The 55,992-nt window shown below is 62.4% G+C and carries 44 protein-coding genes and 1 other RNA gene; 29 read left to right on the forward strand and 16 right to left on the reverse strand.

The window, feature by feature from the left end:
- Positions 1-344 precede the first annotated feature (344 nt).
- The 5 genes from BFP90_RS15730 to BFP90_RS15750 all read left to right on the forward strand — a co-directional run bounded on the left by BFP90_RS15730 (position 345) and on the right by BFP90_RS15750 (position 9,586).
- Positions 345-2,027: a fatty acid--CoA ligase gene (locus tag BFP90_RS15730; RefSeq protein WP_065897301.1), complete on the forward strand. Its 1,683-nt coding sequence runs from the start codon at positions 345-347 to the stop codon at positions 2,025-2,027.
- 334 nt (positions 2,028-2,361) lie between these two features.
- Positions 2,362-4,221: a DUF1302 domain-containing protein gene (locus BFP90_RS15735; protein WP_065892624.1), complete on the forward strand. Its 1,860-nt coding sequence runs from the start codon at positions 2,362-2,364 to the stop codon at positions 4,219-4,221.
- 42 nt (positions 4,222-4,263) lie between these two features.
- Positions 4,264-5,628: a DUF1329 domain-containing protein gene (locus BFP90_RS15740; protein ID WP_065885816.1), complete on the forward strand. Its 1,365-nt coding sequence runs from the start codon at positions 4,264-4,266 to the stop codon at positions 5,626-5,628.
- Positions 5,629-5,879: 251 nt separating this feature from the next.
- The gene (locus BFP90_RS15745) at positions 5,880-8,609 is read left to right on the forward strand and encodes a LuxR C-terminal-related transcriptional regulator (RefSeq protein ID WP_065897303.1); all 2,730 of its coding nucleotides are present in this window, start codon (positions 5,880-5,882) and stop codon (positions 8,607-8,609) included.
- A gap of 203 nt (positions 8,610-8,812) precedes the next feature.
- Positions 8,813-9,586, forward strand: coding sequence for an OmpA family protein (locus tag BFP90_RS15750; protein WP_065885818.1), 774 nt, complete (start codon positions 8,813-8,815; stop codon positions 9,584-9,586).
- Between the two features lie 122 nt (positions 9,587-9,708).
- Here BFP90_RS15750 and BFP90_RS15755 read toward each other — a convergent pair whose 3' ends face one another.
- The 4 genes from BFP90_RS15755 to BFP90_RS15770 all read right to left on the reverse strand — a co-directional run bounded on the left by BFP90_RS15755 (position 9,709) and on the right by BFP90_RS15770 (position 13,155).
- Positions 9,709-10,290, reverse strand: a complete 582-nt coding sequence (locus BFP90_RS15755) for a BON domain-containing protein (RefSeq protein WP_065885819.1) — start codon at positions 10,288-10,290, stop codon at positions 9,709-9,711.
- Complete coding sequence (locus tag BFP90_RS15760; protein ID WP_003216190.1) at positions 10,287-10,880, reverse strand: phosphoheptose isomerase; 594 nt, start codon at positions 10,878-10,880, stop codon at positions 10,287-10,289. The genes BFP90_RS15755 and BFP90_RS15760 overlap by 4 nt, the downstream gene beginning before the upstream one ends.
- A 92-nt stretch (positions 10,881-10,972) precedes the next feature.
- Positions 10,973-11,344 (reverse strand): YraN family protein, encoded by a 372-nt coding sequence (locus BFP90_RS15765; RefSeq protein WP_065892622.1) that lies wholly within the window; start codon positions 11,342-11,344, stop codon positions 10,973-10,975.
- Entirely contained in the window at positions 11,344-13,155 is a 1,812-nt protein-coding gene (locus BFP90_RS15770) for a penicillin-binding protein activator (protein WP_065892621.1), read from the reverse strand. The genes BFP90_RS15765 and BFP90_RS15770 overlap by 1 nt, the downstream gene beginning before the upstream one ends.
- Before the next feature lie 176 nt (positions 13,156-13,331).
- Between BFP90_RS15770 and rsmI the strand changes: the two genes are divergently transcribed.
- The 18 genes from rsmI (at position 13,332) to lpxC (ending at position 32,861) form a co-directional block, all read left to right on the forward strand.
- The gene (gene rsmI, locus BFP90_RS15775) at positions 13,332-14,237 is read left to right on the forward strand and encodes a 16S rRNA (cytidine(1402)-2'-O)-methyltransferase (RefSeq protein ID WP_163001701.1); all 906 of its coding nucleotides are present in this window, start codon (positions 13,332-13,334) and stop codon (positions 14,235-14,237) included.
- 96 nt (positions 14,238-14,333) lie between these two features.
- Positions 14,334-14,687, forward strand: an RNA gene (rnpB, locus tag BFP90_RS15780) — RNase P RNA component class A.
- A gap of 354 nt (positions 14,688-15,041) precedes the next feature.
- The gene (mraZ, locus tag BFP90_RS15785; RefSeq protein ID WP_004371993.1) at positions 15,042-15,497 is read left to right on the forward strand and encodes a division/cell wall cluster transcriptional repressor MraZ; all 456 of its coding nucleotides are present in this window, start codon (positions 15,042-15,044) and stop codon (positions 15,495-15,497) included.
- Positions 15,494-16,441: a 16S rRNA (cytosine(1402)-N(4))-methyltransferase RsmH gene (gene rsmH, locus BFP90_RS15790; protein WP_010213048.1), complete on the forward strand. Its 948-nt coding sequence runs from the start codon at positions 15,494-15,496 to the stop codon at positions 16,439-16,441. The genes mraZ and rsmH overlap by 4 nt, the downstream gene beginning before the upstream one ends.
- Complete coding sequence (gene ftsL / locus BFP90_RS15795; RefSeq protein ID WP_057724615.1) at positions 16,438-16,731, forward strand: cell division protein FtsL; 294 nt, start codon at positions 16,438-16,440, stop codon at positions 16,729-16,731. Before rsmH ends, ftsL begins: the two co-directional genes overlap by 4 nt.
- Positions 16,731-18,473, forward strand: coding sequence for a peptidoglycan D,D-transpeptidase FtsI family protein (locus tag BFP90_RS15800; RefSeq protein WP_163001703.1), 1,743 nt, complete (start codon positions 16,731-16,733; stop codon positions 18,471-18,473). The genes ftsL and BFP90_RS15800 overlap by 1 nt, the downstream gene beginning before the upstream one ends.
- A complete protein-coding gene (locus BFP90_RS15805) occupies positions 18,473-19,936 on the forward strand; it encodes a UDP-N-acetylmuramoyl-L-alanyl-D-glutamate--2,6-diaminopimelate ligase (RefSeq protein WP_065897307.1) in 1,464 nt (487 codons plus the stop codon). Before BFP90_RS15800 ends, BFP90_RS15805 begins: the two co-directional genes overlap by 1 nt.
- Positions 19,929-21,299 carry a UDP-N-acetylmuramoyl-tripeptide--D-alanyl-D-alanine ligase gene (gene murF / locus BFP90_RS15810; RefSeq protein WP_065897309.1) on the forward strand — a complete coding sequence of 457 codons (1,371 nt, stop codon included), beginning with the start codon at positions 19,929-19,931 and terminating at the stop codon, positions 21,297-21,299. Before BFP90_RS15805 ends, murF begins: the two co-directional genes overlap by 8 nt.
- Positions 21,299-22,381, forward strand: coding sequence for a phospho-N-acetylmuramoyl-pentapeptide-transferase (gene mraY / locus BFP90_RS15815; RefSeq protein WP_057724619.1), 1,083 nt, complete (start codon positions 21,299-21,301; stop codon positions 22,379-22,381). Before murF ends, mraY begins: the two co-directional genes overlap by 1 nt.
- 6 nt (positions 22,382-22,387) lie before the next feature.
- On the forward strand, positions 22,388-23,734 hold the full coding sequence (gene murD / locus BFP90_RS15820) for a UDP-N-acetylmuramoyl-L-alanine--D-glutamate ligase (protein WP_065897311.1): 1,347 nt from the start codon (positions 22,388-22,390) through the stop codon (positions 23,732-23,734).
- Positions 23,731-24,954, forward strand: coding sequence for a putative lipid II flippase FtsW (gene ftsW, locus BFP90_RS15825; RefSeq protein ID WP_065885825.1), 1,224 nt, complete (start codon positions 23,731-23,733; stop codon positions 24,952-24,954). Before murD ends, ftsW begins: the two co-directional genes overlap by 4 nt.
- Positions 24,944-26,014: an undecaprenyldiphospho-muramoylpentapeptide beta-N-acetylglucosaminyltransferase gene (gene murG, locus BFP90_RS15830; RefSeq protein ID WP_065892616.1), complete on the forward strand. Its 1,071-nt coding sequence runs from the start codon at positions 24,944-24,946 to the stop codon at positions 26,012-26,014. The genes ftsW and murG overlap by 11 nt, the downstream gene beginning before the upstream one ends.
- The gene (gene murC, locus BFP90_RS15835) at positions 26,007-27,452 is read left to right on the forward strand and encodes a UDP-N-acetylmuramate--L-alanine ligase (RefSeq protein ID WP_065892615.1); all 1,446 of its coding nucleotides are present in this window, start codon (positions 26,007-26,009) and stop codon (positions 27,450-27,452) included. The genes murG and murC overlap by 8 nt, the downstream gene beginning before the upstream one ends.
- Positions 27,449-28,405, forward strand: a complete 957-nt coding sequence (locus BFP90_RS15840; protein WP_065897312.1) for a D-alanine--D-alanine ligase — start codon at positions 27,449-27,451, stop codon at positions 28,403-28,405. The genes murC and BFP90_RS15840 overlap by 4 nt, the downstream gene beginning before the upstream one ends.
- 3 nt (positions 28,406-28,408) lie before the next feature.
- A complete protein-coding gene (locus BFP90_RS15845) occupies positions 28,409-29,278 on the forward strand; it encodes a cell division protein FtsQ/DivIB (protein WP_065885829.1) in 870 nt (289 codons plus the stop codon).
- Positions 29,279-29,293: 15 nt separating this feature from the next.
- On the forward strand, positions 29,294-30,556 hold the full coding sequence (ftsA, locus tag BFP90_RS15850) for a cell division protein FtsA (protein ID WP_057724626.1): 1,263 nt from the start codon (positions 29,294-29,296) through the stop codon (positions 30,554-30,556).
- Positions 30,557-30,631: 75 nt separating this feature from the next.
- Positions 30,632-31,837, forward strand: coding sequence for a cell division protein FtsZ (gene ftsZ, locus BFP90_RS15855; RefSeq protein WP_012722300.1), 1,206 nt, complete (start codon positions 30,632-30,634; stop codon positions 31,835-31,837).
- A gap of 112 nt (positions 31,838-31,949) precedes the next feature.
- The gene (gene lpxC / locus BFP90_RS15860; protein WP_003171886.1) at positions 31,950-32,861 is read left to right on the forward strand and encodes a UDP-3-O-acyl-N-acetylglucosamine deacetylase; all 912 of its coding nucleotides are present in this window, start codon (positions 31,950-31,952) and stop codon (positions 32,859-32,861) included.
- Between the two features lie 111 nt (positions 32,862-32,972).
- On the opposite strand, the gene BFP90_RS15865 is transcribed toward lpxC, so the two are convergent.
- The 6 genes from BFP90_RS15865 to BFP90_RS15890 all read right to left on the reverse strand — a co-directional run bounded on the left by BFP90_RS15865 (position 32,973) and on the right by BFP90_RS15890 (position 42,636).
- Entirely contained in the window at positions 32,973-34,469 is a 1,497-nt protein-coding gene (locus BFP90_RS15865; protein WP_065897313.1) for a sensor domain-containing diguanylate cyclase, read from the reverse strand.
- 124 nt (positions 34,470-34,593) lie between these two features.
- Positions 34,594-35,916: an OprD family porin gene (locus BFP90_RS15870; protein WP_065897314.1), complete on the reverse strand. Its 1,323-nt coding sequence runs from the start codon at positions 35,914-35,916 to the stop codon at positions 34,594-34,596.
- Positions 35,917-36,314: 398 nt separating this feature from the next.
- Positions 36,315-37,679, reverse strand: a complete 1,365-nt coding sequence (locus BFP90_RS15875; RefSeq protein WP_065897316.1) for a heavy metal sensor histidine kinase — start codon at positions 37,677-37,679, stop codon at positions 36,315-36,317.
- On the reverse strand, positions 37,669-38,346 hold the full coding sequence (locus BFP90_RS15880) for a heavy metal response regulator transcription factor (protein ID WP_065892611.1): 678 nt from the start codon (positions 38,344-38,346) through the stop codon (positions 37,669-37,671). Before BFP90_RS15880 ends, BFP90_RS15875 begins: the two co-directional genes overlap by 11 nt.
- A gap of 31 nt (positions 38,347-38,377) precedes the next feature.
- On the reverse strand, positions 38,378-41,473 hold the full coding sequence (locus BFP90_RS15885) for a multidrug efflux RND transporter permease subunit (protein WP_065897318.1): 3,096 nt from the start codon (positions 41,471-41,473) through the stop codon (positions 38,378-38,380).
- Positions 41,470-42,636, reverse strand: a complete 1,167-nt coding sequence (locus BFP90_RS15890; RefSeq protein WP_065897320.1) for an efflux RND transporter periplasmic adaptor subunit — start codon at positions 42,634-42,636, stop codon at positions 41,470-41,472. Before BFP90_RS15890 ends, BFP90_RS15885 begins: the two co-directional genes overlap by 4 nt.
- Positions 42,637-42,847: 211 nt before the next feature.
- Between BFP90_RS15890 and BFP90_RS15895 the strand changes: the two genes are divergently transcribed.
- Both BFP90_RS15895 and BFP90_RS15900 read left to right on the forward strand, forming a co-directional pair.
- A complete protein-coding gene (locus tag BFP90_RS15895; protein ID WP_065897322.1) occupies positions 42,848-43,063 on the forward strand; it encodes a hypothetical protein in 216 nt (71 codons plus the stop codon).
- A gap of 165 nt (positions 43,064-43,228) precedes the next feature.
- Positions 43,229-44,038, forward strand: a complete 810-nt coding sequence (locus BFP90_RS15900) for a transporter substrate-binding domain-containing protein (protein ID WP_065897323.1) — start codon at positions 43,229-43,231, stop codon at positions 44,036-44,038.
- Here BFP90_RS15900 and BFP90_RS15905 read toward each other — a convergent pair.
- The 6 genes from BFP90_RS15905 to BFP90_RS15930 all read right to left on the reverse strand — a co-directional run bounded on the left by BFP90_RS15905 (position 44,016) and on the right by BFP90_RS15930 (position 50,819).
- The gene (locus BFP90_RS15905) at positions 44,016-44,759 is read right to left on the reverse strand and encodes a YkgJ family cysteine cluster protein (RefSeq protein WP_065897324.1); all 744 of its coding nucleotides are present in this window, start codon (positions 44,757-44,759) and stop codon (positions 44,016-44,018) included. The two genes, BFP90_RS15900 and BFP90_RS15905, sit on opposite strands and share 23 nt — an antisense overlap.
- Positions 44,760-44,868: 109 nt before the next feature.
- Complete coding sequence (locus BFP90_RS15910; protein ID WP_065897326.1) at positions 44,869-45,351, reverse strand: GNAT family N-acetyltransferase; 483 nt, start codon at positions 45,349-45,351, stop codon at positions 44,869-44,871.
- Positions 45,352-45,354: 3 nt separating this feature from the next.
- On the reverse strand, positions 45,355-46,257 hold the full coding sequence (locus tag BFP90_RS15915; protein ID WP_065885840.1) for a chemotaxis protein CheV: 903 nt from the start codon (positions 46,255-46,257) through the stop codon (positions 45,355-45,357).
- A gap of 173 nt (positions 46,258-46,430) precedes the next feature.
- The gene (locus tag BFP90_RS15920; protein ID WP_065897328.1) at positions 46,431-47,405 is read right to left on the reverse strand and encodes a 2-hydroxyacid dehydrogenase; all 975 of its coding nucleotides are present in this window, start codon (positions 47,403-47,405) and stop codon (positions 46,431-46,433) included.
- A gap of 175 nt (positions 47,406-47,580) precedes the next feature.
- Positions 47,581-48,549, reverse strand: a complete 969-nt coding sequence (locus tag BFP90_RS15925; RefSeq protein WP_057724639.1) for a LysR family transcriptional regulator — start codon at positions 48,547-48,549, stop codon at positions 47,581-47,583.
- 74 nt (positions 48,550-48,623) lie between these two features.
- A complete protein-coding gene (locus BFP90_RS15930) occupies positions 48,624-50,819 on the reverse strand; it encodes a hypothetical protein (RefSeq protein ID WP_065897330.1) in 2,196 nt (731 codons plus the stop codon).
- A 230-nt stretch (positions 50,820-51,049) separates the two neighbouring features.
- Here BFP90_RS15930 and BFP90_RS15935 point away from each other — a divergent pair, with 230 nt between their 5' ends.
- The 4 genes from BFP90_RS15935 to BFP90_RS15950 are packed head-to-tail and all read left to right on the forward strand — an operon-like array spanning position 51,050 to position 55,810.
- Positions 51,050-52,561 (forward strand): efflux transporter outer membrane subunit, encoded by a 1,512-nt coding sequence (locus BFP90_RS15935; protein ID WP_065897331.1) that lies wholly within the window; start codon positions 51,050-51,052, stop codon positions 52,559-52,561.
- A gap of 10 nt (positions 52,562-52,571) precedes the next feature.
- Positions 52,572-54,749, forward strand: a complete 2,178-nt coding sequence (locus BFP90_RS15940; protein WP_065897333.1) for an FUSC family protein — start codon at positions 52,572-52,574, stop codon at positions 54,747-54,749.
- The gene (locus tag BFP90_RS15945) at positions 54,739-54,939 is read left to right on the forward strand and encodes a DUF1656 domain-containing protein (RefSeq protein WP_057724643.1); all 201 of its coding nucleotides are present in this window, start codon (positions 54,739-54,741) and stop codon (positions 54,937-54,939) included. The genes BFP90_RS15940 and BFP90_RS15945 overlap by 11 nt, the downstream gene beginning before the upstream one ends.
- Before the next feature lie 10 nt (positions 54,940-54,949).
- Positions 54,950-55,810: an efflux RND transporter periplasmic adaptor subunit gene (locus BFP90_RS15950; RefSeq protein WP_065897335.1), complete on the forward strand. Its 861-nt coding sequence runs from the start codon at positions 54,950-54,952 to the stop codon at positions 55,808-55,810.
- Positions 55,811-55,992 lie beyond the last annotated feature (182 nt).

A 55,992-nucleotide genomic window follows, 5' to 3' on the forward strand; every position in this document is an offset into this window, starting at 1 on the left:
GCAAGCCCCCTCCCACATTTGGACCGGGATCGACACCAACATCCTGGTCGGCCCAGAGGCCGCTATCGGGAGCTAGCTCCCTCGCCACATGTCGGTGTCATATCAAAGCTGTATAGATACCTATGCCCCGATAGCGGTGGATCAGCTAATAAATACTTGGCTGAAACACCGCCATCGGGGGCAAGCCCCCTCCCACATTGGATCTGCATGTGTCCGAGATCATGGCTAAAAGCTAGCATTTACCGGACCCTGCAAATCATTCCTTTGGCTGATTTAGCTGCAACATAACCTCTCTACAGTGCAGGTCTTCACGCCAAGACCGCGCAGTCATAAAAGGGAGTCGTATGTTGCAGACCCGTGTTATCCCACCCGCCGAAGGCGCTTACCAATACCCGCTGTTGATCAAACGCCTGTTGATGTCCGGGGCGCGTTACGAGAAAACCCGGGAAATCATCTACCGCGACAAACTGCGCTACACCTACCCGACGCTGATCGAGCGCGTCGCGCGCCTGGCCAATGTGCTGACCGAAGCGGGGGTCAAGGCCGGTGATACGGTGGCGGTGATGGACTGGGACAGCCACCGTTACCTGGAGTGCATGTTCGCCATCCCGATGATCGGCGCGGTGATCCACACCATCAACGTGCGCCTGTCGCCGGAACAGATCCTCTACACCATGAACCACGCCGAGGACCGCTTTGTGCTGGTCAACAGCGAGTTCGTGGGGCTTTACCAGGCGATCGCCGGGCAGCTCACCAGCGTCGACAAGACCGTGCTGATCACCGACGGCGACAGCAAGACAGCCGACCTGCCCAACCTGGTGGGCGAGTACGAAACCCTGCTGGCGGCGGCGAGCCCGACGTACCACTTCGAGGATTTCGACGAGAACTCCGTGGCCACCACCTTCTACACCACCGGCACCACCGGCGACCCCAAGGGCGTGTATTTCACCCATCGCCAACTGGTGCTGCACACCATCGGCGTGGCGACCATCATGGGCAGTGTCGACAGTGTGCGTTTGCTCGGCACCAACGACGTGTACATGCCCATCACACCGATGTTCCACGTGCACGCCTGGGGCCTGCCTTACGTGGCGACCATGCTCGGTTTGAAGCAGGTCTACCCCGGCCGCTACGACCCCGAATACCTGGTGGAGCTATGGCGCAAGGAAAAGGTCACCTTTTCCCATTGCGTGCCGACCATCCTGCAAATGGTGCTCAATGCCAAGGCCGCCCAGGACGTGGATTTCGGCGGTTGGAAAATCGTCATCGGCGGCAGCGCCCTCAACCGTTCGCTGTACGAAGCCGCCAAGGCCCGTGGCATTCAGTTGACGGCTGCGTACGGCATGTCCGAGACAGGGCCGCTGGTGTCCTGTGCTCATCTCAATGACGAGCTGATGGCCGGCAGCGAAGACGAACGCACCACTTATCGGATCAAGGCCGGTGTGCCCGGGCCGCTGGTGGAGGCGGCGATCATGGACACCGATGGCAACTTCCTGCCTGCCGACGGCGAATCCCAGGGCGAGCTGGTACTGCGCGCACCCTGGCTCACCGAGGGCTATTACAACGAGCCGCAAAAGGGCGCCGAGCTGTGGGCCGGTGGCTGGATGCACACCGGTGATGTCGCCACCCTGGATGCGTTCGGCGTGATCGATATCCGTGACCGCATCAAGGATGTGATCAAGACCGGTGGCGAGTGGGTCTCGTCCCTGGCCCTGGAAGACCTGGTCAGCCGCCACCCGGCGGTACGCGAAGTAGCGGTGGTGGGGATGGCCGACCCGCAGTGGGGCGAGCGCCCGTTTGCCCTGTTGGTGTTGCGTGATGGCCATGTGATAGGGGCTCGTGAACTCAAGGAACACCTCAAGCCGTTCGTTGAATTGGGCCACTTGAGCAAGTGGGCGATTCCGAGCCAGATCGCCGTTGTTACTGAAATTCCCAAGACCAGCGTCGGCAAGCTCGACAAAAAACGTATCCGTATCGACATCATCGAATGGCAGGCCAACAACAGCACGTTCCTGTCGACCCTGTGACGCCGCTTGCCGTGCCCAATCGGGGGCGGCAATGCTCTATCTCAGGCCTTTACTTGTGATTTGTGGAATTTCAGCCATCCTTGCCGCGTCGACCTTCGTCGGCGTGGCGAAAGGGTCGGGGCAGACGGGTTGGTGATGCAAATCACACTTTAGAGGGATCAAGCACTACCCCCTGCTGGCTATAGTCCCTTCCAGAGTTTTTCGCGGATGTTGCGCTTCGGGTGAAGGTGGCCCGGTTGTCGCTCGGCATTGGAATCGTTGTATCCCGGCCGTTACATGCATCTTCCGAAAGAGCTCACTGCCATAACAATAAAATGCACATGGAGTAGCGTCGATGACCTCAGTAAACCAGTTCTGGCGCCGGGCACGTCTGCCCCTGGCCGTCAGTCTCGCTTCTACGCTCGCCGGGCCCGCATTCGGCGTCAGTTTCAACATTGGTGAAATCGAAGGGAGTTTTGACTCATCCCTGTCGGTAGGCGCCAGTTGGAGCACGTCCAAGGCCAATCGCGACCTGATCGGCGCCAACAACGGCGGCAGGGGCCTGTCCCAGACCTCCGATGACGGCCACCTGAACTTCAAGCGCGGAGAAACCTTTTCGAAGATCTTCAAGGGCATCCACGACCTGGAACTGAAGTACGGCGACACCGGTGTGTTTGTGCGTGGCAAGTACTGGTACGACTTTGAACTCAAGGACGAAAGCCGTCCGTTCAAGGACATCAGCGACAACAACCGCAAGGAAGGCGCCAAGTCTTCCGGCGGGCAGATCCTCGATGCGTTCGTCTACCACAACTATTCGATCGCCGACGCGCCGGGTTCCGTGCGTTTCGGCAAGCAGGTCGTGAGCTGGGGCGAGAGTACCTTCATTGGCGGCGGTATCAACTCGATCAACCCGATCGACGTGTCGGCGTTTCGTCGTCCGGGGGCCGAGATCAAGGAAGGCCTGATTCCGGTCAACATGTTCTACGTGTCGCAGACGCTGACCGATAACTTGTCGGCCGAGGCGTTTTACCAGTTGGAATGGGACCAGACCGTCACCGACAACTGCGGCACCTTCTTCTCGCAGCCGGACGTGATTTCCGACGGCTGCAGCAACAACCTGCGGGTACTGAACAAGCGCTCGACCATCCCTGCCGCAGCGCTGCCGACCCTGGGTGCGCTGGGTGTGGACGTCAACAGCGAAGGCGTACTCGTGCGCCGTGGCCCGGACCGTGATGCCCGCGACAGCGGCCAGTTCGGCGTGGCCATGCACTATAACTTCGAGCCGCTGGATACCGAATTCGGCGCCTACTTCATGAACTACCACAGCCGTGCGCCGATCTTCAGCGCACAGGGCGCGCCATCGGCAGCCTACACCCGTCCGCTGGGCCCGCTGGGGGCATTGCGTCCGCTGATCGTGGCGGGCAGTTCGAACTACTTCGTCGAGTATCCGGAAGATATCCGCCTCTACGGTCTGAGTTTCTCCACCACATTGCCCACCGGCACCGCGTGGAGCGGTGAGTTGAGCTACCGGCCGAATGCGCCGGTGCAGTTGAGCACCACCGACATTCTGTTCGCCGGTGTCACGCCGATCCCGGGCTTTGGCAATGCGTCCGTGCTCAAGGGCACGCCGGGCCAGGACCTGCACGGTTACAACCGCAAGGAAGTGACCCAGTTCCAGACCACCTTCACGCACTTCTTCGACCAGGTGATGGGCGCCAGCCGCCTGACCACTGTCGGTGAAATCGGCGTGACCCATGTGGGTGGCCTGGAAAGCAAATCCCAGGCCCGCTATGGCCGCGACCCGGTCTTTGGCCCTGGCAGCTTGCCAGGTGGGTTCTGCAACGCCCTCAACAATTCAACCGCAACCGGTGCGGGCCTGCCCAACGCAGCCGGCCTGAACACCAACTGCAACAACGACGGCTACACCACCGCAACGTCCTGGGGCTACCGCGCCCGTGCCATCTGGGAATACCCGGACGTGTTCGCCGGCGTCAACCTCAAGCCCAACGTGGCCTGGTCCCATGACGTCAAAGGTTACTCGCCAGGCCCCGGCGGCAACTTCGAAGAGGGGCGCAAGGCGGTCAGCCTGGGCCTGGATGCCGAATACCAGAACACCTACACCGCCAGCCTGGCCTACACCAACTTCTTTGGTGGCAAGTTCAGCACGGTGAATGACCGCGATTTCGTCGCCCTGAGCTTCGGCGCCAACTTCTAAGCACACTCTTTTCAAGTGGTATGTATTCAGGAAGTCCAGAACATGAAAATAACTAAAAGTCTGTTGCACGTGGGTGTGCTTGGGCTGTCGATCCTGGCGAGCAACGTCATGGCGGCGGTGTCGGCGGATGAAGCCGCCAAGCTGGGCACCAGCCTGACCCCGATGGGCGCCGAAATGGCCGGGAACGCGGCCGGTACCATCCCCAAATGGTCACCGATGCCGGTGAACGCAGGGGCGGTGGATGCCAAGGGTTTCCTGGCCAACCCGTACGCCAGCGAACAACCGCAGTTCACCATCACCGCGCAGAACGTCGAGCAATACAAAGACAAACTGGCCCCCGGGCAGTACGCGATGTTCAAGCGTTACCCGGACAGCTTCAAGATGCCGGTGTACCCGACTCATCGCGGCGCCACGGTGCCGGCTGACGTGTTCGCCTCCATCAAGAAAAACGCCACCACGACCAACCTGGTGTCCGGCGGCAACGGCCTGGAAAACTTCGAGACGGCGGTGCCGTTCCCGATTCCGAAAAGCGGCGTCGAGGTGATCTGGAACCACATCACCCGTTATCGCGGCGGTAGCGTCACGCGCCTGGTGACCCAGGCCACCCCGCAAACCAACGGTTCCTACAGCCTGGTGTACTTCCGCGACCAATTCGTGTTCCGCGACAAAATGAAGGACTTCGACCCGAAAAACCCCGGCAACGTACTGTTCTACTTCAAGCAGCAAGTCACCGCGCCGGCGCGTCTGGCCGGTGGTGTGCTGCTGGTGCACGAGACCCTGGACCAGGTCAAGGAACCGCGTTCGGCGTGGGTCTACAACGCCGGGCAACGCCGCGTGCGCCGGGCGCCGCAGGTGTCCTATGACGGGCCGGGCACGGCCGCCGATGGCCTGCGCACCTCCGACAACCTCGACATGTACAACGGCGCGCCGGACCGCTACGACTGGAAACTGGAAGGCAAGAAGGAAATCTACATCGCCGCCAACAGCTACAAGATCGACGATCCGAAGTTGAAATACGCCGACATCATCAAGGCCGGCCACATCAACCAGGACCTGACGCGCTACGAGCTGCGCCGCGTCTGGCATGTGGTCGCGACCTTGAAGGAAGGCCAGCGCCACATCTATGCCAAACGTGACTTCTACATCGACGAGGACACCTGGCAAGCTGCGGTGATCGACCATTACGATGGCCGTGGCCAACTGTGGCGTGTCGCCGAAGCCCATGCCGAGAACTACTACGACAAGCAAGTGCCGTGGTATGCCCTGGAAACCCTCTACGACCTGCAATCGGGCCGCTACCTGGCCCTGGGCATGAAGAACGAAGAGAAGCAGGCGTATGACTTCGGCTTCACCGCCACCACCAGCGACTTCACCCCGGCAGCCCTGCGCCAGGACGGCGTTCGCTAACCTGCGCTGATCCTCAAATGTGGGAGGGGGCTTGCCCCCGATAGCGGCGCGACAGTCGATGCAGGTATTGACTGACCCACCGCCATCGGGAGCAAGCTCCCTCCCACATTTTGTTTGGGGTGTCTGTAGCGATATTTTTTGTCGCAGTTCTTTTTCAGACATTTGTTGCAAAGATCTACAATCCCGCCGCTTTTACCGCTAGTCTGCGGACATCTGCAATGCCGACAACAGCCTTCTACAAGAGCCCGGCGATGACTGATCTGTCCCGAATCCAGGGGCCTGCCGGCGCGGTGATTCCGAGCCTGGAAGGCCGTTTCTACAGGCCGCCGTTGCCCGACGGTTACGTGCTGCGCCCACGCCTGTGCGAACGCCTGGGCGCCGGCCTGGAAGGGCGGCTGTTGCTGGTCAGCGCGCCGGCGGGGTTCGGCAAGAGTTCCCTGGCGGTCGAGTTCTGCCAGAGCCTGCCGGTCCACTGGCAAAACCTGTGGCTGGGCCTGAGCCCACGGGACAACGACCCTGGCCGTTTTCTCGAGCGCCTGCTCGAAGGCTTGCGCGCGTATTTCCCGCAACTGGGTGCCCAGTCCCTGGGCTTGCTGAAAATGCGTCAGCGTCACCAACCCTTCGCCTTTGAAGAATGGCTCGATGGCCTGCTCGATGAGCTGACGGTGCATTTGTCTGTCCACGCGCCGCTGCTGCTGGTGCTCGATGACTACCATTTGGCCCAGGGGCCGGTGCTGGACCGTTGCCTGCAATTTTTCCTCAATCATTTGCCCGATGGCCTGGTGATGCTGGTTACCAGCCGCCAGCGTCCGGACTGGCACCTGGCGCGCCTGCGCCTGTCGCGGCACCTGCTGGAATTGCATGAGCAGGACCTGCGCCTGACCCATGACGAATCCCTGGCCGTGCTGCACCGGCACAGCAGTTCGCTGCGCGGTGAGGCTCTGGAGAACCTGATCCGTCGCAGTGAGGGCTGGGTCGCCGGCCTGCGCTTCTGGCTGCTGGCGGCCCCCGAAGCCGGCAGCGACGGTGCCTTGCCCCAGGGCCTGAACGGCGGCGAAGGGCTGATTCGCGATTATTTGCTGGAAGAGGTCATCGACTGCCTGCCTGCGCAGGTGCAGGCGTTTCTGTATGACACCGCGCCCCAGGAGCGTTTCTGCAGCGAGCTGTGCGACGCGATCCGCGAGGCCCATGACAGCCCGGAAATCCTGCGCTACCTGCAGGCCCACCAGGTATTTCTGGTGCCGTTGGATGAACAGGGCCACTGGTACCGTTATCACCATTTGTTTTCCGACCTGCTGCGCGCGCGCCGCGAGAAGAGCGCCACCTTGCCCCTGGCCAGTCTGCACCTGCGGGCCTGTCGCTGGTTCAACGCCCAGGGCCTGATTGATGAGGCGGTGGAGCAGGCGCTGCGGGCCGGTCACCTGGATGTGGCGGCGAACCTGGTGCAGAACCTGTCCGAGGAGCAACTGCTGGCGGAACAGAATGTCGGCATGTTGCTGCGCTGGAAAATGGACTTGCCCGACAGCCTGTTGATCAGCACGCCGCGCTTGATCGTGCTCTACAGTTGGGCGCTGGGGTTGGCGTGCCAGTTGGACGCGGCGCAGGAATTATCCAGCTACCTCAGCCGCTTCCTGCCGGCGCCGTCGGCCACCGCGCAGAAATCCATGCTGGCCCAATGGCTGGCACTGAGCGGGATCATCGCCCGCGGGCGAGGGGACCGCGAATTGACCCAGCGCTATTGCAGCGAGGCCCTGGAAAGCCTGCCGCACAAGCGTTATGGCCAGCGCCTGATGTGCCTGTCGACCTTGTCCAACCTGGCGATCGTCGATGCCGATCTCTGGCGTGCCCGTGGCCTGAATCGTGAGTCCCTGGAATTGGCGCAGCGTGTCGGTAACCCGCTGTTTGAAGCCCTGGCCCATTACGACCGCGCCCGGGTGCTGCAGGCGCGCGGCGAGGTCCTGCGTGCCCTGGACGAAGTGCGCCAGGGCCTGCAGCGCCTGCACGGGCTGGCGGCTCAGCGGCTGTATGCCGTGCGCGCGCGATTGTCGCTCTATGAAGGTTTCCTGTTGCTGCTGCGTTACCAGCCCGAAGCCGGCCTTGCGCGGTTGCGCGCCGGCCTGACTGAAGCCCGCGCCTGCCGGGATATCAGCGTGCTGATCGGACATTGTGTGATCGCCAGCTTCGAAGGCCGGCGTGGCGATTTTTCCACGGCCTTTGCCGAACTGGCCGAGGCTGAACGCCTGATGCACATCTGGGACGTGCCGCCGATCTACTACCTGGCGATGATCACCCTGATCAAATGCGAGCTGTGGCTGGCCCAGGGCCGTACCGACCTGGCCGAGGCCTGGCTGGCCCGGCTGGGACAGACCTACACCGGTGAGCAGGCCGCCGCCGCACCGGAGTTTCACCCGCACTTGCCGCAACATGTGGAGCTGCAACAGGCCGCGCTGGATGCCATTCGCCAACAGCCCGACAAGGCGCTGCAACGGCTTGAGGACGTGGCGCAACAGGCGCTCAACAGCGGTCGCCAGATAATCGCCCTGATCGCCCTGGCCCAGCAGGCGCATTTGTTGCTGGCGTGTGGTCAGCAAACCAGGGCCGGGTTGGTGCTGGCCCGCGCCCTCGAAGCCGGCACCGGGGGCGCACTGCAACCGTTCCAGCGGTTGCTGGAGCAATACCCGCAGTGGATGCGCGAGCAGTTGGGCAAGCATCCACACGTTCTGCTGAACCAGGCCTTGCTGGCGTTGCTACCGGCAGTCACCTGTGTTGAAAGCGCGCCTCATCATGAAACCCTGAGCACACGTGAGCTGGCGGTACTGCAACTGATCGCCCAGGGCTGTTCCAACCAGGAGATCAGCAACCAGCTGTTCATTTCCCTGCACACCGTGAAAACCCACGCCAGCCATATCAACAGCAAGCTCGGCGTGGAGCGCCGTACCCAGGCGGTGGCGCGGGCCAAGTCGATGGGGCTGTTGGGCTGATGGCGCTGCGCATTGTGCATCGTTTAATTAAACGACCCACCGCTGTCGGGAGCACGTACCTCCCGAACCTGAATGATCCATGGCCTGGCTCCGGTTTGCGCCTCGCTCACGGAATTTTTACCGCTTGTCGTGTTCCAAACCCGGCACAGGCCCGTTGCCCACGTCCTCTGCATCACCGAATGCAAAAAGTAGGAGCTTCCTTCATGTTCACTCCGCGTCGTCTGCTTGTTGTTGCTACCGCCGTAGCCCTTTTATCCGGCTGCGCTTCACCTAATCCTTATGATGGCAGCCAGGGACAGGCCGGCAATGGTTCCGAGAGCGGCATGAGCAAGACCGCCAAGTACGGCGGCCTCGGCGCGCTGGCCGGGGCATTGGCCGGTGCGGCCATCGACCATAACAACCGTGGCAAGGGCGCGCTGATTGGCGCAGTGGTCGCGGGCGCCGGCGCTGCAGGCTATGGCTACTACGCCGACCAGCAAGAGAAAAAACTGCGCGAAAGCATGGCCAATACCGGCGTTGAAGTGCAACGCCAGGGTGACCAGATCAAGTTGATCATGCCCGGCAATATCACCTTCGCCACCAACTCCGACGCTATCGCCAGCAGCTTCTACCAGCCGCTGAACAACCTGGCCAACTCCCTCAAGCAGTTCAACCAGAACACCATCCAGATCGTTGGCTACACCGACAGCACCGGCAGTCGCCAGCTGAACATGGACCTGTCCCAGCGCCGTGCGCAGAGCGTGGCCAACTACCTGACTTCCCAAGGCGTCAGTGCCGCCAACCTGAGCGCACGCGGTGCCGGCCCGGATAATCCGATTGCCAGTAACGCCGACGTCAATGGTCGTGCCCAGAACCGTCGTGTAGAAGTGAACCTTGGTCCGATCCCGGGCCAGCAGTACGGCCAGCCGGGCGCCCAGCAACAGGCGCCGCAGCAGAACAACCAGTTCCAGGGCAACCCGTACTCGCAATACCAGTAAACAACCGATACAAAAAAGGGCGCCGTGCAGTCAATGCACGGCGCCCTTTTTCATGGCTGACGGTTACATGGATCGTTCCCACGCAGAGCGTGGGAACGATCACCTGGGCACTGACGGTTACATCAGTCGATGTATTCGAACACCTTCACGATTTTCTGCACACCCGACACGCCCTGTACCAGGTTGGCCGCGCGAGTGGCTTCAGCCTGGGTCAGCAGGCCCATCATGTAGACGATGCCGTTGTCGGTGACGATCTTGATGCGCGAGCCCGGCACGGCGCTGTCGGTAAGCATCTGCGCCTTGATCTTGGTGGTCAGCAACGCATCGTTGCTGATCGCCAGCAGGGTGATCGGGTCCATGACCTGCAGTTCGTTGTGCACCTTCTTGACCCGCTGCACCGTCGAGGCAGCCTGTTCGGCCTGGGCCTTGAGCTCTTCGCGCGGAGTCTGGCCGGCCAGCAGCACGACGCCGTTGAAGCTGGTCACGACGATGCGCGATGCGCCATTACCCAGGTCCGTGGCCGCTTTGGCGACGTTGACCTTGACCTTGGTTTCGATCAGCGAGTCATCGATGGTGCTGCCGAATGTGCGTGTGCCCCGGTCGTCCTGGATGGGGGTGTCCCGTGTTGCGGTGATTGCCGTGCTGCAACCGCTGATGGCAAGGCACAGCGTGATGGCCAAAAGGCTAAGGCGGTTAACGGTCATTCTTCACTCCCGAACAGTTGGCTGTCGATCAGATCGCACAGGCAGTGGATCGCCAGCAGGTGGACTTCTTGAATGCGTGCAGTGACATTGGCCGGGACGCGAATCTCCACGTCCTCAGGCAGCAGCAATGAGGCCATGCCGCCGCCGTCGCGCCCGGTCAAGGCTACGACAATCATTTCGCGATCATGTGCGGCCTGGATCGCTTGAATGATGTTCGCCGAGTTGCCGCTGGTGGAAATCGCCAGCAACACATCGCCCGGCTGGCCGAGGGCGCGGATCTGTTTGGAGAAGATTTCGTTGTAGCTGTAGTCGTTGGCGATCGAGGTGATCGTCGACGTGTCGGTGGTCAGGGCGATCGCCGGCAGGCTCGGGCGCTCGCGCTCGAAGCGGTTGAGCAGCTCGGAGGAAAAATGCTGGGCGTCACCGGCCGAGCCGCCGTTACCGCACGAAAGCATTTTGCCTTCGTTGAGCAAGGCATTGACCATGACCTGACTGGCTTGCTCGATGTGCGGTGCAAGTACGTCCATCGCCTGTTGCTTGGTGTCGATGCTGGCCTGGAAAAGCTGGCGAATTCGGGATTGCATGTCCATCTGTGTGACCTTAATTAGCGCGGCTGTTTGACACGGAAATGTGCAGCCCGCAAAGCAAAGAGCAAAAGTGTGTGGTGAAGGTGCCGGGTGAGTCAGCTGTCGAAGGCATCTTTGAGCCAGTTCAGATCAGCAGGGCCCGACGGTGTGCTTTCTATGGCAACCACATCGAAACGGCAGGGGGAATTGGCCCAGCGATGCTCTTTTAACAGGAAAAACTGCGCGGCGAGTATCAGCTTCTGACGCTTGCGCCCATCGATACTGGCGAGCGCGCCACCCCATTGTGCGTGTTTTCTGTAGCGGACTTCGACGAATACTACTGTATCGCCGTCAAGCATGACCAGATCAAGCTCACCGCGTTTACATAACCAGTTCTGCGCCAGAAGACGCAGACCCTGTTGCTGCAGGTAGCTCAATGCTTGGTGTTCGGCATCCTTGCCGCTTTGTGCGCTGGACCGCTCGGGCATCAGCGCGGGGTGTCCGGCAGTCGTTGGATTTCGCCGCCGACAAACTTCGCCCAAGGCATCTGGCGGTCAACGCGCTGGTTGGCGCCGATGCCCAGGTTACCGGAGAGACCGTCGACCCGGGTGTCCGGCAGCGCCTTGAGCTGGCCCAGGCGTGGCGCCAGGCGATAGGCATCGACGCCCATCGCGTAGAGCCGGCCCAGGCTGCCATTGGCTTGCGGCCATTGTGCGGCAACCTGGTTGCGCAGCGGGTCGGTGGTGTTGAGCAACCAAGGGGTTTCGCAGAACATCACGTTGGTCATGTCCAGGTACTGGTTGCGGTCGCCGCTGGCGCTGAATACGTGGGAAGTCGCGTAGACAGGCACATCACCGGCGTATTGGAAGTTCAGGGTCGGCTTGATCTGCTGGGCCAGTTGCGGGGTCACGGCCAGGAAGATGAACTCGATGTCCTGGCGACGCGACGGCTGGGCGGCAACGTCAGTACCGACGGTGCTTTGCAGGCTCTTGGCGCGGCCTTCGCTCTTGCGCAGCTGGAACAGGTCAGCGATCTGCTGGGCCAAAGCCACCGGCTGATCGACGTACTCGACGCCCATGACGGTGCCGCCGTTGGCTTCCCAATCCTGACGGAACGCTTTGTACACACGCTCGCCCCATTCGCCACGGGGCACCATGGCGGCGGCGCGGTGCAGGCCGTCGGCCCGGGCGCGGCGCGACACTTCACGGGCTTCGTCTTCAGCGGCCAGGCCGAACTGGAACAGTTGCGCCGGGCCTTGATCGGTTTCGCTGTAGTTCAGCGCCAGGGTGGTGATGGGGAGTTGCGGGCGAGCACTGAGCTGTTTGACCAGCGGCTTTTCCAGTGGGCCGACCACCAGTTGCACGCCGGCGGCCTGGGCCTTGGCGTAGAAGTCGTCGATGGAGGTCAGGCGCGAGCTGTCGTAAAACTCAATCACGGGCGGTTTCTGCCCGGCCTGTTCGGCCTGGTAGTGCGCGGCCATGAAGCCTTCACGCAACGCCTTGCCGACGGCCGCCAGGGCGCCTTCCTGCGGCAGCAACAGGGCGATCTTGTTGAGCGGCTGGCTGGCCAGTTCCTTGAGTTTGGTCAGCGGCGTCGGCAATTGCACCGCCGCCGGATGGCCCGGGTTGCGCGCACGCCAGGTGTCGATGGCGGTTTGCTGTTGTTCCAGTGTGCCGGCGCCCTTGACCGCCTGGGCCAGGGTGATCCAGCCGTCCAGCGTCGGGTTGCCGGTCGCTTGCAACTGCTCGGACGGCAGTGCGGCAATCAGCGCCCAGATCGCTTCGTGATTGTTGTTGGCCGCGTCGCCGCTGAGCAGAGGCGCCATGGCGACACGCTCGCGCGCCGCAGCCAGGGTCTGGCCGTCGGCTTCATAGGCGCGGGCATGCACGGTGCCGGTGCGGACCTGCTGATCGGCCGGCAGCTCCTTCAGGCTTTGCAGGCTGGGATGGTCCAACGCCGTCAAGGCAGCCTTGGGCTGGTTGCGGGTCATCGCCAGTTCCGCTGCCAGGGTGCTGGCAAATATCTGCCCGGCTGGCTTCAGCACATTCAGGGGCACCTGGGCCAGGATCTGCGAGGAACGGCCAGCATTGTTCTGCCGGTAGGCCAGGTCAGCCGCACTCAGGCGCAGCAATGCGGCCTTTTCCGGCGTGCTGGCGGCCGTGGCCTGTTCAAGCAATTGCTCGATACTGGCATCCGGGGTGCGTGGAAGGTCGCCAAGACTCGACGAGGGCGAGCTGGCGCAAGCGGCCAGCAAGGCAGCGAGGCAGAGGGCGGAGAGCAGCCGCAGGCAAGCGATCATGTAAGTGTTCCTGATACCGATCAAATTAGCGTGGAAGTGTACCCAAGCACTGGCTCAGGCGCGATGTTCGTGGCGTGAAACCGTGGATTTAGGTCGTGCAATTGTTGCCGGTTGCTAACAATGGCTGAAACGACATCCGCCGTGACGGCATATTTTCAGCGCGTCGACGCGCTACAATGTGGCTTTTGCCAATCATCGAGGTGTGCGTTTTGACTGCTCCAGGTCCTTTGAATTCCACTGCAGGCTCGCTTTTTGTCGTGGCGACGCCGATTGGCAACCTGGACGACATCAGTGCGCGGGCATTGAAGGTGTTGCGCGAGGTCAAATTGATCGCGGCGGAAGACACGCGGCACTCCCAACGGTTGATGCAGCATTTTGGTATCAGCACGCCACTGGCGGCGTGCCATGAACACAACGAGCGCGAGGAGGGCAGCCGTTTTATCACCCGTTTGCTGGCGGGTGATGATGTTGCGCTGATCTCCGATGCGGGCACGCCGCTGATTTCCGACCCCGGGTACCATCTGGTCCGCCAGGCGCGCGCCGCAGGTATCAATGTAGTGCCTGTTCCGGGAGCGTGCGCGCTGATTGCTGCATTATCTGCAGCCGGCTTGCCGTCGGACCGTTTTATCTTCGAAGGCTTCCTGCCCGCCAAGACCGTAGGGCGTCGCGCCCGTCTCCAGGCGTTGAAGGAAGAGCCGCGCACCCTGATTTTCTACGAAGCCCCGCACCGCATCCTGGAATGCCTGCAGGATATGGAACTGGTGTTCGGCGGCGAGCGTCTGGCGCTGCTGGCGCGTGAGTTGACCAAGACCTTCGAGACCCTCAAGGGCCTGCCCCTGGAAGAGCTGCGCGGGTTTGTCGAAGGCGACAGCAATCAGCAGCGTGGCGAGTGCGTCGTGCTGGTGGCCGGCTGGACGGCTCCCGAGAGTGAGGACGCAGTCGGTAGCGAAGCCATGCGCATCCTCGATTTGCTGTTAAAGGAAATGCCGCTCAAGCGCGCCGCTGCCCTGGCGGCGGAAATTACCGGGGTGCGCAAGAATGTGTTGTATCAAGCCGCGCTCGATAAACAGAAAGCCGAATAGTTCCGGGGCCGGGCCGGTGTTTCGTCCGAACGTGATGGCAATGCTGCACTTTTAATACTTGTCCTGAAGCCGTCGTGCCGTTAACCTGCGCGGCGGAGAGTCGATTGGACAGTCGCTGCCTTCTATGAAAATTAGGGGGGGGAGGAAAGTCCGGGCTCCATAGGGCGAAGTGCCAGGTAATGCCTGGGAGGCGTGAGCCTACGGAAAGTGCCACAGAAAATAACCGCCTAAGCACTTCGGTGCCGGTAAGGGTGAAAAGGTGCGGTAAGAGCGCACCGCACGACTGGCAACAGTTCGTGGCTAGGTAAACCCCACTTGGAGCAAGACCAAATAGGGTCCCAAGGCGTGGCCCGCGCTGGGACCGGGTAGGTTGCTAAAGATGTCCAGTGATGGCCATCGTAGACGAATGACTGTTCAAGACAGAACCCGGCTTACAGATCGACTCTCCACCTTTTTTCCTTCCATCCGTACCTCGGGTGGAAACCGGTAGTAACGCAAGAATCCCTCCCTGCCAAATCATTGGCAGATGCGTCTTCGTAATACCAAAAAAATCTTACTCTTAATAAATTACTTTAACTTTGAGCCTCAGCTCTTTGAGTTGGCTGCGCTTGTTGAGTCAAAAACAACGCTGAAGTCGGGTTTCTCCTCTCTTTACGCTCGTAAATCTCCGTTCTGTAAGGCTTTTCCTTCTATCCGCGCCTTGACGGTGTGGTGGGCGCATTCCTATAGTGTGCGCAAGTGGCGGAAAGTGGCACAAAGTGGGTTTTTTGAACGTAAAACGCTAAAATTTGGAGAAACGCATCTGTGTTTCGCGGAGCTAACGCTATCAGTCTCGATGCAAAAGGCCGTCTCGCTATGCCGAGCCGGTATCGTGACGAGCTCATTTCGCGAAGTTCAGGGCAGTTAATCATCACGATTGACGCTGTTGACCCTTGTTTATGTGTTTACCCCCTCGATGAGTGGGAGTTGATCGAAACCAAGTTGCGCGCGCTGCCTTCATTGCGTGAAGAAAACCGCCGCCTGCAGCGTTTGCTGATCGGTAATGCCGTCGACCTTGAACTCGATGGCAGCGGTCGTTTCCTGGTGCCTCCGCGGTTGCGCGAATACGCCAGGCTCGACAAGCGCGCGATGCTGGTAGGCCAATTGAACAAGTTCCAATTGTGGGACGAAGATGCCTGGGATGCTGTTTCTGCAGCTGACCTGGCTGCTATTCAACAACCGGGCGCCATGCCTGATGAACTGCGTGATTTGATCCTGTGACTATTGATAGCGGCTTTAACCACATCACCGTACTGCTTGACGAAGCCGTTGAGGCTCTCGCCGTACGCGCGGATGGCTGCTATCTGGATGGCACCTTCGGCAGGGGCGGGCACAGTCGGTTGATACTCAGCCAGCTCGGGCCCGACGGTAAACTCCTCGGGTTCGACAAAGACCCTCAAGCGATTGCCACCGGGCAAGCGCTAGCGGCCGAAGACGGCCGCTTTGTCGTTGTGCAGCGCAGCTTTGCCGAGCTTGGCGCCGAAGTCGCCGAGCGCGGCATGGCGGGCAAGGTGGCCGGGGTTCTGCTCGACCTGGGCGTGTCTTCTCCGCAGCTCGATGACCCGGAGCGCGGCTTCAGCTTCATGAACGACGGCCCCCTCGACATGCGCATGGACCCGACGCGTGGCGTCAGCGCCGCGCAGTTCATCGCCACCGCGCCAGTCGAAGAAATCGCCCGGGTGTTCAAGGAATACGGTGAAGAGCGCTTCGCCGGCCGCATGGCCCGCGCCGTGGTCGAGCGCCGCGAGATCCAGCCGTTCGAACGCACCGCCGACCTGGCCGAAGTGCTCAAGGTCGCCAATCCGGCCTGGGAGAAGGGCAAGAACCCGGCGACCCGTGCGTTCCAGGGCTTGCGCATTCACGTCAACAACGAATTGGGCGATCTGGAGGCCGGCCTCGAGGCTGCCCTCGAGGCGCTGGAAGTGGGCGGTCGCCTGGTGGTGATCAGTTTCCATTCCCTGGAAGACCGCATCGTCAAACTGTTCATGCGGCGTCTGGTCAAGGGCGAATCGGACAACCTGCCGCGCAACCTGCCGGTGCGTTTCGAAGCCTTTGTGCCGAAAATCAAAATCCATGGCAAAGCGCAGTTCGCCTCTGAAGCCGAACTCAAGGCCAACCCACGTTCCCGTAGCGCCGTCATGCGCGTCGCGGAGAAGTTGCGGTGAGCAAGCTTTTCGCCAAACCCCTGCCGGGCGGCAGCTTCTTTATGTTGCTGCTGTTTGTCGGCGTGCTGGTGTCCGCGATTGCGGTGTCCTACAGCGCGCATTGGAACCGTCAGTTGCTCAATACCCTCTACGGGGAATTGAGCGTGCGCGACAAGGCGCAGGCCGAATGGGGTCGGCTGATCCTGGAGCAGAGCACCTGGACGGCCCATAGCCGTATCGAAGTGCTGGCCACCGAACAGCTTAAAATGCACATTCCGGGCGCTGCCGACGTTCGCATGGTGGCGCCATGATGAAGCTCGAGGGCGCACTCTACCCATGGCGCTTCCGTCTGATGCTCGGCTTGCTGGCGTTGATGGTAGGCGCGATCGTCTGGCGGATCTTCGACCTGCAGGTGGTCGACCGTGACTTCCTGATCGGCCAGGGCGACGCCCGTAGCCTGCGACATATTCCGATTCCCGCGCACCGCGGCCTGATCACCGACCGTAACGGCGAGCCCCTGGCCGTGAGTACGCCGGTGACCACCCTGTGGGCCAACGCCAAGGAATTGCAGGTGGCCAAGGACAAGTGGCCCGAACTCGCCGCTGCCCTGGGGCAGGATCGCAAAGCCCTGACCGAGCGCCTGGAAGCCCAGGCCAATAAAGAATTCATCTACCTGGTTCGCGGGCTCACCCCTGAGCAGGGTCAGCAAGTGCTCGACCTTAAAATTCCCGGTGTCTATGGCATCGAGGAATTTCGTCGTTTCTACCCGGCCGGGGAAACCACTGCGCACATGGTCGGTTTTACCGATATCGATGACCATGGCCGCGAAGGGGTCGAGTTGGCCTACGACGAATGGCTGGCCGGGGTTCCGGGCAAGCGCCAGGTCATCAAGGACCGGCGCGGCAGACTGATCAAGGATGTACAGGTCACCAAGAACGCCAAGGCCGGCAAGCCCTTGGCGTTGTCGATTGACTTGCGCCTGCAGTACCTGGCCAACCGTGAGCTGCGTAACGCGATCATCGAGAACGGCGCAAAAGCCGGCAGCCTGGTGATCATGGACGTGAAGACCGGCGAGATCCTCGCCATGGTCAACCAGCCGACGTACAACCCGAACAACCGTCGCAACCTGCAACCGGCGATGATGCGCAACCGCGCCATGATCGACGTGTTCGAGCCGGGTTCGACCATGAAAGCCATCTCCATGAGCGCCGCCCTGGAAACCGGACGCTGGAAGCCCAGCGACAAGGTCGAGGTGTATCCAGGTACGTTGCAGTTGGGCAAATACACCATTCGTGACGTGTCCCGTACCGAGGGCCCGGTGCTGGACCTGACCGGCATCCTGATCAACTCCAGTAACGTGGGCATGAGCAAGGTCGCCTTTGATATCGGCGGCGAGACCATCTACCACCTGGCGCAAAAAATCGGCCTGGGTCAGCCCACCGGGCTCGACTTCCCCGGTGAGCGCGTAGGCAACCTGCCGAACTACCGCGACTGGAAAAAAGCCGAGACCGCCACGCTGTCCTACGGCTACGGCCTGTCGGTGACCGCGATCCAGCTGGCCCATGCTTTCTCTGTATTGGCCAATAACGGCCGCATGGTTCCGCTGAGCCTGATCCATGTCGACGAAGCGCCGAAAGCCACCCAGGTGATCCCGGAAAAAGTCGCCAAGACCATGCAAGGCATGCTGCAACAAGTGATCGAGGCGCCGCGTGGTGTATTCCGCGCCCAGGTGCCGGCTTATCACGTGGCCGGCAAGTCCGGTACTGCACGTAAAACCTCGGTCGGCACCAAGGGCTATGCGGAAAATTCCTATCGCTCGCTGTTCGCCGGTTTCGGCCCGATGAGCGACCCACGCTACGCCATCGTCGTGGTGATCGATGAGCCGAGCAAGGCCGGTTACTTCGGTGGCCTGGTCTCGGCGCCGGTGTTCAGCAAAGTCATGTCCGGCACCCTGCGCCTGATGAACATCACGCCGGACAATCTGCCGCCGACCCAGCAAGCGAACGCCGCACCGCCGGTAGCCGCTGTAAAAGCCAATGGAGGGCGCGGCTGATGTCTCTTAGCCTGAACAAGATTTTTGCCCACGCCGGCCGCGATCTGTTGATCCGCGAGTTGAGCCTGGACAGCCGCACGGTACGCGCCGGTGACTTGTTCCTGGCGGTGCCTGGTGGCAAATTCGATGGCCGTGCGCACATCGCCGATGCCCTGCAGCGTGGCGCTGCCGCCGTGGCCTATGAAGTGGATGGCGCCACTGTGCTGCCAATCACCGATGTGCCGTTGATTCCGGTGAAGAACCTGGCCGCCCAGCTGTCCGACATCGCCGGGCGCTTCTATGGCGAGCCGAGCCGCCACCTCAACCTGGTGGGCGTAACCGGCACCAACGGCAAGACCAGCGTCACTCAGTTGGTCGCCCAGGCGCTTGACCTGCTGGGCCAGCATTGCGGCATCGTCGGTACCCTGGGCACCGGCTTTTATGGCGCGTTGCAAAGCGGCCTGCACACCACGCCGAACCCGATTGCCGTGCAGGCGACCCTGGCCGACCTGAAAAAGGCCGGTGCCAGGGCGGTTGCCATGGAAGTCTCGTCCCATGGCCTGGACCAGGGCCGCGTGACGGCGTTGGCGTTTGATGTGGCCGTGATGACCAACCTGTCCCGGGATCATCTGGACTACCACGGCACCATGGAGGCGTACGCCGCCGCCAAGGCCAAGCTGTTCGCCTGGAATGATCTGAAATGCCGGGTGGTCAACCTCGACGACGCGTTTGGCCGCCAGCTGGCTGCCCAAGACAGCGAAGCGCGCCTGATCAGCTACAGCCTGGAAGATTCCAGCGCCTACCTGTATTGCCGTGAGGCCCAATTCAATGACGAAGGCGTGCGCGCTACGTTGGTTACGCCTCAGGGCGAACACCATTTGCGCAGCACCTTGCTCGGTCGCTTCAACCTGAGCAACGTGCTCGCCGCTATCGGCGCGCTGCTCGGCCTGGATTACGCCCTCGACGAAATCCTCAAGGTGTTGCCGAAGCTGGAAGGCCCGGCCGGTCGCATGCAGCGCCTGGGTGGCGGCACACAACCGCTGGTGGTGGTCGACTACGCTCACACCCCTGACGCCCTGGAAAAAGTCCTGCTGGCGCTGCGCCCCCATGCCAAGGGCAAGCTGTTGTGCCTGTTCGGCTGCGGCGGCGACCGCGATCGCGGCAAGCGTCCGTTAATGGCCGAGATTGTCGAGCGCCTGGCTGACGGCGTGCTGGTGACCGACGACAACCCGCGCAGCGAAGAACCGGGGCGGATTTTCGACGATATCCGCCAAGGCTTCAAAGACACCGCCAACGTCACCTTCGTGGCCCGTCGCGGCACCGCCATCGCGCAATTGATCGCCAGCGCCAGCGCGGATGACGTGGTCGTGCTGGCCGGCAAGGGGCATGAGGATTACCAGGAGATCAACGGCGAGCGCCATGCCTTTTCCGATCTGGTCGAGGCGGATCGCGCCTTGACTGCCTGGGAGGTCGCCCATGCTTAAGGCGATGACATTCAGCGAACTGGCCCAGGCGTTGTCCGCCCGCGTGCTGTCCAGCGATTGCACGTTCGACGGCGTCAGTATCGACAGTCGCAACATCAAGCCGGGCCAGTTGTTCGTCGCCCTCGCAGGCCCGCGCTTCGATGGCCACGACTACCTTAACGAAGTCGCCGCCAAAGGCGCCGTGGGTGCCCTGGTGCAACGCGAAGTGGCACATGCCACCTTGCCGCAGCTGCTGGTCGCCGATACCCGCCTGGCCCTGGGCCAACTGGGCGCGCTGAACCGCGCCGCCTTCGACAAGCCGGTTGCCGCCGTCACTGGTTCCAGTGGCAAGACCACCGTCAAAGAGCTGTTGGCCGGTGTACTGCGCACGCGCGGGCCGGTGCTCGCTACCCGTGGCAACCTGAACAATGATTTCGGCGCACCGCTGACCCTGCTCGAACTGGCCCCGGAACACACGGCGGCGGTGATCGAGCTGGGCGCTTCACGCATCGGCGAGATTGCCTACACCGTGGCGCTGACCCAGCCTCACGTCGCCATTATCAATAACGCCGGCACCGCCCACGTCGGTGAGTTCGGTGGCCCGGAAAAAATCGTCGAAGCCAAGGGTGAAATCCTTGAAGGCCTCGACGCTTCGGGCACTGCTGTACTGAATCTGGATGACAAGGCTTTTGAGACCTGGCGTGCACGTGCCGCCGGTCGCAAGGTGCTGACGTTCGCCGTGCTGAACGCCGCGGCCGATTTCCACGCCTCCAACATTACCGTCGATGCACGGGGTTGCCCGTCCTTCACCTTGCACACGCCGCAAGGCAATGAGCACGTGCAACTGAACCTGCTGGGCAACCATAACGTCGCCAACGCCCTGGCCGCCGCCGCTGCCGCTTACGCCCTGGGCGTGTCGCTGTTCGGCATCGCCACAGGCCTGGGCGCGGTGCAGCCGGTCAAGGGGCGCACTGTTGCGCAATTGGCCAGTAACGGCATGCGCGTGATCGATGACACCTACAACGCCAACCCGTCTTCCATCAATGCCGCCGTGGACCTGCTCAACGGCTTCGATGGGCGCAAAGTGCTGGTACTGGGCGATATCGGCGAACTGGGCGACTGGGCCGAGCAAGGCCACCGCGAAGTCGGCGCCTATGCCGCCGGCAAAGTCGACGCGCTCTACGCGGTCGGCCCGAACATGGCTCACGCGGTAGACGCCTTCGGCCCCGGCGCGCGCCATTTCGCGACCCAGGCCGAATTGATCCAGGCGTTGACTGCGGCCGAGCACGATAAACATACAACCATTTTGATCAAGGGATCGCGCAGCGCGGTGATGGAAAACGTCGTCGCAGCCTTGTGTGGCTCAAGTACGGAGAAACATTAATGCTGCTGCTGCTGGCTGAGTATCTGCAACAGTTCCACAAAGGCTTCGCGGTCTTTCAGTACCTGACCCTGCGCGGGATCCTGGGTGTGCTGACCGCGCTGTGTTTGTCGCTGTTCCTGGGGCCGTGGATGATCCGCACCCTGCAGAACCTGCAAATTGGTCAATCGGTTCGCAATGACGGCCCGCAGTCGCACCTGTCCAAGTCCGGCACCCCGACCATGGGCGGTGCGTTGATCCTGTCGTCCATCGGCGTCAGCACCCTGCTCTGGGCTGACCTGCATAACCGCTATGTGTGGGTGGTGCTGCTGGTGACCCTGCTGTTCGGCGCCATCGGCTGGGTGGATGACTACCGCAAAGTGATCGAGAAAAACTCCAAGGGCCTGCCAAGCCGCTGGAAGTATTTCTGGCAATCGGTATTCGGCCTGGCGGCGGCGATCTTCCTCTACACCACCGCGCCTAGCGCTGTGGAAACCACCCTGATCATCCCGATGCTCAAGGACGCCAGCATTCCACTGGGCATCGGCTTTGTGGTGCTGACCTATTTCGTGATTGTCGGCTCCAGCAACGCGGTGAACCTGACCGACGGCCTCGACGGCCTGGCGATCATGCCGACGGTGATGGTGGGCGGCGCGCTCGGCATCTTCTGCTACCTGTCGGGTAACGTGAAATTCGCTGAATACCTGCTGATTCCCTATGTGCCGGGCGCGGGCGAGTTGATCGTGTTCTGCGGCGCGCTGATCGGTGCCGGCCTGGGGTTCCTGTGGTTCAACACCTACCCGGCGCAAGTGTTCATGGGCGACGTCGGCGCATTGGCGCTGGGCGCGGCACTGGGCACCATCGCGGTGATCGTGCGCCAGGAAATCGTGCTGTTCATCATGGGCGGTGTGTTCGTGATGGAAACCCTGTCGGTGGTCATCCAGGTGGCCTCCTTCAAACTGACCGGGCGCCGCGTATTTCGCATGGCGCCGATTCACCACCACTTTGAACTCAAGGGCTGGCCCGAGCCACGCGTGATCGTCCGTTTCTGGATCATCACCGTGATTCTGGTACTGGTCGGCCTTGCCACCCTGAAACTGAGGTAGAAACGAGTGTCCCTGATCGCTTCAGACCACTTCCGCATCGTTGTCGGCCTCGGCAAGAGCGGCATGTCCCTTGTTCGCTTCCTGGCGAACCGGGGCACGTCGTTCGCCGTGGCCGACACGCGGGAAAATCCACCGGAGCTGGTCACGCTGCGCCGTGACTACCCGCACGTGGAAGTGCGCTGTGGCGAACTGGATGTCGAGTTTCTGTGCCGCGCCGATGAGCTCTACGTGAGCCCCGGCCTGGCGCTGGCTACACCGGCCCTGCAAGCGGCTGCGGCGCGGGGCGTAAAGCTGTCCGGCGATATCGACCTGTTTGCGCGCAACGCCAAGGCGCCGATCGTGGCCATCAGCGGTTCCAACGCAAAAAGCACCGTGACCACCCTGGTCGGCGAGATGGCGGCTGCGGCCGGCAAGCGCGTGGCGGTGGGCGGCAACCTGGGGATGCCTGCGCTGGACCTGCTCAGCGACGACGTCGAGCTGTACGTGATGGAGCTGTCGAGTTTCCAGCTGGAAACCACTCACGAGCTGGGTGCCGAAGTCGCCACCGTGTTGAACGTCAGCGAAGACCACATGGACCGCTACAGCGGCCTGCCGGCTTATCACCTGGCCAAGCACCGGATCTTCCGCGGTGCCAGGCAGTTTGTGGTCAACCGCCAGGATGCCCTTAGCCGTCCACTGATCGGCGAGGGCATGCCGTGCTGGACCTTCGGCCTGAGCAAGCCCGACTTCAAGGCATTCGGCATTCGCGAAGAGAACGGCGAGAAATACCTGGCCTTCGAATTCCAGAACCTGATGCCGGTGCGCGAACTGAAAATCCGTGGCGCCCATAACCAATCCAATGCCCTGGCAGCCCTGGCGCTCGGCCATGCGGTTGGCTTGCCGTTCGACGCCATGCTCGCCGCCCTGCGCACGTTCGCGGGCCTCGAGCATCGCTGCCAGTGGGTGCGCGACCTCGATGGCGTCAGCTATTACAACGATTCCAAAGCCACCAATGTCGGCGCCGCCCTGGCGGCCATCGAAGGCCTGGGTGCCGATATCGACGGCAAGGTGGTGCTGATCGCCGGCGGCGACGGCAAGGGTGCCGACTTCAAGGACCTTAAAGGCCCGGTGGCTGCGCATTGCCGCGCCGTGGTGCTGATGGGCCGCGATTCGGACCTGATCGCCGCCGCCCTGGGTGACGCCGTGCCGCAGGTGCGCGCCACTTCCCTGGATGACGCCATTGCCCGGTGCAAGGCCCTGGCCCAGCCGGGTGATGCGGTACTGCTGTCGCCGGCCTGCGCCAGTTTCGACATGTTCAAGAACTATGAAGAGCGCGGCCAGCTGTTCGCCCGCGCCGTGGAGGCTTTGGCATGAGCCTCAACCTGAAGAACATCATCAAGCCGTACCCGTCGCCGATCATTACCGGGCGCGGCATCGACCTGGATTTCCCAATGCTCGCCGGTTGCCTGGCGCTGCTCGGCCTGGGCCTGGTGATGATCACCTCGGCATCTTCCGAAGTGGCCGCCGTGCAGTCGGGCAACACCCTGTACATGATGATCCGCCACCTGGTGTACCTGGTGATCGGCCTCGGCGCGTGCATCGTCACCATGATGATTCCGATCGCCACCTGGCAGCGCCTGGGTTGGCTGATGCTGATCGGCGCGTTCGGTTTGCTGGTCATGGTGATCCTGCCCGGCATCGGCCGCGAAGTGAACGGTTCGATGCGCTGGATCGGCTTCGGTGCGTTCAACGTACAGCCGTCGGAAATCGCCAAGGTGTTCGTGGTGATTTACCTGGCCGGCTACCTGGTACGCCGTCAGAAAGAAGTGCGCGAAAGCTGGATGGGCTTCTTCAAGCCATTCATCGTGCTGCTGCCCATGGCCGGCCTGCTGCTGATGGAACCCGACTTCGGTGCCACCGTGGTGATGATGGGGGCTGCCGCCGCGATGCTGTTCCTCGGCGGTGTCGGTCTGTTCCGCTTCACCTTGATGGTGGTGCTGGCCGTCGCGGCCGTGACGATCCTGGTGCAGGCGCAACCCTACCGGATGGCGCGGCTGATTACCTTTACCGACCCGTGGTCCGACCAGTTCGGTTCCGGCTATCAGCTGACCCAGGCGTTGATCGCGTTCGGGCGCGGCGAGTGGCTGGGCGTGGGCCTGGGCAACAGCGTGCAGAAGCAGTTCTACCTGCCGGAAGCGCACACCGACTTCGTGTTCTCGGTACTCGCCGAGGAACTGGGCGTGGTCGGCTCGCTGTGCACCGTCGCGCTGTTCGTATTTGTGTGCGTGCGAGGCATGTACATCGGCTTGTGGGCCGAGAAAGCCAAACAGTATTTCGCCGCCTATGTGGCGTATGGCTTGTCGTTCCTGTGGATCGGCCAGTTCCTGATCAATATCGGCGTGAACGTCGGCTTGCTGCCGACCAAGGGCCTGACCCTGCCGTTCCTCAGTTACGGCGGCAGTTCGTTGGTGATTTGCTGCGCTTGCCTGGGTTTGTTGCTGCGCATCGAGTGGGAAAGTCGTACGCACCTGGGCAGCGAAGAGATGGAGTTCAGCGAAAGCGACTTCGCCGAGGAGCCGACCCATGGGCGCTAACGTGCTGATCATGGCCGGCGGCACCGGGGGCCATGTGTTCCCGGCCCTGGCCTGCGCGCGCGAATTCCAGAGCCGTGGCTACAGCGTGCACTGGCTGGGCACGCCGCGTGGCATCGAGAACGAGCTGGTGCCGAACGCCGGTTTGCCGCTGCACCTGATCAACGTCACCGGCCTGCGTGGCAAGGGCAAATTGTCCCTGCTCAAGGCGCCGTTCGTGCTGCTCAAGGCGGTCATGCAGGCACGCAAGATCATCCGCGAACTGAAGCCGGTGTGTGTGCTCGGCTTTGGCGGTTATGTGACCGGCCCCGGTGGCGTGGCGGCGAAACTCGCCGGCGTACCGGTGATTGTCCATGAACAGAACGCCGTCGCCGGTACCGCCAACCGTCTGTTGGTGCCGTTGGCCGCGCGGGTGTGTGAAGCCTTCCCGAAAACGTTCGCGGCTTCGGACAAGCTTCGCACCACCGGCAACCCGGTGCGTACCGAGCTGTTCATGGCCATCGCACGTGAAGCGCTGGCCGGACGCAAGGCACACCTGCTGATCCTGGGCGGAAGCCTGGGCGCCGAGCCGCTGAACAAATTGCTGCCTGAAGCCGTTGCGCAACTGCCCGAAGCACTGCGTCCGGAAATCTTCCATCAGGCCGGCAAAAACCACGATGAAGTCACCGCCACGCGCTATCGCGAAGCCGGTGTCGAGGCGAACGTACAGCCCTTCATCAAAGACATGGCCCAAGCCTATGGCTGGGCCGACCTGGTGGTCTGTCGCGCTGGTGCGCTGACCGTCAGTGAACTGGCTGCCGCCGGTCTGCCGTCATTGCTGGTGCCTCTGCCCCATGCAATCGACGATCACCAGACCCGCAACGCCGAATATTTGGCCGGGGAGGGCGCTGCCTTCCTGCTGCCGCAAAGAACGACTGGCGCCGCCGATTTGGCCGCACGCCTGACCGAGGTTTTGATGCAACCGGAACGACTCAACAGCATGGCGAGCACCGCAAGCCGCCTGGCCAAACCTGACGCAACCCGCACCGTGGTCGATATCTGCCTGGAGGTGGCCCATGGTTGAGAATCAGAAAGCCATGCCGCAACCGGAAATGCGCCGCATCCGTCGCATCCACTTCGTCGGTATCGGCGGCGTGGGCATGTGCGGCATTGCCGAAGTATTGCTGAACTTGGGCTATCAGGTGTCCGGCTCCGATTTGAAAGAGTCGCCGGTCACCGAGCGCCTGAAGTCCTTTGGCGCGCAGATTTTTATCGGCCACCGTGCCGAGAACGCCGCCGAGGCCGACGTGCTGGTAGTGTCCAGCGCCGTGAACACGTCCAACCCGGAAGTGGCCACCGCCCTCGAGCGTCGTATCCCCGTGGTGCCGCGCGCCGAGATGCTCGCCGAGCTGATGCGCTACCGCCACGGCATCGCCGTCGCCGGTACTCACGGCAAGACCACCACCACCAGCCTGATCGCCTCGGTGTTCGCCGCCGGTGGCCTGGACCCGACCTTCGTCATCGGTGGCCGCCTGAATGCAGCCGGCACCAATGCCCAGCTCGGCACCAGCCGCTACCTGATCGCCGAAGCCGATGAAAGTGACGCGAGCTTCCTGCACCTGCAACCGCTGGTCGCCGTCGTCACCAACATCGACGAAGACCACATGGCGACCTACGACGGTGACTTCAACAAGTTGAAGAAAACCTTCGTCGACTTCCTGCACAACCTGCCGTTCTACGGGTTGGCGGTGGTGTGCCTGGACGATCCGGTGGTGCGCGAAATCCTGCCGCAGGTCAAGCGCCCGACCGTGACCTACGGCTTCAGCGAAGACGCCGACGTGCGTGCGATCAATGTACGCCAGCAAGGCATGCAGACCTTCTTCACCGTGCTGCGCCCCGACCGCGAGCCGCTGGATGTCTCGGTGAATATGCCGGGCAACCACAACGTACTGAACTCCCTGGCGACCATCTGCATTGCCACCGACGAGGGCGTCAGCGATGAAGCCATTGTCGAAGGCCTGTCGCGCTTTGCCGGTGTCGGGCGGCGCTTCCAGGTCTACGGCCAACTGCCGGTCGAAGGCGGTGACGTGATGCTGGTGGACGACTACGGTCACCACCCGACCGAAGTCGCCGCCGTGATCAAGGCCGTGCGCGGTGGCTGGCCGGAGCGCCGCCTGGTGATGGTCTATCAGCCGCACCGCTACAGCCGCACCCGCGACCTGTACGACGACTTCGTCAATGTATTGGCCGATGCCAACGTGCTGCTGCTGATGGAAGTCTACCCGGCCGGTGAAGAACCGATCCCGGGCGCCGACAGCCGCAAGCTGTGCAACAGCATCCGTCAGCGCGGGCAGTTGGACCCGATCTACATCGAGCGTGGTGTGGACCTGGCGCCGATCGTCAAGCCGCTGCTGCGCGCCGGCGACATCCTGCTGTGCCAGGGTGCCGGTGATATCGGTGGTCTTGCGCCTAAATTGTTGGCCAGCCCGCTGTTTGCCGCCCAGAAGGGGACGTCGAAATGATCACTGATTACGCCTCCCTGTTCTCCACGGTCGCGCCTGCCGACTTCGGCCGCGTCGCGGTGCTGTTCGGCGGCAAGAGCGCCGAGCGCGAAGTGTCGCTCAAGTCCGGCAATGCCGTGCTGCAAGCCCTGCAAAGCGCCGGCGTGAATGCGTTCGGCATCGACGTGGGCGATGACTTCCTCGCCCGCCTGCAGGCCGAAAAAATCGACCGCGCCTTCATCATTCTGCATGGCCGTGGCGGTGAAGATGGCAGCATGCAGGGCCTGCTCGAGTGCGCCGGCATTCCCTATACCGGCAGCGGCATCCTGGCGTCGGCGCTGGCGATGGACAAGTTGCGCACCAAGCAGGTGTGGCACAGCCTGGGGATTCCAACCCCGCGTCACGCCGTGCTGTGCAGCGAAGACGATTGTATTTCTGCGGCCAAGGAACTGGGCCTGCCTTTGATCGTCAAACCAGCCCATGAAGGCTCCAGTATCGGCATGGCCAAAGTGAACTCGGCCGCCGAATTGATCGACGCATGGAAAGCGGCAAGCACCTACGATTCGCAAGTGATGGTGGAACAGTGGATCCAGGGTCCCGAGTACACCATCGCCACCCTGCGTGGCCAGGTATTGCCGCCCATCGCATTGGGCACGCCCCACACTTTTTACGATTACGACGCCAAGTACGTGGCTTCCGATACCCAGTACCGGATTCCCTGCGGTCTTGACGCAACCAAGGAACAATACTTGATGGACCTCACGGCGAAAGCCTGTGAGGCGCTGGGTATCGCCGGCTGGGCGCGGGCAGACGTGATGCAGGATGACCAGGGCAATTTCTGGTTCCTGGAAGTCAACACCGCGCCGGGCATGACCGACCACAGCCTGGTCCCCATGGCCGCCCGTGCCGCCGGCCTGGATTTCCAGCAGTTGGTGCTGGCGATCCTGGCCGCCAGCATCGAGCCAAGAGGCTAAGACATGAAAGGCGCATCGCTTCGTCATCAGCCCCCACAAGCACCGAGCCGCAAGCCGGTGCCACGGGGTGCCAGCCGCATGGTGGCCAAAGAGCCGATGTCGGCGCGCCTGCCCAAAGCCAACTTTGGTTTCATCAAGGCGCTGTTCTGGCCGGTGTTGCTGGTGGTGCTGGGTTTTGGCACCTACGAGGGCGCGCAGCGTCTGTTGCCGTATGCCGACCGGCCGATCACCAAAATCAGCGTGCAGGGCGACTTGAGCTACATCAGCCAGCAAGCAGTGCAGCAGCGCATCAGCCCGTTCCTGGCGGCGAGCTTCTTCACCATCGACCTGGCCGGCATGCGCGCCGAGCTGGAACAGATGCCGTGGATCGCCCACGCCGAAGTCCGTCGCGTATGGCCGGACCAGGTGACGATCCGCCTGGAAGAACAACTGCCCGTGGCCCGCTGGGGCGATGGGGCACTGTTGAACAACCAGGGGCAGGCGTTTGCGCCGCGTGAAGTGGCGAACTATGAGCACCTGCCGCAGCTGTTCGGGCCGCAGCGGGCGCAACAGCAAGTGATGCAGCAGTACCAGGCCTTGAGCCAGATGCTGCGGCCACTGGGCTTCTCCATTGCACGCCTGGAATTGCGTGAGCGGGGCAGCTGGTTTCTGACGACCGGGGCAGGCAGTTCCGGCCCGGGCATCGAGTTGTTGCTGGGACGCGACCGCTTGGTGGAAAAGATGCGCCGCTTTATTGCCATCTATGAAAAAACCTTGAAAGAACAGATCACGAACATTGCGAGCGTCGACCTGCGTTACGCCAACGGCCTGGCCGTCGGTTGGCGTGTACCGGCGGCGCCCACGGCAGCACAACCCGCTGTCGCGAAGAATTAAGAAGAGGCAGGACCCATGGCAAACGTGCAAAGCGGCAAAATGATCGTCGGTCTCGATATCGGCACCTCCAAGGTGGTGGCGCTGGTCGGCGAGGTCGGTGAAGACGGCACGATCGAAATCGTCGGTATTGGCACGCATCCGTCCCGGGGCCTGAAGAAGGGCGTGGTGGTGAACATCGAGTCCACCGTGCAATCGATCCAGCGCGCCATCGAAGAAGCGCAGCTGATGGCCGGTTGCCGGATTCACTCGGCGTTCGTCGGCGTGGCCGGCAACCATATCCGCAGCCTGAACTCCCACGGCATCGTGGCGATCCGCGACCGTGAGGTCAGCGCGGCCGACCTCGAGCGCGTCCTCGACGCCGCCCAGGCCGTGGCGATCCCGGCTGACCAGCGTGTGCTGCACACCTTGCCGCAGGACTACGTGATCGATAACCAGGAAGGCGTGCGCGAGCCGCTGGGCATGTCCGGCGTGCGCCTGGAAGCCAAGGTCCACGTGGTGACCTGCGCCGTCAACGCTGCACAGAACATTGAAAAATGCGTGCGCCGTTGTGGCCTGGAAATCGACGACATCATTCTCGAGCAGTTGGCGTCCGCGTATTCGGTACTGACCGACGACGAAAAAGAACTGGGCGTGTGCCTGGTGGACATCGGCGGCGGCACCACCGACATCGCGATCTTCACCGAGGGTGCGATCCGTCACACCGCCGTGATCCCGATCGCCGGCGACCAGGTCACCAACGACATCGCCATGGCCTTGCGTACACCGACCCAGTACGCCGAGGAAATCAAGATCCGCTACGCCTGCGCCCTGGCCAAGCTGGCCGGTGCCGGTGAAACCATCAAGGTGCCGAGCGTCGGCGACCGTCCGCCGCGCGAACTGTCGCGCCAGGCCCTGGCCGAAGTGGTCGAGCCGCGCTACGACGAACTGTTCACCCTGATCCAGGCCGAGCTGCGTCGCAGCGGCTACGAAGATTTGATCCCGGCCGGCATCGTGCTGACCGGTGGCACCTCGAAGATGGAAGGCGCGGTCGAACTGGCCGAGGAAATCTTCCACATGCCGGTGCGCCTGGGCGTGCCCCATGGCGTCAAGGGCCTGGGCGACGTAGTGCGCAACCCGATTTATTCCACCGGTGTGGGCTTGCTGTTGTACGGACTGCAAAAGCAGACCGACGGCATTTCCCTGTCGGGCCCGAGTATCCGTGACAGCTACCGCAGCGATGACGAAGCCAAAGCGCCGTTGTTCGAGCGGCTGCAGGCGTGGGTCAAAGGCAATTTCTAAAGACTTACCGTGACACCGCAACACCCGTAACAAGCAGTAGGCGAAAAAACTAGAGAAAATGAAAGGAGAGGGAACATGTTTGAACTCGTAGACAACATCCCCGCTAGCCCGGTTATCAAAGTAATCGGTGTCGGCGGTGGCGGCGGCAACGCTGTCAACCATATGGTCAAGAGCAACATTGAAGGCGTTGAATTCATCTGCGCCAACACTGATGCCCAGGCGCTGAAAAGCATCGGCGCGCGGACCATCCTGCAATTGGGCACAGCCGTGACCAAGGGCCTCGGCGCTGGCGCCAACCCGGAAGTCGGCCGTCAAGCCGCTCTGGAAGACCGCGAGCGTATTGCCGAAGTGCTGCAAGGCACCAACATGGTGTTCATCACCACCGGCATGGGCGGCGGTACCGGTACCGGTGCAGCGCCGATCATTGCCGAAGTGGCCAAGGAAATGGGGATCCTGACGGTTGCTGTCGTGACCCGTCCGTTCCCGTTCGAAGGCCGCAAGCGCATGCAGATCGCCGACGAAGGTATCCGTCTGCTGTCTGAAAGCGTCGACTCGTTGATCACCATTCCCAACGAGAAACTGCTGACCATCCTGGGCAAGGACGCAAGCCTGCTGTCCGCGTTCGCCAAGGCTGACGATGTACTGGCCGGTGCCGTTCGCGGTATCTCCGACATCATCAAGCGTCCAGGCATGATCAACGTCGACTTTGCCGACGTACGTACCGTCATGAGCGAAATGGGCATGGCGATGATGGGCACCGGCTGCGCCAGCGGTCCGAACCGTGCACGCGAAGCCACCGAAGCGGCTATCCGCAACCCGCTGCTCGAAGACGTGAACCTGCAAGGTGCACGCGGCATCCTGGTGAATATCACCGCCGGCCCTGACCTGTCCCTGGGTGAGTACTCCGACGTGGGTAGCATCATCGAAGCCTTCGCTTCCGAGCACGCCATGGTCAAGGTCGGTACCGTTATCGATCCGGACATGCGCGACGAGCTGCACGTGACCGTGGTTGCGACCGGCCTGGGTGCGAAAATCGAGAAGCCTGTGAAGGTCATCGACAACACCCTGCACAACAGCCAGGCCAGCCACGCCAGCCAGTCGGCTGCCGCTCCAGCGCCTTCGCGCCAGGAACTGCCGTCGGTGAACTACCGTGACCTGGATCGTCCGACCGTGATGCGCAACCAGGCTCAGGCCGGTGCTGCGGCGTCCCGTAGCCCGAATCCGCAAGACGATCTGGACTACCTGGATATCCCGGCATTCCTGCGTCGTCAGGCCGATTAATGGAATGTATCAGGGCTATGAAGGTGATTGGTGTTCAGCAAAGGTCTGGTCTGCTATTATCGCCAGCCTTTGTTGATACCAGTTCGCAATTTGCGCTGAAGCGGTCCAAGCCATGATTAAACAACGCACCCTGAAGAATATTATTCGTGCCACAGGTGTAGGTCTGCACTCCGGGGAGAAGGTATACCTGACCCTCAAGCCTGCACCTGTCGACACCGGCATCGTGTTTGTGCGTGCCGACCTGGACCCTGTGGTGCAGATTCCTGCTCGCGCGGAAAACGTTGGCGAAACCACGATGTCGACCACACTGGTCAACGGTGACGTCAAAGTGGATACGGTGGAGCACTTGCTCTCGGCCATGGCTGGCCTGGGCATCGATAACGCCTACGTCGAGCTCTCCGCGTCCGAAGTCCCGATCATGGATGGCAGCGCTGGACCCTTCGTATTCCTGATTCAATCTGCCGGCCTGGAAGAACAGGACGCAGCCAAGAAGTTCATTCGCATTCTGCGGGAAGTGACAGTAGAAGACGGCGACAAGCGCGCCACCTTCGTCCCGTTCGAAGGCTTTAAAGTGAGCTTTGAGATCGATTTCGATCACCCGGTATTCCGTGACCGCACCCAGAGTGCAAGCGTGGATTTTTCCAGCACTTCGTTCGTAAAAGAAGTCAGTCGCGCCCGTACCTTTGGTTTCATGAGTGACATCGAGTACCTGCGCAAGCACAACCTCGCACTCGGCGGCAGCGTTGAAAACGCCATTGTGGTCGACGCGGATGGTGTACTGAACGAAGACGGCCTTCGCTACGAAGACGAATTCGTCAAGCACAAGATCCTCGATGCAATCGGTGACCTCTACCTGCTGGGCAATAGCCTGATAGGCGAGTTCAAAGGCTTCAAGTCGGGCCACGCCCTTAACAACCAGCTGCTGCGCAAGTTGATTGAGCAGACAGACGCTTGGGAAGTCGTGACGTTCGAAGATGCCAGCACCGCACCGATCTCTTACATGCGTCCCGTTGCGGCGGTGTAAGTAACAACTCTCTTTCTTTAGTTTTTAAAGGCTGCCTTCGGGTGGCCTTTTTTTATGCGCTGATAGATCGTTCCCACGCTCCGCGTGGGAACGATCGCTCGTAGATCGGTCCTACACAGGCAGGGTTGCCGCGTCCAACGTCCGATTGCGCCCGCTGTGCTTGGCCTCGTACAACGCCTGGTCGGCCTTGAACAGCAGATCCTCAAGGGTGTTACGGCTGTGTTTGTGCCAGGTGCTCATGCCAATGCTCACCGTGATCGGCTGCTCATCCCCAGCCATCCGTGGCAAGTACTGGACGCTCTGGCGGATACGCTCGGCAATCACCCACGCGCCCTTGGCATCGGTATGGGGCAGCACCACCGCGAATTCTTCACCGCCATAACGCGCCGCCAGGTCGGCCGGGCGGCGGATATTGCTGTCTATCACCTGCGCCACGGCGCGCAGCGCATCATCTCCGCCCTGGTGGCCATGGCGGTCGTTGAAAGCCTTGAAGTGGTCGACATCGATCATCAGCACCGTCAGCGGCTCGGTTGAGCGTTGTGCGCGGTCCCATTCCAGGCGCAGACGCTGGTCCAGTGTGCGGCGGTTGGCCAGACCGGTAAGGGCATCGGTACCTGCCAGTTCTGACAGCACCTGCTCGACCCGGTGGCGCCGGCGCAGCTCCTTGCTCAGCGCCCAGGTCAGCCATAACAGGCCAATGCACAACACCCCCGTTGCGAGGCCGACCAACCACGCTGCGCGTCGCCAGGGCGCGAATACCTCATCGCTGGCCAGGGCCACCGCGACGATCAACGGCAAATTGCCGACACTCGAGAAACTGTAGAGCCGCCCCCGATGGTCGACACTGGATACGCTGCGAAAATTGCCGTCTCGCTCGCGCAGCATGCGTGCCACATTGGGCCGCGCACTCAGGTCCTTGTTGATCATGTCCGCTTCCAGCAAAGGCTCCTGCGCCAACAGGATGCCTTGATGGTTGAGCAGAGTGATGGTGCTGCCGGCGCCGATATTCAGGCTGCTGAACAGTTGGTGGAAGTACGAAAGACGCATGGAGGCGACGGCCACCCCTTGAAAGCGCCCGTCCGCCGATGAAAGGCGGCGGCTGAATGCAATGCGCCATGGGTCTTCGCATTCACAGCGGGCCATGAACGGGCGACTGATATACAGCCCGATGTCGGAACTGCCACGGTGAATCTGGAAATAGTCGCGGTCGGCGAAGTTGCCGGACTTGGGTGTGAGCAGGGATGAGTCGGCTATCACCTCGCCGCCTGGACCCAGCAGCAGGATGTCGCCCTTGTAGGGCGCTGCGTTGGAGCGGTCGAACAGCACCAGGTGCCGGATGCTGGCGGGCAGGTCCTGCAGGTCGGTGCGCGCGGTCGCGGCGATCAGGCCTTCCAGCGCCATGTCATACAGCTCGACGTTGCGCAACACATCGGCGTCGATCAATTGAGTGATGGTGTTGGCGGTGCGCTTGGCGGTCTGCAAGGTATTGGCGTGTTCACGAATCAACAAGGCGGTGACGATGCCTACGATCAGCAATACCGTGAGGGTGCTGCCCAGGATCAGCAAGCGCTCCGGGCGGCGGGTAGGGCGGGCAGGGCTTGGGCTCATCGGACGTACTTCTGCGTTGAGATGCCCTTAGCGTAGTAGCAACTCCGGAATATGGCGCAGATCCAAATGTGGGAGGGGGCAAGCCTCCTCCCACATTGGATCTTCACCGTCAGCACGATCGTGCTCAGAACACGTTGATCGGATAGTCCACAATCACCCGGTACTCATCCACATCCCGGTCCACCGCCGAATAGCCATTGCCACCCCGGTGGGTCGCCCATTGCAGGCGCACCGCCAGGTCCTTGGCCTTGCCATCTTGCACCACGTACTTCAGGTCGATGTCCCGCTCCCAGTGCCTGGCATTCTTGCCGTCGGCGCTGTACCAACTGCCGTAGCCGCGGCTGTTGGGGTCGACGCGGGTCAGGTCGGTCTTGCCGCTGATATAGGACACGGCGGACGTCAGGCCCGGCAGGCCGACACCGGCAAAATCGTAGGCGTATTTGAGCTTCCACGAACGCTCGTTGGGGCCGTTGAAGTCAGAATATTGCTGGGAGTTGTCCAGGTACACGCTGTCGCCCTGGCTGATGTAGTCGAACGGCGTGTTGCCGTTGACCCGCTGGTACGCGGCGGTGACGCTGTGGTTGCCCACGCCCACGGTGACATGCAGGCTGTAGGTGTTGTTGTCGATATCGCCGAGCAGCGCCTGGCCGGTGTCCTGGGTATGGTAGTAGTGCAGGCCGGGGGTCAGGCTGACCAGGTCGTTCAGTGCGTAGGTGTATTCAAGGTCGTAGTAGTACTGGTGCCATACGTCCTTGAGCTCGGCGGCGTACAGGTTGCTGGTCAGCGCCGGGATTGCGCTGAACGAGACACCGGCCCAGTTCAGGTGCCGGCTGTCGGCGTTGGCCGGCAACGCGCCGTAGCTGGTGCCGATGCGCCGGTGGCCGCTCTGGTTGTAGAGCTTGGTAAAGCTGGCCTGGCCGCCTTCGAACATCCAGCCATCGAGGCTGTGGTTGCTCAGGCTCACACCGCGAAACGTCTGGGGCAGCATGCGCGTCATGCCGCCGGCGATCACCGGGTTGTTGAGGAACAGGTCGCCGGCCTTCAACTCGGTATCGAACGCACGCATTTTCAAGGTGCCGCCAGCGGTGGAAAACGCACCGGGCGCCTTGCCGTTACCGCTGCCGTACGGAAGGATGGTGGAGCCGTCCGTGCCGCCACCGCCGTCGAGCTTGAGGCCGAGCATGGCGTTGAGGTCCAGGCCGAAACCGACCGCGCCCTGGGTGTAGCCGGATTCGAAGGTACCGATAAAGCCCTGGCCCCACTCCTTGCTGTCATCGGTGTGAAGGTCGCGGCGGTCGCGGTTCATGTAGTAGTTGCGGGTGTTGACCGTGAGGTGCGAACCCTCGATGAAACCTTCGACGGGTGTCGTGTCTGCCGCGTGGGCAAGGGGCGTGATCGTTGCTGCGATTGCGAGGAATAACGGGGTCAGCGTCAGCGAGTTCTTCACCGGTGGAGCTCCTTTGGTCAAGCATGAACGGCCAGTGTCGTGGGGGTGTGCCCGGCCTTTTTTTACGGCAAAAAAAAGCCGCTGAAGTCAGCGGCTTTAAGACAGATTCCCAGTGTAGAGCCCTGGAAATAAGTCGAGGGAAATTCGGGTGAGGGTCAGCTGCCTTTGCCGGCGCGCTCATCGATGCGTCAAAGTAACGCAGGTGAGCGCTGTGATACAGAGTGTAACAAGATAATGACTGTTGCCCAAATTGCAACAGTTTGTACGGGTATGGATATTCTAACTGTGGGAGGGGGCTTGCCCCCGATGGCGGTGGATCAGCCGACTCATCTGTAGCAGGCATACCGCAATCGGGGGCAAGCCCCCTCCCACATTTTTGACTGAGGTGTTCTCCAGACTTAGACAGGCAGGGTCATGCCGAAGGTATTGCCGCCACCCTCGCTGCGCACGAACACATCCCCGCCATGCATCAACGCAATCGCCTTGACGATGGCCAGTCCCAGCCCGTGATTCGCGCCGCTGTTGCTGCGCGACGCGTCCACTCGGTAAAACCGTTCGAACAGGCGTGGCAAATGCTCGCTGGCAATCGCCTCGCCAGGATTGGTCACGCCGATCATTACCTGTTGGCCCTGCACCTCGATATGCACGTCGATGACCTGCCCCGGCGCGGTGTGTTGCACGGCATTGCTCAGCAGGTTGATCAGCGCGCGCCGCAGGTGGGCCTTTTCGATCTGCACCCGAGCATCGCCGTGCACACGCACGGTTACCTGTGCGTCTTCAAGAATGAAGTCCAGGTAGTCGAGGGTGGTGGCGACTTCATCGGCCAGGGCGCTTTCGATCAGCTTGGTGGCCTTGCTGCCCTGGTCGGCACTGGCGAGGAACAGCATGTCGTTGATGATTGAGCGCAGCCGTTCCAGTTCTTCCAGGTTCGATTGCAGCACCTCGAAATAATGCTCGGCCGAGCGCCCGCGGGTCAGTGCGACCTGGGTCTGGCCGATCAGGTTGGTCAGCGGCGAGCGCAGTTCATGGGCGACGTCGGCGTTGAAGGATTCCAGGCGTGAGTAGGCGAGTTCGACGCGGTCGAGGGTGGCGTTGAACGAGTTGACGAACTGGCTCAGTTCCGGCGGCAGCGGTGACAGTTGCAGGCGCCCGGAGAGTTTAGGCGGCGCAAGTTTGCGCGCTTCGGCCGAAAGTTTTTCCAGGGGTTTGAGGCCGATGCGCGACACCCAGAAACCCAGCAGCGAGGCCATGATCACGCCGACCAGCGCCAGGCTGACCAGCGCCACCAGCAGATGGTGCTGGGTGGCGCGGAAATTCTCGGTGTCGATGGCGATCATGAAGCGCAGCGGTGGGCGTTGCTCCTTGGCGGCAAACTGGCTGACCAGCACCTTGAACGGATAATCATGGCCGGGCAGGCGCAGATCGCGTTTACCCGTCGGGCCCTGGGCAAACGCACGAATCTGCGCATCGGGCTCGCCGTATTCGTAACCCGGGTCGCTGCTGACCACCCAGAAGCGAATGCGCTTGTCTTCTTCGCCCAGCAGCTTGAGCTTGGCCTTTATCTTGACCCAATGCTCGGGCGTACCGAAGCGGTTCACCGAGGATTCCAGCACGCTGTAGCGCGCATCCAGTTCGGCCCCCGGCAACAGTCCCAGGCCGCGGTCCACTTGCTGGTAGAGCGCGCCGCCGATCAGCACGAAGATCAGCAGCGCCACCAGGCTGAACATGCCGCTCAGGCGCAGGGCGATGGAGTTAGCCGACACTGCGGTTCTCCAGCACGTAGCCCATGCCACGGATGGTGTGCAGCAGCTTGTGCTCGAAGGGCCCGTCGAGTTTGGCGCGCAGGCGTTTGATTGCCACTTCGACGACGTTGGCGTCGCTGTCGAAATTGATGTCCCAGACCATCTCGGCAATCGCGGTCTTGGACAGGATTTCGCCCTGGCGTCGCGCCAATACGCTGAGCAGCGAGAACTCCTTGGCGGTCAGGTCCAGGCGCACGCCGTTGCGGCTGGCCTTGCGGCTGATCAGGTCGATCCACAGGTCGGCCACCGTTACCTGCACCGGCTCATGGCCGCCGCTGCGTCGGGTCAGTGCTTGCAGGCGCGCCACCAGTTCCAGGAAGGAAAACGGCTTGCCCAGGTAGTCGTCGGCGCCTTCGCGCAGGCCACGGATGCGATCTTCCACGCGTTCGCGGGCAGTGAGCATGATCACCGGGGTCTGTTTGCGCGCACGCAAGGCGCGCAACACGCCAAAGCCGTCGAGCGCCGGCAGCATCACGTCCAGCACGATCACCGCGTAATCGTTCTCCAGCGCCAGGTGCAAACCCTCGACGCCTTCGCGCGCCACGTCGACGGTGTAGCCTTGCTCCGTCAGGCCGCGGTGCAGGTAGTCCGCGGTTTTTTCTTCATCTTCAATAATCAGGACGCGCATCAGCCTTTTGTTCCAGGGCGGGGCCTTGGCCTCAGTGTGTGGTCGCCAGCGCGAGCGCTGGTTTGGGCCTGTGGAAAAAACGTTCAAGGTACAAGTATATGACTGGCGTGGTGAACAGCGTCAGCGCCTGGCTCACCAGCAAGCCACCGACCACCGCGATGCCCAGCGGTTGGCGCAGCTCCGCGCCCGGGCCGGAGCCGAGCATCAACGGCACCGCGCCCAGCAAGGCGGCGAGGGTGGTCATGATGATCGGCCGGAACCGCGTGACACAGGCTTCGTAGATCGCATCCTCAGGTGGCAGGCCCCGCACGCGCTGGGCCTCCAGGGCGAAGTCGATCATCAGGATGCCGTTTTTCTTGACGATACCGATCAGCAGCACCAGGCCGATCAGAGCCATGATCGAAAAGTCCTGGCCCAACAGCCACAGCATGATCAATGCGCCCAGGCCTGCCGAGGGCAGGGTGGAAATGATTGTCAGCGGGTGTACGAAACTCTCGTACAGCACGCCCAGGATAATGTAGACCGCCACCAGTGCCGCGAGGATCAGCCACGGCTGGCTGGCCAGCGAACTCTGGAACGCCTGGGCCGCGCCCTGGAAATTACCGATGATCGCAGCGGGCATGCCGATATCGTTCTTGGCCTGGTTGAGCATGATCACGGCGTCGCCCAGCGCCACCCCGGGGGCCAGGTTGAACGACAGGTTGGCGGCGGGGAACATGCCGTCATGGCTGATGGACAACGGCCCCACGGTCGGCGGGTCGACCTTGGCCAGCGCCGACAGGGGCACCATCTCGTTGGTCAGTGGCGAGCGCAGGTAAAAATAGGTCAGGCTCTCGGCCTTGCCGCGCTGTTGGCGGTCCAGCTCCAGCACCACCTGGTACTGGTTGATTTCGGTCTGGTACTCGTTGATCTGGCGCTGGCCGAAGGCATCGTACAGCGCCTGGTCGACATCGGTGGCGCTCAGGCCGAAACGCGCGGCGGCCTGGCGGTCGATCGTGATGTGGGTGATGCTGCCGCCCAGTTGCAGGTCGTTGGACAGGTCACGAAACGCCGGGTTGGTGCGCAGTTTTTCGGTGAGTCGCTGGGTCCAGGTGTTGAGTGTCGGACCGTCGTTGCTCTTGAGTACGTATTGGTACTGGGCGCGGCTGGGGCCGGAGCTCAAGTTGATGTCCTGGCCGGCGCGCAGGTACAGGACGATGCCCGGCACCTTCGCCAGCTGCGGGCGGATGCGGTCGATGAACTGGCTGGCGGACACGTCGCGGTCGGCGCGGTCTTTCAAGGCAATCCAGAAGCGGCCGTTGGCGATGGTCTGGTTGCTGCCGGTCACCCCCACCGAGTGGGAGAACGCCTGCACCGCCGGGTCGGCCTTGACGATCTCGGCCAGTGCCTTGTGCTTGGCGACCATGTCCGGGTACGACACATCGGCCGCCGCCTCGCTGGTGCCGAGCACAAAACCGGTGTCCTGCACCGGGAAGAATCCCTTGGGGATAAACACGTAGCCGACCACGGCCAGGGCCAGGGTCACCACGAAGATCGCCGCCATGCTGCGTTGATGGGCCAGGGCGCGGCGCAGGTTGCGCGCATAACCGGCCAGCAGGCGCTCGCTGAACGTGGGTTTGGCATGGGCGGGATGGGTCGGCGCACCCATGAACAGTGCCGCGAGGGTGGGCGCCAGGGTCAGCGAGACCACCACCGAAATCAGGATGGTCGAGGTGGCGGTCAGCGCAAACTCCTTGAACAGCCGCCCGACCACACCGCCCATGAACAGCAGCGGAATGAATGCCGCCACCAGCGAGAAGCTGATGGAGACCACGGTAAAGCCGATTTCGCCCGAGCCTTTGATCGCGGCCTCGCGCTTGCCCAACCCGGCCTCCAGATGCCGATGGATGTTCTCCACCACCACAATCGCATCGTCCACCACAAAGCCCACGGCAATCACGATGGCGACCAGGGTCAGGTTGTTCAGGCTGAAGCCCATCACATACATCAGCGCGAAAGTGGCCACCAGTGAAACACCGAGCACGGCCGACACAATCAACGTCGCCGACAGTTGGCGCAGGAACAGCGCCATCACCGCCACCACCAGCAGGATAGCGATCAGCAGGGTCATTTCCACTTCATGCAGGGAGGCGCGGATGGTCTTGGTGCGGTCGGTCAATACGCTGACCTGCACCGAGGCCGGCAGCATCGCTTCCAGGCGCGGCAGTGCTTGCTGGATGCGGTCGACCGTGTCGACGATATTCGCGCCCGGCTGGCGCGAGATCACCAGGTTGACCCCCGGGGTATCGCCGGACCAGGCCTGCACGTAGGCGTTTTCCGCACCGTTGACGACCCTGGCGATATCACGCAACTGCACCGGCGCGCCATTTTTGTAGGACACAATCAACTGGCCGTATTCGTCGGGGTGAAACAGTTGATCGTTGGTCGACAGGGTCGACACGCTGTCGGCGCCGTAGATCGCGCCCTTGGCCAGGTTCAGGCTGGACTGCTGGATGGCCAGGCGGATGTCCGCGAGCGTCAGGCCGACCGCCGCGAGTTTGTCGGGGGAGGCCTGCACGCGAATCGCCGGGCGTTGCTGGCCGGTGATGTTGATCTGGCCGACACCGTCGATCTGGCTGATCTGGCGCGCCAGTAGGGTTTCCACGTAGTCGCTCAGTTCGGTGCCGGGCATGCTGGCGGAGCTGACGCTGAGGATCAGCACCGGGCTGTCGGCCGGGTTGACCTTCTTCCAGGTCGGCAGGCTTGGCATATCGCCGGGCAGCTTGCCGGAGGCGGTGTTGATCGCGGCCTGCACTTCCTGGGCGGCGGTGTCGATGCTTTTGTCCAGGGTGAATTGCAGGGTCAACAGGCTCGAGCCCAAGGCGCTGCTGGAGGTCATCTGGGTCATGCCGGGGATGGCGCTGAATTGCACCTCAAGCGGCGTCGCCACCGAGGAGGCCATGGTGTCCGGGCTGGCGCCGGGTAACTGGGCCGTGACCTGGATCGTCGGAAATTCCGCTTCCGGCAGTGGCGCGACGGCCAATCGCGGGAAGGCAATGATGCCCAGCAGCACCAGGGCAAATGTCAGCAGCAGGGTGGCGACCGGGTGATCAACGCACCAGGCCGAGGGCGAGCGACTGCCGCTCATGGCTGCACCCTGGCATCGGCGGTCTGGATGATTTGCGGCGGCTCCTTGAGCACTTCCACCTCGGCGCCGGCCTTGAGCCGCGACTGGCCGTCGCTGACCAGCACATCCCCGGCCCGCACGCCCTCGATGATATTCACCTCGCTGTTCTGGTAGCTGACCCGCACCGGCACCACTTCAACGTGGTCACCCTTGAGCCGGTACACGAAATGCGAATCCAGACCACGCTGCACCACGGTCGGCGGCACCACCAGGGCGTTCCTGTCGAGCGCGGTCTGGATCTTGATGGTCACCAGTTGACCCGGCCACAGCTTCTGCGCGCTGTTGGCGAACTCGGCCTTGGCGCGCAGGGTGCCGGTGCTGGAACTGATCTGGTTGTCGATCACGCTCAAGTGGCCTTCGCCGAGCAAGTCGCCGGTCTGGCCATCGGTGTCGGCACCCAGGTAGGCATTCACGCTGGCTTTCTCGGGCGCGGCGATCAGGCCTTGCAGGCTCGGCAGCATCTGCTGCGGCAGGGAAAACTCGACAGCAATCGGGTCGATCTGGGTGACCGAGAACAACCCCTGGGCATCGCTCATGCGCAGGAAGTTTCCTTCATCCACCGTGCGAATGCCCACGCGGCCACTGACGGGGGAGCGAATCTGCGTGTAGGAAAGTTGTACTTGAGCCGCATCAATCGCAGCCTGGTTACCCTGGACGCTCGCCTTGAGCTGATTGACCAGTGCTTGTTGCTGGTCGTAGGTCTGCTTCGACACACCGTCGTCGATACTCAGGGCCTTGTAGCGCTTGAGGTTGACCAATGCCACTTGCAGCTGCGCCTGGCTTTCCCCCCGTTGCGCCCTGGCCTGGTCGAGGCTGGCGCGGATCGAGCGGTCATCGATGGTTGCCAGCAAGTCCCCGGCCTTGACCCGCTGGCCTTCCTTGACCAGCAACCGAGTGAGGATGCCGTCGATCTGCGGACGGATCACCACGCTGTGCAACGACAACACCGAGCCGATGCCGCTGACGAAGCGGGGCACGTCCTGTTGCGCCACGCTCACCACGCGTACTGGAATCGCGCTGGGGGCCGCCAGCCGGGTCTTGGCGGGCCGAGTAAGCGTCCAGGCCGTCATTGCCAGAATCAGAAGGGCGCCCACCAGCAGGGCCGTGTTTCGTTTTAGGTGCATAGGATGAACGCCGCAGGCGCAGTTGCAAGATTCAAGCTGCAAACTGCAAGTTTGTGTCCATGGCTTATAACGCGGTAAGCCGGTCAGTACGGTGACTGCAAACTGACAGCCGTGACAGCTGAGCTTTTTTACTTGCGACCTGAAGCTTACCGCTGAAAGCTGCGGCCCCGTATACTCACGCTTTTACACACATTGCTGCGCCGGAGCCCTTATGACTTCCCCGATCCAACCCCCCGTTGAAGCGGTCGACGCCGACGGCGTTGAAAAAGCCGAAATCCCGGCGTTCAAGTTTCCCTTCAAACCGGGAGAACTGGTCGGTGGCAAGCAGGCCGGCCAGCCCTGGTACAAAGGTGGCGCCAAAAACGGCCATACCAAGACGCCAGGCATGGCGCCGCCGGGTACACGCCGTTCGATGGGTAAACGTTGAGAGTAATACCGGCGTGTACGGTATAGGCATTTGCCTACAACTCGCGTCGATATTTCTGCTTGTAGGTCCGCGACCGTTTCTTGAAAGCTTGCCCAGCATCGCCATGCCCTGATCAGCTGTACCGGGACATGGCGATGCCGCTCTCTCTGGAAAAGGACGTTTCCCGTGGCCCTGATACACCTTTGTGTGGCGCTTGCCCTCCTGCTGTCGGTGGCGGCGGTGGTCGCCGTCGAGCCGCCGCGACGCGAAATCCGCTTCGCCGTCGCGGCACATTTCCCGCCTTTTCAAAGCCGCAACCCGCAAGGGCAATTGGTGGGGCTCAATATCGAATTGGGTAACGCCTTGTGCGTGCAGCTCAATGTGCAGTGCACCTGGGTCGACCAGGTCGTCATGGAAAATTTTCCCGCCCTCGACGCCCGGCAGTTTGACGCGATCATGGGGATGGCGCCGACCTCGAGCCGACAGCAATGGGTCAATTTCAGCGATGACCTTTACCCGATCACCACGCGCTTGGTGGCACGCAAGGATTCAGGCTTGAGCCCGGACAGGCAGTCACTCAAGGGCAAGCGTGTCGGGGTTCTGTTAAGGAGCAACCGGGAAGCCTTTGCCCTGTCACGCTGGGCGCCTTCGGGCGTGTATATCAAGAGTTTCTGGCTCAATGACCAACTGGTGGGCAGCCTCCTCGCAGGCGAGATCGATGCCACCCTGCAAGGCGCGGTGGAAATCCGCGAAGCCCTGCTCGACAAGCCCGAAGGTATGGATTTCGCTTTCATGGGCTCCCCGGTGTTATCCAAGCTGTTGGGCAGCAGTGTCGCGATTGCGTTACGCAAGACCGATACCGTCCTGCGTACCGAGCTCAACCGCGCCCTGGAGCAACTCAAGCAAAACGGCGAATACCAGCGCATTCTCCAGCCCTACCGCCTCGACACAACCCCTATTGATCCAGCGACGCTCAGGCCGCCCGCAACGGGATAAACGCGTAATTGGCCGGCACCTCGGTGGCAATCTGCGCGCCGGCGTCCAGCAGTTGTTCGGCAATGTCCATGGCGGACACATGAAACACCCACTGATTGGCCGGCGCCGGCTGGGCAGTCGCCGCGTCAATGGCCTGGGCGAACGCCTGCATATCCGGGAGGTACGCGGTGAACCCGTCGCCCTTGAGCGCCGCGGTACGAATGCCCAGCAAGGCGCACACGGACTCCTTGGTCTGCACATCGTCACGGTCGGCCTGGCGTGAACGGCGGATCAGTTCAGCCAGTTCAGCGTCCATCAACTCACCACCAACGATCAACGCCGGGCCCTGTTCCCACGACTCCGGTGGGCAATCCTTGGCGCTCGGGTTCAACGGGATATGCGGATTGATCTCCATCGGATAGATCCGGCACACCAGCGGGCGTCGTTCGTAGATGCCGCAGCGATTGTCTTCGTCAAGATTCCGGCAGCGTCCGGCGTTGTACGCGGCGAAGGTGATTGCCACGAAGGCCTCGGTATTGCCGCTGGGGACCACCACTGAACGGCGCTCGGCATGTTCACGTTGCTGCTGGGGCAAGCCCAGGCCGCTGGCCAGAAAACCCTCGACCAGCACGATCACGTTACCGCCGTCCGCCGCCCAGTGACGGGCCTCTTCGAGGGTCAGGGGGACGTGGTGATCGGAGCAGCATTTGCCGCAACCTACGCAGGAAAAGTGAGTGTTCATGGCGTGATCTGTCACCAGGCAAGGTCAGAAGGCAAGCGTGAGCGGTGACGGGTTTTGACCTCTGTTCACCGCTTGGCCTATCTGGAAGCAAGTTATGCGCCAGTGAACGTCAGTCCTCGGCAACCACGTCGCGCAGGACCAAGCCCATGCCTGCGCTTTCATACAATTGCCGCGCGCGCAGATTACGCTCCAGCACCTTGAGATCCACGTAAGGTTCGCCACGCTGCTTGAACACGTGGAAGGCATGCAGCAGCAACGCCCGGCCCAGCCCCTGGCCTTGCGCGCAGGGATGGACCGAGAGGTTCTTGATAAAGGCGCTGGTCCAGCAGACGGCCACGCCGAGCATGCCATCGGCATTGCTGGCCACCAGGCACAGCCTGGGGTCGAACTCGGCATCGGTGACGAATTGCCGGCGCCACGGCTCAAGGCTCACCACACGGCCACCGCCCTGATCCTGGGTCATGCGCAATACCGCGTGAATGGCCGGGGCCAATTCATCGCGGTAGTGATCCAGTTGCGTACCGGTCGGCCACTGCGGGGCGGGCAGGCTACCGGTAAGATCGCGACGCAGCAGCTGGAAATACTCCGCCAAGGCTTACAAACCCTTTTGCGCCACGGTTTGCGCAGCGACGACCAGGCACTTGGTCAGCTCAGGGGAGGAAAACTTGGTCAGCACCGCATCGGCACCGGCCAGGCGCGCTTTCTCACTGTTCATCGCGCTGTCCAGGGAGGTGTGCAGCAATATGTAGAGATGCTGGAAGTCCGGGGTTTCGCGCAAAGTGCGGGTGAGGGCATAACCGTCCATCTCGGACATTTCGATGTCCGACACCACCACATTGATCTGCTCGCCGGTGCCTTGCAGCTCCAGCAGCACATCGATGGCTTCCTTGGCGCTGCGTGCGGTGTGACAGGTCAGGCCGAGGTTGCGCAAGGTGTGCACCGATTGCTGCAGCGCCACTTGGCTGTCGTCGACCACCAGAATGCGCGCGTTGCCGAGGACTTCGGCTTCTTCCATGGTCAGGTCGGTCGGCGCGACTTCGATCGGCGCCGGGGCGATGCCATGGATGACTTTTTCGATATCCAGCACTTGCACCAGGCCACCTTCCACCTGGGTGACCCCGGTAATGAATGCGCGATTGCCGCCGGAGCCATAGGGCGGCGGACGAATGTCGGTGGTCAGGCAATGCACGATCTTGCTCACCGCCTGCACATGCAAGCCCTGCTTGGAGCGGCTGACATCGGTGACGATCAGGCAGCCGCCGTTCGGGTCCAGCAACGGCATCTCGCCCAGGGCGCGGCTCAGGTCGATCACGGCCAACGAGTTACCGCGCAATGTGGCAATGCCTTTGACGTGGGGGTGCGACTCCGGCAGTTTGGTCAGCGGCGGGCAGGGGATGATTTCGCTGACTTTCAGCAGGTTGATCGCCATCAGCTTGCCGCTGCGCAAGGTAAAGAGCAGAAGCGAGAGTGAGTCTGCGCGGGCTTTGGTGGTGGACATAAAAACCTTCTGGGGATCAGGGATGACGATCTATACACCGTTATCGGCCCTGACCCCGAAAACTGTAGGAGCGAGCTTGCTCGCGAAGAGCGTCAACGATAACGCCGCGAATCTGGTTTAACGCGGCGTTCTCAGGTTTTTCGCGAGCAAGCTCGCTCCTACAGTGGGGGGTGTCAGCCCTTCCACACCTGCGGGTTCACCAGGTCCTGGGGGCGCTGTCCGAGCAAGGCGCTGCGCAGGTTGTCCAGCGCGCGGTTGGCCATGGCTTCGCGGGTTTCGCCGGTGGCCGAACCAATGTGCGGCAGGGTCACCGCATTGCTCAGTTGGAACAGTGGCGACTCGGTCAGCGGTTCCTTTTCATACACATCCAGCCCGGCGCCACGAATGCGCTGGGTTTGCAGGGCTTCGATCAGCGCCGGCTCATCCACCACCGGGCCACGGGAGATGTTGATCAGGATGGCACCGGGCTTCATCAGCGCCAGTTCCCGGCGACTGATCAGGTGACGGGTCTTGTCGCTCAAGGGCACCACCAGGCAGACGAAATCCGCCTCGGCCAGCAATTGATCGAGGCTGCGAAACTGTGCGCCCAGCTCCTGTTCCAGCGCGCTCTTGCGGCTGTTGCCGCTGTACAGGATCGGCATATTGAAGCCCAGGCGCCCCCGCCGGGCCACGGCCGCGCCGATATTGCCCATGCCGACGATGCCCAGGGTCTTGCCGTGCACATCGCAGCCGAACAACGGTGCGCCAACGCTGGCTTTCCACTGGCCGGCCTTGGTCCAGGCATCCAGTTCGGCCACCCGGCGTGCACTGCTCATCAACAGCGCGAAGGCCAGGTCGGCGGTGCTTTCGGTGAGCACGTCAGGAGTATTGGTGAGCATGATCCCGCGCTCATTGAAGTACCCGACATCGTAGTTGTCGTAGCCCACCGACACGCTGGACACCACCTCCAGGTGGCGCGCGCCTTCAAGCTGTTCGCGGCCCAGCTTGCGGCCCACACCGATCAAGCCATGGGCATGGGGCAGGGCTTCGTTGAATTGCGCGTTGATGTCGCCCAGCTTGGGATTGGGCGCGATCACCTCGAAATCCTGTTGCAGGCGCTCGATCATCTGCGGCGTGACACGGCTGAAGGCGAGGACAGTCTTTTTCATGGCTGGCGGGCTCATCGACGACGAAAGAATGCCTGGCACGCTAACATTTATCCCCTCATCACAAAACCTGTAGGAGCGAGCTTGCTCGCGAAAAACGTCAACGATAACGCGTTCATCCAGATTGAATGCGGTGCCCTCAGGTTTTTCGCGAGCAAGCTCGCTCCTACATAGGTTGTCAGTTCGCCATCCGCACGCCACCCAAACCACCGCTCAACTCATACGCCACCAGCTCCGCCTGGTGCGCCGCGAGGATTTCCGGCAGCGAACCGCGCAGGTATTCCACCCAGGTCTTGATCTTCGCATCCAGGTATTGGCGCGACGGGTAGATGGCGTACAGGTTCAACTCCTGGGAACGGTAGGTCGGCATCACGCGTACCAGCGTGCCGTTGCGCAGCCCTTCGATGGCGGCGTACACCGGCAGCAGGCCGACGCCCATGCCGCTGGTGATGGCGGTTTTCATCGCATCGGCCGAATTCACCAGGAACGGCGAGGTGTTGATCGCGACGCTTTCCTGGCCTTCCGGGCCGTTGAAGGTCCATTTGTCCAGTTGGATCACCGGACTGACCAGGCGCAGGCAGGCATGGTTGAGCAAATCCTGGGGCCGTTGTGCGCAACCCTTGGCTTTGACGTACTCCGGCGAGGCGCAGGCAATGCTGTAGGTGATGCCCAGGCGTTGCGAGACGAAACCCGAATCCGGCAGTTCGCTGGCCAGTACGATGGACACGTCATAGCCTTCATCGAGCAGGTCCGGCACGCGGTTGGCCAGGGTCAGGTCGAAGGTCACATCGGGGTGGGTGCGGCGGTAGCGGGCGATGGCGTCGATCACGAAATGCTGGCCGATACCGGTCATGGTGTGCACTTTCAATTGCCCGGCGGGGCGCGCATGGGCGTCGCTGGCTTCTGCTTCGGCTTCCTCGACGTAGGCGAGGATCTGCTCACAGCGCAGCAGATAGCGTTTGCCCGCCTCGGTCAACGCAATGCGGCGGGTGGTGCGGTTGAGCAAGCGGGTTTGCAGGTGGGCCTCAAGGTTTGAGACCGCGCGCGAGACGTTGGCGGTGGTGGTGTCCAGTTGCGCGGCGGCGGCGGTGAAGCTGCCGGCCTCTGCAACACAACTGAACGCGCGCATGTTTTGCAGGGTGTCCATGGGGTGTTCTCAAGGGAGATGGCAAATTGTGACATGAAGTAGCGCACAGGTGTGTATCCGCTCGGCCTGGCGCTTCAGGACAGCGTCCAGGCCTCACTGACTTTCGCCTCATAGTGCGGCAGGTAGCCCGCTAGCACGGCATTGAACGCCGCCAGCGCCTGGCTGCGGTTTTCGGCAGTGGGGGCCGCAGCCGCGGTGCGCGCCTGCCGGGTGAGTGTGTCAACCGCCGAGGCGAGCGCCGGAGTGATGCGCTTGAGCGCGTCGAGTTCGCTGCTCAGCACCGTGCCAGGGTGTTGCTCGCCGATCCTGTCGAGCAGTGCCTGAACGTCATCGGCGTGCTGCTGCAGGTAAGCGTCCCAGGCATGTGATTGTTTGGAGGATTGCAGGCAGTGTCGGGCTACCGGCAGCAGATGGTCCAGGGATTGGTCGCCCACGTGCTCCTGGCGCAAGGTCTTCCGGGTGCGCAGGGACTGCAGGTCAAGGCCGCTGTGCTGCTCGGCCGGATGCGGCAGCGTCAGGTCACGCGCCTTGCTCAGCGTATGACGGGTGAGCAGCACCACCGGCTCCCCGTGCTTGATTTTAACCAGCACCTGAGTGTGCGACGGCTTGGCGGGGTTGAGCAGCGATTCGCTGATCGAGTGGATCAGGTGGTCCCACTCGAAGGTCTGCTCGCCAATCGCCGACAACGCCTGGCGCAGGCTTTTTTTCAGCGCATCGGCTGGTTTGAGCGGGGCAATGTCGATCGTCAGGTAATCGCCGCTCAGATGCGGGTCATCCCGTTTGCGGTGGCTGATTTCAATCGTCACCCCTTTGCCGCTGCCTGCCTGTGACGATGCCGTGATGCCGGACGAGCCGCTCAGCGTCCGGGAGGGGGCTGTGAGCGTGTACACCTTTAACGAATCGGGTCGAAGCAATACGCGATGTTGATCGATCAGGGCCCGAATGGCGTTGTCCTGCTCGGGATCGATACGCGAGTGGGCCTTGAGCCGCACATAGCGTTCCAGCAGCGCGCAGGCGTGTCGGTGGTCTGCGCTCAGGCCGCGGTTCAATGCGGATGCCGGCAGGCGCGCACTGGCCCGCAGGGTGAACCGCCGGCTGCTGTCGGCCACGTGGGTGTTCATCGCAGTGAGCAGCGTCACTGCGTCGTCATCCTGGCGTTTGGAGCCGGCCATGTGTTGCAGCGCCAGGGCCGGCGCCATGTCGTGCAGGCCGAGGATATCCAGCACTTTGCTCAGGCGGGTGCGTTGCAGGGTCAGCGTCAGGGTGGAATTCACGTTCAATACGCTGAAAAAATCCATCGCCACCTTGCTGTGTACAGTCAGTGCGATGCCTTTTTCGCGGATGATCGGCGCCGAGGGCGGGTGCAGGACGGGTAATTCCACTGCGGCCAGGCCTGCACGCGCCAGTGCCTGGCGAACGTAGGGCTGGCTCAGCGCCGAATAGGCCCGGTGTCGATGCAGGTGGCGATGGTCGCTCACCAGCTCGCGCAATTGCCCGAGCGTACGCCCGATGCTTTCGCTCAGCGACGTGCGTAGCGAGCCGCTGCGGCTGTCGGCGTAATGCTCCAGGCTGGCATACGTGCGGGACATCACATGTCCCAGGCTGAGGTGCTGCTCAGACCGGCCCTCACTCAGTTCCGTCAGCGTGGACTTGAGCTTGCCTTGCAGGGCGATCACACGGGTGCTGTGCACCCGCTGGTCCGGGCCGGTGTGCAGGTGCGAGTCGATGGCCAGGCGCGGGCCTGCACTGAGCTGGCGCGTTGACTCCAATGGGTAGTCGATGCCGATATGACGATGGTTGCTGCGTTCTCCACCCTTGCGCACGTAGGCCAGCGACGTCAGTAACCGTTGCGTCAGGCGTTGATGCCGGCCGTCGCTGATCGCTGCGCGAAACTGCCACTTCAGGGCGCGGCACAGTGTGTAGTCCGCCTCGATATCCGGGTCTCGGCGGGTGCGATGTTGCTTGAGCAGGTGTTCGGCCTTTTTGAAGAAGGCGTAGAAACCCGGTAGCTCATCGACCGACAGTTCCAGCCGCTGTTGGCTGTTGCACAGTCGCTGGTGAAGCGCCTCGATGGCGAGCCGGTGGCGTTGATCGCCGCCAAGCGGTTCCAGCTGTTGCACGATGTGGTCGGCGATCCAGCGCACATCTCTTTGCAGCGGCAGCGTGCCGGGGCTTGCAGGCCCCGGCTGCATATGCAGCTGCCTTTGCAGCACTGCGGCGGTGTCATACAGGGGCGGCTGAGTCGACACTGGGCTGGGGACGCGAAGCATCGGATGTTCCTGAGGCCGGACGGGCTCAGGATTGTGAAGGCTGGTAATGCCGGGCGATGTAGGAGGAGTTCTTGGGTCTCTGGAAAACCGTCTGAACCGTGCAGGCCCCGCCTGGATTATCGTCGGAACGGTAATAAAGATTCACAGGAATGCCCGCTTATCGTTCCCGGTCGTGCCCCCTAGAATTGCGCCACTTTCCCCGCGTCAACCACCTCAGGAATTCGCAAGCCGTGCCGCGTCGCATCAGCAGAGAGCTGAAGACTCTCAGTGTTTGGGCCTTATCGTTAGCAATAAGCGGCTGCATCGGAACCTCTGGCATCGGCCCCCAGGGCCAGGCCTTGGACGCCAATCATCTGGCCACCGACGAAGCGATCCAGAGCGCCGCCAGCGACGCCCATTGGCCCACCGCGCAATGGTGGCGAGCCTACGGCGATGCACAGCTCAACCATTGGGTTGAACTCGCCACGCAAGACAGCCCCAGTATGGCCATGGCCGCCGCACGGGTGCGTGAAGCGCGGGCGCTGGCCGGAGTGGCCGAATCGGCAGAGTCCCTGCAGATCAACAGCGACACCACCCTCAAGCGCCACAACTGGCCGAAGGATCAGTTCTATGGCCCCGGTGAGTTGAGCGGTGCGAACACATGGGACAACAACGCGTCCCTGGGGTTGAGCTACGCCCTTGACCTGTGGGGGCGCGAGCGCGATGCCAGCGAGCGTGCCGTCGACCTCGCCCACATGCGCGTCGCCCAGGCGCGCCAGGCCCAGCTCGAGCTGCAGAACAACGTGGTGCGCGCCTATATCCAGTTGTCCTTGCACTACGCCGAACGCGATATCGTCGCGGCCACCCTGGCCCAGCAGGAGCAGATCCTGGACCTGGCCAACAAGCGCCTGAGCGCCGGGATCGGCACGCACCTGGACGTCAGCCAGGCCCAGACCCCGCTGCCGGAAACCCACCGGCAGTTGGACGCGCTGGATGAGCAAATCGCCCTGAGCCGCAACCAGCTGGCGGCGTTGGCCGGCAAAGGGCCGGGGGAGGGCGCGCAGTTGCGACGCCCGAGCCTGTCGCTTGCCGCTGCGTTGAGGCTGCCTTCGACCTTGCCCGCGCAGTTGCTCGGCCAGCGTCCCGATGTCGTGGCCAGTCGCTGGCAGGTGGCGGCCCAGGCGCGGGGTATCGATGTCGCCCACGCGGGCTTTTATCCCAACTTCGACCTGGTCGGCAGCCTCGGTTACATGGCCACCGGTGGCGGCGTGCTGGCGTTTGTCGCGGGCAAGAAATTCAACTACAACGTCGGCCCGGCAATCACCCTGCCGATCTTCGACGGTGGGCGTCTGCGTGCCGAGCTGGGTGAAGCCAGCGCCGGTTATGACAGCGCCGTGGCGCACTACAACCAGACCCTGGTCAATGCGCTCAAGGGCATCAGTGACCAGTTGATCCGCCGCGAGTCCATGGACAAGCAGGCGTCGTTTGCCGCGCAATCGGTGGCGTCGGCGCAGAAAACCTACGACATCGCCACCATCGCCTATCAACGTGGCCTGACTGACTACCTCACTGTGCTGAACGCCCAGACCCTGCTGTTTCGCCAGCAGCAGCTGGAGCAACAGGTACAGGCCGCGCGCCTGAGCGCCCACGCCGAACTGGTGACCGCCCTGGGCGGTGGCCTGGGTGCCGGCGACGATGTACCGCGTAACGACAAAACCCTCCCCAGCAAGACTCCGGCGGCGCTGGCCGTGTTCGATCACTGAGTAGATGGCGATGACTCCCTTGCCTGCACCACTGCGCTGGCTGCACTCCCTTGAGTGGCGCCGTGGTTTTTTCGACTGGGCACGCAGCGATGGCGTGACCTGGGTGTATATCTTCAAGGTGCTGCTCGCCGCATTCCTCACCCTGTGGCTGGCGATGCGCCTGGAACTGCCGCAGCCGCGCACCGCAATGATCACGGTGTTTATCGTGATGCAACCGCAGAGCGGCCAGGTGTTTGCCAAGAGCTTTTACCGCTTCCTCGGCACGCTGGCGGGGTCTGCGGTGATGGTGCTGCTGATCGCATTGTTTGCGCAGAACACCGAACTGTTCCTCGGCGCCCTGGCCATCTGGGTGGGCATCTGCACCGCCGGCGCCACGCGTAATCGCAATTTTCGCGCCTACGGGTTTGTGCTCGCCGGCTACACGGCGGCGATGGTCGGTTTGCCGGCCCTGGCCCACCCGGACGGCGCCTTTATGGCGGCGGTGTGGCGGGTGTTGGAAATCTCCCTGGGGATTCTCTGCTCGACGCTGGTCAGCGCCGCGATCCTGCCGCAGACCTCCAGCGCCGCGATGCGCAATGCGCTCTATCAACGTTTCGGGGTGTTCGCGCTGTTTGTCACCGACGGCCTGCGCGGACGCAGCCAGCGTGAAGCCTTTGAAAGCGCCAACGTGCGCTTTATCGCCGAAGCGGTTGGTCTGGAGGGCCTGCGCAGCGTCACCGTGTTCGAAGACCCGCATATGCGCCGGCGCAACGGTCGGCTCAGTCGCCTCAACAGCGAGTTCATGGGCATCACCACACGCTTCAACGCCTTGCATCAGTTGCTGGCGCGACTGCGCGCCGACGCCGCCGATCATGTGGCGGCGGCGATCAAGCCCGGCCTGCAGGACCTGGCCGAAGTGCTCGACGGTTTTTCCGCGCGCGCCCTGACCAGCCCCGACGCTGCGCGCCTGGTCAACGTGCTCAGCGCCTACCGGGACAGCCTGCCCGCCAAGGTGCGCAACCTGCGCGCGACCTTCCAGGAAGGCAACCCCAGCGAAGCCGAGCAACTGGATTTTCATACCGCCTACGAGCTGCTGTACCGCTTTGTCGACGACCTGCACAACTATGCTCAAACCCACGCGTCCCTGGCCGATCACCGTCACGCACGGGAAGACTGGAACGAGGTCTATACGCCGAAAACCAACTGGCTGGCCTGCGCTGCCGCCGGCATACGCGCCTCGTTCATCCTGATCGTGCTCGGCAGCTACTGGGTGGCCACTGCCTGGCCCAGTGGGGCAACCATGACCCTGATCGCAGCCGCCACGGTCGGCCTGTCCGCTGCGACGCCCAACCCCAAGCGCATGGCCTTCCAGATGGCCTGCGGCACCTTGATCGGTGCGCTGGTGGGCTTCGTCGAAATGTTCTTCGTGTTTCCCTTGATCGATGGCTTCCCGCTGCTGTGCGTGATGCTCGCGCCGGTGATCATCTTCGGCGCCTTCCTTGCCTCCCGCCCGCAGTACGCCGGGGTCGGCGTGGGCTTGCTGATCTTCTTCAGCACCGGCTCGGTGCCGGATAACCTGACGGTCTATAACCCCTACCTCTTTATCAACGACTACATCGCCATGGTCATCGGCATGCTGGTGTGCGCGGCAGCCGGAGCGATCATCCTGCCGCCCAACAGCCGCTGGCTGTGGCAGCGCCTGGAGCAGGACCTGCGCGAGCAAGTGGTGTACGCGATCAGCGGCAAGCTCAAGGGCCTGGCGTCGAGCTTTGAAAGCCGCACCCGTGACCTGCTGCACCAGGCCTATGGCCTCGCCGCCGGCCAGCCGCAGGTGCAGCGCGACCTGCTGCGCTGGATGTTCGTGGTGCTGGAGGTCGGTCACGCGATCATCGAGTTGCGCAAGGAACAGGCGATCCTGCCGGTGCATCCGGCGTACGCGCAATCCCAGCCGTGGCGCCAGGCCATCCGCGTCATGGGGCGCTCGCTGGTGCGGCTGTTCCTGCAACCCAGCGCCAGCAACCTGGAGCGCGGCTTGATCGCCGTCGACCATGCGCTCAGCCGCGTGCAGGCCACCGACGAACCGTTCGCCCCGCACTTCGACACCTCGGCCCTGCGCCGGGTGAAAAGCTACCTGCACTTTATCCGCACCTCATTGATGGACCCGCAATCGCCGTTGGCGGCGCTGAAAGGATCTGCAAATGCCCCGTGAAATTGCCTTCCACGGCCTTTACATGCCGACCATGACCCTGATGTTCCTGGTCGCGGCCGTCCTGGCCTGGGCCCTGGACCGCTTCCTGGCCGGGTTCGACCTGTACCGGTTTTTCTGGCACCCGGCGTTGCTGCGCCTGAGCCTGTTCGTTTGCCTGTTCGGCGCCCTGGCGCTGAGCGTCTACCGTTGAGAATGCCCCGATGAAAAAATTTTTCAGCCTGCTCGCAACCCTGCTGGTGCTGGCGTTGGCGATCTGGATTGGCCGCACGTTGTGGGTGCACTACATGCAAACCCCGTGGACCCGCGACGGCCGCGTGCGCGCAGACATCATCAACGTCGCGGCCGATGTGACGGGCGAGGTGGTGGACGTGCCGGTACGCGATAACCAGTGGGTGAAGAAAGGCGACCTGCTGATGCAGATCGACCCCGAGCACTACCGCATCGCGGTCAAGCAGGCGCAATCGTTGGTGGCTTCACGCAAAGCCACCTGGGAGATGCGCAAGCTCAATGCCCACCGCCGCGCCGACCTCGACGCCCTGGTGATCTCCCGGGAAAATCGCGACGACGCCAGCAACATCGCCGATGCGGCCCTGGCCGATTACCAGCATGCGCTGGCGCAACTGGAAGCCGCTGAACTGAACTTGAAACGCACCCACGTCGTGGCGGCTGTCGACGGTTATGTCACCAACCTCAATGTGCATCGCGGCGACTATGCGCGCATCGGCGAAGCGAAAATGGCCGTGGTGGATATGAACTCGTTCTGGGTCTATGGCTTCTTTGAGGAAACCAAGCTGCCCCATGTGAAAGTCGGAGATAAAGCCGATATGCAATTGATGAGCGGCGAGACGCTCAAGGGCCATGTGGAAAGCATCTCGCGCGGCATCTACGACCGCGACAACCCCGAGAGCCGAGAACTGATTGCCGATGTGAACCCGACGTTCAACTGGGTGCGTTTGGCCCAGCGTGTGCCGGTGCGGATTCATATTGATGAAGTGCCCGAAGGCGTGTTGTTGGCGGCGGGGATTACCTGCACAGTCATCGTAAACTCAACACAAAACTGAAAAATGTGGGAGGTGCGTGAGTATCTACACGACTTTTAGGTACCACGCGGGACCCTGTGGGAGGGGGCTTGCCCCCGATGGCGGCCTCTGGGCTGGCCAGGATGTTGGATTGGATCGAGTACATATCCGTTTCTGCGGTCACGGCCACTTAGGGTTCCGCCCTGACGGCGGCTCACTTTTGA

Origin of the sequence: Pseudomonas sp. 24 E 13, from assembly GCF_900004715.1 — a bacterium.
GTDB lineage: Bacteria > Pseudomonadota > Gammaproteobacteria > Pseudomonadales > Pseudomonadaceae > Aquipseudomonas > Aquipseudomonas orientalis_A.

Bases quoted from the DNA above. Each gene is read 5' to 3' on its own strand.
- BFP90_RS15890 (WP_065897320.1), bottom strand. From the start codon at position 42,636: ATGCACCTAAAACGAAACACGGCCCTGCTGGTGGGCGCCCTTCTGATT.
- BFP90_RS15730 (WP_065897301.1), top strand. From the start codon at position 345: ATGTTGCAGACCCGTGTTATCCCACCCGCCGAAGGCGCTTACCAATAC.
- ftsZ (WP_012722300.1), top strand. From the start codon at position 30,632: ATGTTTGAACTCGTAGACAACATCCCCGCTAGCCCGGTTATCAAAGTA.
- BFP90_RS15760 (WP_003216190.1), bottom strand. From the start codon at position 10,880: ATGGACATGCAATCCCGAATTCGCCAGCTTTTCCAGGCCAGCATCGAC.
- rsmI (WP_163001701.1), top strand. From the start codon at position 13,332: ATGTGGCTTTTGCCAATCATCGAGGTGTGCGTTTTGACTGCTCCAGGT.
- BFP90_RS15845 (WP_065885829.1), top strand. From the start codon at position 28,409: ATGAAAGGCGCATCGCTTCGTCATCAGCCCCCACAAGCACCGAGCCGC.
- BFP90_RS15755 (WP_065885819.1), bottom strand. From the start codon at position 10,290: ATGACCGTTAACCGCCTTAGCCTTTTGGCCATCACGCTGTGCCTTGCC.
- murF (WP_065897309.1), top strand. From the start codon at position 19,929: ATGCTTAAGGCGATGACATTCAGCGAACTGGCCCAGGCGTTGTCCGCC.
- BFP90_RS15945 (WP_057724643.1), top strand. From the start codon at position 54,739: ATGCCCCGTGAAATTGCCTTCCACGGCCTTTACATGCCGACCATGACC.
- BFP90_RS15930 (WP_065897330.1), bottom strand. From the start codon at position 50,819: ATGCTTCGCGTCCCCAGCCCAGTGTCGACTCAGCCGCCCCTGTATGAC.
- BFP90_RS15915 (WP_065885840.1), bottom strand. From the start codon at position 46,257: ATGTCCACCACCAAAGCCCGCGCAGACTCACTCTCGCTTCTGCTCTTT.
- BFP90_RS15885 (WP_065897318.1), bottom strand. From the start codon at position 41,473: ATGAGCGGCAGTCGCTCGCCCTCGGCCTGGTGCGTTGATCACCCGGTC.
- murC (WP_065892615.1), top strand. From the start codon at position 26,007: ATGGTTGAGAATCAGAAAGCCATGCCGCAACCGGAAATGCGCCGCATC.
- ftsW (WP_065885825.1), top strand. From the start codon at position 23,731: ATGAGCCTCAACCTGAAGAACATCATCAAGCCGTACCCGTCGCCGATC.
- BFP90_RS15805 (WP_065897307.1), top strand. From the start codon at position 18,473: ATGTCTCTTAGCCTGAACAAGATTTTTGCCCACGCCGGCCGCGATCTG.
- mraY (WP_057724619.1), top strand. From the start codon at position 21,299: ATGCTGCTGCTGCTGGCTGAGTATCTGCAACAGTTCCACAAAGGCTTC.
- BFP90_RS15800 (WP_163001703.1), top strand. From the start codon at position 16,731: ATGAAGCTCGAGGGCGCACTCTACCCATGGCGCTTCCGTCTGATGCTC.
- murG (WP_065892616.1), top strand. From the start codon at position 24,944: ATGGGCGCTAACGTGCTGATCATGGCCGGCGGCACCGGGGGCCATGTG.
- BFP90_RS15740 (WP_065885816.1), top strand. From the start codon at position 4,264: ATGAAAATAACTAAAAGTCTGTTGCACGTGGGTGTGCTTGGGCTGTCG.
- BFP90_RS15865 (WP_065897313.1), bottom strand. From the start codon at position 34,469: ATGAGCCCAAGCCCTGCCCGCCCTACCCGCCGCCCGGAGCGCTTGCTG.
- BFP90_RS15770 (WP_065892621.1), bottom strand. From the start codon at position 13,155: ATGATCGCTTGCCTGCGGCTGCTCTCCGCCCTCTGCCTCGCTGCCTTG.
- BFP90_RS15750 (WP_065885818.1), top strand. From the start codon at position 8,813: ATGTTCACTCCGCGTCGTCTGCTTGTTGTTGCTACCGCCGTAGCCCTT.
- BFP90_RS15765 (WP_065892622.1), bottom strand. From the start codon at position 11,344: ATGCCCGAGCGGTCCAGCGCACAAAGCGGCAAGGATGCCGAACACCAA.
- BFP90_RS15895 (WP_065897322.1), top strand. From the start codon at position 42,848: ATGACTTCCCCGATCCAACCCCCCGTTGAAGCGGTCGACGCCGACGGC.
- ftsA (WP_057724626.1), top strand. From the start codon at position 29,294: ATGGCAAACGTGCAAAGCGGCAAAATGATCGTCGGTCTCGATATCGGC.
- BFP90_RS15925 (WP_057724639.1), bottom strand. From the start codon at position 48,549: ATGGACACCCTGCAAAACATGCGCGCGTTCAGTTGTGTTGCAGAGGCC.
- BFP90_RS15920 (WP_065897328.1), bottom strand. From the start codon at position 47,405: ATGAAAAAGACTGTCCTCGCCTTCAGCCGTGTCACGCCGCAGATGATC.
- BFP90_RS15880 (WP_065892611.1), bottom strand. From the start codon at position 38,346: ATGCGCGTCCTGATTATTGAAGATGAAGAAAAAACCGCGGACTACCTG.
- BFP90_RS15905 (WP_065897324.1), bottom strand. From the start codon at position 44,759: ATGAACACTCACTTTTCCTGCGTAGGTTGCGGCAAATGCTGCTCCGAT.
- BFP90_RS15745 (WP_065897303.1), top strand. From the start codon at position 5,880: ATGACTGATCTGTCCCGAATCCAGGGGCCTGCCGGCGCGGTGATTCCG.
- BFP90_RS15950 (WP_065897335.1), top strand. From the start codon at position 54,950: ATGAAAAAATTTTTCAGCCTGCTCGCAACCCTGCTGGTGCTGGCGTTG.
- BFP90_RS15840 (WP_065897312.1), top strand. From the start codon at position 27,449: ATGATCACTGATTACGCCTCCCTGTTCTCCACGGTCGCGCCTGCCGAC.
- BFP90_RS15940 (WP_065897333.1), top strand. From the start codon at position 52,572: ATGACTCCCTTGCCTGCACCACTGCGCTGGCTGCACTCCCTTGAGTGG.
- lpxC (WP_003171886.1), top strand. From the start codon at position 31,950: ATGATTAAACAACGCACCCTGAAGAATATTATTCGTGCCACAGGTGTA.
- BFP90_RS15735 (WP_065892624.1), top strand. From the start codon at position 2,362: ATGACCTCAGTAAACCAGTTCTGGCGCCGGGCACGTCTGCCCCTGGCC.